We start from the raw sequence: 57,671 nt of genomic DNA, 5'->3' as shown, positions 1-57,671 counted from the left end.
CCGTGAATGCCAAACATTTGTTCATCCGTCCCTGGTACACCTTCAAAAAAGGCAGGAGCCGTGTCACGGTTGGCACATTTGTCTAATTCATCGAGCCATTCTTGTTGAATGACGAAATTGTCTGGGTCCGCACAGTAAGCATCAATGACTTTACGATAGACACTGACAACTGTTGCTACATAATGAATGGACTTCATTCGTCCTTCGATCTTTAAGCTATCAATTCCCATTTCGATCATTTGCGGTATGGATTCGATGAGTTTTAAATCTTTTGGACTCATCGCAAATGGTGCGTCTTCTTCACCGAATAAAGGCGCTTCCTCAGAGCCTTCTAGTTTATAAAGGTCATAATCCCAGCGGCAAGATTGGCAGCAGCCTCCGCGGTTTGAATCTCTCGCTGTCATATGGTTACTGAGCACGCAGCGGCCAGAATAAGCAATACACATGGCCCCGTGAATGAACGTTTCGATTTCAATATCCACTTTTTCTTTCATTTCTTTAATCTCTAGAGCGCTTGTTTCACGTGCAAGGACCACACGCTCAAGCCCCTCTTCCTTCCAAAACTGCACCGCTTTCCAATTTGAAAGAGACTGCTGTGTGCTTAAGTGGACTTCAAGCTTTGGAGCTACTCGTTTGCATGTTTCAATAATGAGTGGATCAGCGACAATAATTCCCGCTACACCGGCTCCTTCAATCCCTTGAAGATATTCTTCCAGCCCGTCCATGTTTTCGTTGTGGGCGAAAATATTCGTTGTCACATAAATGCGAGCACCGTATTTGTTCGCAAATGCGACACCTTCTGCCATTTCTTCGATTGAAAAGTTATCTGCATTTGAACGAAGTCCAAATTCTTTCCCACCAATAAAAACAGCGTCTGCTCCATAATGCACAGCAATTTTTAGTTTTTCTAAGTTTCCTGCTGGCGCAAGCAGTTCTGGTTTTTTTGTAATGACACGTTTTCCATCGATCACTTCAGAAATTCCATCTTTTAAAAGTGCCATTTCCTCTGCCTCCTTTTATCTTAATAAACCGTTTCTTTAAAGAAGAATCCTGTATCGATTGAGCGGTTGACAGGCTGGATCTCTTCAATACGCTCCACCCATTCATCTTTCTGATCTTCATAGGCTTCCTTATCAGTCACTAGTAAATCAATGGCTTTTCGATAGAGGGATGTCACCTCTGTCATATAAGAAAGTGACTTTAAAATTCCGTCAATTTTAAATGAGTCAATGCCTGCGTCGACAAATTCTTCTAATTCATCAATCATACATACATCATTTGGACTCATAATGTGTGTGCCATTTTCATCCTCAAAAATAGGATATTTGTTTTGGCGCTCCTGGTCGTGAAGGAATAGACCTTCTTCCATATTTCTGCCTTCCACGTCCATTTGTTTGCCTTGATATTCAAAATAGTTGCCAACAAGTGTCCGTTTGGATTGGAACATACAGGTCATGCCGTGGACTTGAATTTCAATCTCCACTTCAGCGTTTTCTTTGATATCAATCACGCTATCCATATTGAGTTCTTTGGCAAGAACAGCACGTGTTGCGCCTTTTTTGCCCCAGTAGTTACAAGTGTAATAGTTTGTCCCAGTTGTTTCTGTACTCCAGTGTAGATTCAAGTTGACACCTGTTTCTTTTGCGGCCATGATCACTGCCGGATCTCCAAAAACGACACCATCCACGTTTAACCCATCGAGAAAGGTTAAATAATCTCCAAGCAGTGCCACACGGTCATTATGAAAAATCGCATTCATGGCGACATATACTTTTTTGTGATGTGCATGCGCGAGTTGAACCGTTTGTTTCACATCTTCTCTTGAAAATTCACCTGCAAGACGGATTCCATATGTTTGTTCACCTATTAAAAATGCGTCAGCACCCGCTTCAATGAGCGGCAGTACATCCGACACCTTGCTTGGCGTCACAAGCAATTCTGGTTTTTTCATGATTGGTCACCTCTTTTTGTACTAATGGCGATCCCATCTCCAACCGGAATGATACACGTTTGGTAGTCAGAATTTGACATCAGCCATTGATTGTATCGATCAATTTTGCCTATTAATTGTTTTTTTCGTTTATCTTCAATTTCTTCTTCATAATTTGTCGCAACTAAGCCTTTAAATAATACGTTGTCTGTAATAATCATTCCGTCATCGGACAGCATCGGTTCAAACAGCTCAAAAAAGCGTTGATACTGACCTTTTGCCGCATCAATGAAGATCACATCATAGGGCGCCATCGTCTGAACCGTTTTAGCTGATTCCATCGCATCGCCAAAAAACACGTGAATTCTATCTTTGAAATGTAATTCTTCAATATTCCGTGTCGCTTCCTCATAACGTTTTGCATTTCGCTCAATCGTATAGATTTCAGCATCTGGCAGAGCTTCTGCCATTCGAATCGCTGAATAGCCAATCGCTGTCCCAACCTCAAGAATCTTCTTCGGTTTTTTCAAAGAAAGCAGCTGCAATAACAGTTCAATGCTCACCTTTTCCATGATTGGCACATGATGCTCTTTCGCATACTCCTCTAATTGAGCGATGGCATCAGGACTCGGCTCAATTAAATCTTCAATATAATCATTTATTTGATCATCTTCGATTGTCATTATATGTCTAGCTCCTTCATGACCTGAAAAAGAAGAGTCCTGCCTATTGCAGCTCTCTTTCTCGTCAATCTTTCGTTCATCTAAGTAAAAACAACCCGATATATTTTACCACAAAGATGTGGTAATTGCGAACCTATAAAATGGATATAACAACGAAAAAAACTGCAGGCAATTTCACCATTGTCTACAGTCTTTTTCCTTTCACATGAGCGCTAGTTGCTGCCTGTGATGTATTTCGCTTTTGCTTTGTTGTGCTCATTTAACGTTTTCGTAAAGACGACTTCGCCATTTTTCTTTGCTAGGAAGTAAACAAAATCTGTTTTCTCTGGATGGAGTGCTGCTTTCCAAGAAGATTCTCCAGCATTGGCAATAGGTCCAGGCGGCAGCCCTTTGTTTGTATACGTATTATATGGTGATTTTACTTTTAAATCTTTGTAATAAACACGGGATTTATGCTCGCCAAGCGCATAAAGAACGGTTGGATCTGTTTGAAGCGGCATATCCTTTTTCAACCGGTTATAAAACACACTTGATATTTTTGACCGGTCTGTTTTTTCAGTTGCTTCCATTTCTATCAGGGATGCCATCGTTAGGACATCATGGATGGACATCTTTCTCTTTTTCATGTCCTTTTCATACGTTTTTACATATTGATCTGTTTGTTTAATCATTGTGTCAATGATGGTTTCAAGTGATTCATCCTCACGATAAAACGGATACGTCGCCGGGAATAAATATCCCTCTAACGGATGCTTGACCTGTTTCCCGTTCACTTGTGATGTCACCGTTTTCGGGTACTTTTTCATCAATTTTTTAATAAAGGTTGGATCATCCAGCTTCGCTTCAACTTCTTTCGCTGAAAAATTCGTCTGGTTTGCAATAATAGCTGCAATATCAGACAACTGTTTCCCTTCAGGTATCACAAGCTGAAATGCGTAGTCTGTCCCGCCAGATGTCAGCTTTTGAATTAGCTGATCCGCATCCATTGTTTGTTTGAGATGAAAATAGCCCGCTTTAAAGCCTGACGCTTTTTTGTACTTTGCATAGTAAGTGAAAATCGTGTCATTTGAAATCAGCTCATTTTCTTTTAAAATGCTCGCAATTCCACTGACAGATGTCCCATTTGGAATATGAATATTAATGGTTTGTTTGCTTTTTTGATCGACCGGCCCGAGTGCTGATTTTACATATAAAAAACCTGATAATGCTGCAATGATGATCACAGCAAGTACAGATAACAGGACGATCCCCATTTTTCGTTTAAAAAATGGTCGTTTCTTTTGTTCTGAAAACATGCATGGCCCTCCTCACATCTAGCTTTTATAGTACATGATTCGACGGAGTTCGGCAATTACTTGCTCATGCATGTCATGACAGAACTTGCCATAGTGTGGCTAAACCGACACCGCCTCCACTTCCAATTGCAGCCATGACATAGCTTCCATTCGGTAGGGCGCGGGCTTCGTAAAACAGTCTCACCATCATAGCAGCTCCCGAGGCGCTATATGGATGCCCAAGACAAAGCGCACCGCCTCTTTTATTGATACGGTCATAAGGAATACCTAGTGTCCGGGCAATGAGCACTACTTTGAGCGCAAACGCTTCATTGATTTCAAAAAGTGCAACATCTTCTATCTTCACCTGTTCTTTATGTAAAAGTTTCTTGATTGCATCAATTGGTGAAGCAGCAGGATAATGCGGGTCTATAGCGGTCACGGCACTCCCGATATACCGCAGCATAGGGCTGAAGCCTTTTGCCTCCGCTTCCGCTCTTTCCATCACAACGACGGCAGCTGCACCATCTGCTTCTTTACAGCTATTGGTCACAGTCACAGTACCTTTGCCTGGTAAAAAGACAGGTTTTGCCCGCTTTATCAAGCTTGCAATCGGTCTTATTTTAGCTGCCGCTTCATCTGTACTCATCCCGCTAATCGGAACAATTTCTTCTGAATACGTTCCTTGCTTGAATGCGGTTATACTTCGTTCCCAGCTTAAAAGTGCATAGTCATCTTGCTCTTGTCTCGCAACTGAAAATCTCGACGCCGTCAGCTCTGCCGCTTCCCCCATATGAGGGTCCCCTATCCACTCTGGAGAAAAGCGGGCCCTTTCTTTCATTGGTGACCGAGAAATGCTTTCCGTTCCACCAGCGATATACATTGATCCCTCCCCCGACTGAATCATGATGCACGCCGTTCTAATGGCTTCAAGACCGGAAGCACACTGCCTATCAATGGTCATACCCGGAATATGTAATGAAAGCCCTGCTTCTAACGAGGACAGACGGGCAATGTTGCCACCACCCCCGACGACATTGCCTAAAATGATGTCATCTGGCTTGGTCACGTTTGAAAAATGCTGGATCAAGGGCGCGGCTAGATGCTCTGGCTGGTAATCCTTCAACATTCCATTTTTCTCACCGAAGGGCGTCCGCTTCGCTTGTACGATCACGGCTTGCATGATAATTGTTCCTCCGCCCACTTTTTCATACTGGCACGAGCGATTTTCCCTCCTGATGTTTCGATCATTTTGTCCGTGACGAGCCATTTTTTTGGTACTTTGTATGCCGCTAATGTTTCTTTTACAGCTTGCCGAATGGTTTTTGTTTGCTGTACATTCTCAATAATGGCAACAGGGATTTCGCCCCAATATGGATCAGGAAGTCCAATCACGATTGACCGATTCACCTCTGGCTGTTCATTCAGCACACGCTCAATTTCCTCTGGAAAAATATTCAGTCCCCCATAGACAATCATGCCATTCTCTCGGCCGCTCATATACAAGTAACCATCTTCGTCGAGCCACCCCATGTCATATACGGTCAGCCACTCTTCGGGCGGCTTTTCATCTTGTAAATAGCCTGAAAAAGACATTGGGCTTTTCACATAAATTCTCCCTATTTCATTTGACTTGCAAACGGTTTGATCTGCCCTCCTGACTTCAACCTGAATAGAAGGAAAAGGTTTTCCGACAGAAGTAGGTTTTTGCAGAAAGTCATCAGAAGATAAATAGGAAACAAAACTCAATTCTGATGTTCCATAAAAATCAAAAAATGTGATGTGAGGATAGCGGTTGACGAGCTGTTTTTTTGAAGAGTTTCCCCAATCTGCACCAGAAGACAGGACAAGAAGCGGATTCTTTCCGAAAGCATCCATTTGCAGTAACGATTCTGTCATGGTCGGAACCGTATAAATAGCCGTGATGTCTCCTCTTTCTAAGATGTTTTTTGCTTTCTCTGGCACAAATTTTTCTAACAATGTCACGGTGCCCCCGAAATAAAGTGTGCTGATCGCGCCGTATAAAAAATGAGAGGATAAAAGTGTGCCCAAAATCAGTACATGATCTTGATGTGTGATCCCAAAGACGGATGTTGTCATTTGAAAGCTCTCGATCCATGACTGCTGGCGTCTTATAAAGGCTTTTGGCGATCCCGTTGATCCTGAAGTAAATCCCATATAAAAAGCAGGATCTTCCTCCGGTTCACCTTTGTTCGATTGAACGTTTATGCTGAGGCTGATTCTTTCTTTCCATTCAGATAAAGAGAGCACTGGCATGTCCAGCTTGTACTTTTCAATCCTTTTGATATATCGATCTTCCACAATGACAAGGTCCGCGTCGCTTAATAAGAGCTTTTCCGCGCATTCCTTGTCACTCCACCGCGGATCAAGAGGCACCGCTGTCCATCCTGCAGAAGCTGCGCCAGCAAATAGTTGGAGAAACGGAACACCATTTGATACTAAAAAAGCGACTCTTTTTTGCTGATGAGGCGTTTCTTTTAACCATTGTGCAGATGACTGCACACGCTCATGCCAATCTTCATAAGTGATCTTCTCTTTTTCATCTATGATCGCCATCTGACCTGGCTTCGCTTTTGCATGAGCTGCATAGCTTTCCGTCATTCTCATCAAACTGCTCGCCTCCCTCTATGTAAGTCCCTTTTTCGATATGACATCGCTTGAATGATTTTCACCGTGAAGACGGCACATATCCCTGCTTTGATCAGATCACCCGGTAAATAAATGACGCTGAACAGAGCTGCTTGCGTGATCTTTATATGCATCATCATAGCTTGAAAGGGAATTCCGCTTATATATAATATCCCGATACTGCATACCGCATAGATCAAAAATAGTCGTAAGGCCGTCACTTTCTTCAGCCGGTTCAGCCACAGGCTGATCATAAAGGCAGCCACTGGATAAGCAAGTAAAAAACCACCGCTTGGCCCAAAAAAGACCCCTATTCCGCCTCTCCCTCCAGATAAAAGAGGTGCGCCTGCTGCCACTATTAGAAGAAACAGAAGTAAACTAATCAGCGCTTGCTTTGGTTTTAACAGCCCTCCAGCAAGCAAAAGACCTGCGGTTTGTAAGGTGATTGGTACAGGTGTAAACGCAAGAAAAATAGGCGGAATCAATCCTAACATCCCAATAACTGCTGTCATTAATGCCATTTGCATCATATCGTGAATTTTCAATTTTCATACCCCTCACTCGATTCATTATTAAAAATAGCGTAAAAGGTCGAGCGATATATGTCAACTAAATTTCAATAATAGTTTACATATAGAATGTAAAAAAAGACCTGTGAAGAAAGATCACAGAGATCATGTTCACAGGCCTTTTATTCGTTCTATTCTTCTTCGTCTTCTTGATCTAAGAACGTATTTAACGTTTCTTCAATCATGTCCCACTCTTCATCCGTTTCAATTGGCTCTAATTCGCCATCTTCACCGTCTTCGTTTGGTGTGAAGCTTGATGCATGAATTTCAATTTCTTCGTTATCTTGTTCAGAAATTGGGTAGTAAAGAACATATGATTTGTTAAAATGGTCGCTTTCAAAAGTAAATAGTACTTCGCAAAGCTGCTCATTTCCATTATCATCAACGATTGTAATTTGCTTTTCTCCGTGTTCCATTTGATTCACCTCATTTTAATTTAAGCTGTCTAAATACCCTTGAAGGATCATAACAGCCGCCATTTTATCAATGACTTTTTTACGCTTTTGTCTGCTCACATCTGCAGAGATGAGCATTTTTTCTGCTGCCATCGTTGACAGACGCTCGTCCCAAAGCACAACAGGAACATTGTACGTGTTTTCTAACACTTTCGCAAATGATTGGCTGGCCTCGCCTCTTGGACCGACCGTACCGTTCATATTTTTTGGAAAACCAAGGACAATTTTATCCGTTCCATATTGCGAGACGATCTCAGACAGGCGGCTGAGACCAAAGTCTCCGCCTGCTTCATCAATTTTAATGGTTTCAATCCCTTGAGCTGTCCATCCCATTTCATCACTGATTGCCACACCAAGGGTTTTCGTGCCTAAATCTAAGCCTAAAATTCTCATGTTTTACGCCTCTTTATGTGTCTCTAAGTACGATTTAACCAATTCCTCAATTAATTCGTCTCGTTCTAGTTTACGAATTAGGTTGCGTGCATCCTGATGTCTTGGAATATAAGCAGGGTCGCCTGACAGCAAGTATCCGACAATTTGATTGATCGGGTTGTATCCTTTTTCTTGGAGTGCGTCATAAACTGTTATGAGCACTTCATTCACATTGGTTTCAGCTGAATCATCAGAGAAGTTAAACTTCATTGTCTTATCAAATGAACTCACTGCTTCTTGCACCTCTCTTCCAACATTCTACTAGCAAGCTTTTTTCTAACCGCTCATCTAATACCATTATTCTACACTACATTGACTGATTATAAAACGGATTTGACAGATTCTTCGACAGTTGCCAGTGCTTCTTCAAGCTTTTCTGGCTGTTTCCCGCCTGCTTGTGCCATATCTGGGCGTCCGCCTCCGCCTCCGCCGCAAATTTCAGCTGCCTGCTTCACAAGTTTTCCTGCATGAAGACCTTTTTCAATGACATCTTTTGTCACACCGGCTGAAATGTTGACTTTTCCATTTTGAACGGCACCAAGTACGATGACAGCTGAACCTAATTTCGCTTTTAATTCATCAACCATCGTTCTTAAATGGTTCATGTCTTTGGCGTTTACTTTTTCAGTTAACACGTTCACTCCGCCAACTTCGATAACTTTTTCCAAAATAGAGCCAGCTTCTGCTTGACTTAATTTCGCAAGAAGTGATTCGTTTTCTCTTTGAACTTCTTTTAAATCAGCCTGCAAGGAAGCGATGCGTTTTGGTACATCTTTTGTATTTGATTTCAGTTCATTAGCTGCCTTTTCTAAAATCGCAAGCTGATCATTTAATTCTTCATAAGCACCTTTACCTGTTACAGCCTCAATACGGCGTGTTCCAGCACCAATACCCGATTCAGATGCAATTTTAAACAATCCGATCTCCGCAGTGTTTTGAACGTGACAGCCTCCGCATAACTCGATGCTGTAATCACCCACTTGCACCACACGGACAATATCGCCATACTTCTCACCAAACAGCGCCATTGCGCCCATTTCTTTTGCTTCAGCAATTGGTTTCAGGTCAATGGCAACCGAAATGCCTTCCCAAATCTTTTCGTTGACGATTTTTTCAATTTGTGACAATTCTTCTTTTGTTACTTGTCCAAAGTGAGAAAAGTCAAAGCGAAGTCTGTTTTCATTCACAAGTGAACCCGCTTGGTTAACGTGGCTACCCAATACATCTTTTAGCGCTTGGTGCAAAAGATGTGTCGCTGTGTGATTTTTCACAATGCCTTTTCGAAGCGCTGATTCGACTTCTGCAGTGACTTCAATGCCTTTTTGAACCGTACCACTTACGACGACTCCTTCGTGGACATGCTGGCCGTTTGGCGCCTTTTTCACATCTTTGATATCAATGATCGCTTCGGCACTTTTTAACGTTCCTTTATCCGCCACTTGTCCGCCGCTTTCCGCATAGAAAGGTGTTTCATCTAATAAAATTTGCACCGTTTCCCCTTCGTGTGCTTCTGTGACAATTTCACCGTTTTGAAGCAATTCGATAATACGAGCATCTGCAGTTAAATTTTCGTAGCCAACAAACGTACTTTCTGCTTTTATATCGCCTAAAGCCCCGCCTTGAACCTGCATACTGCCCACATCTTGTCTGGCATTTCTTGCACGTTCACGCTGCTTCTCCATTTCTAGCTGGAAGCCTTCACGATCGACTGTCATGTTCTCATCTTCAGCATATTCTTCTGTGAGTTCGACCGGGAATCCATATGTGTCATAAAGCTTAAACACATCTTTACCGGAAATTTGTGAGCTGCCATTGTCTCGTTCTTTTTTGATCACTTCTGATAAAATGGCTAACCCTTCATTCAGTGTCTCATGGAAACGCTCTTCTTCATTTTTGATCACTTTTGCAATAAATTCTTCTTTTGCTTGAACATCTGGATAGAAATCCTTCATGATCTCCGCAACAACTGGAACTAGATCATACATGAATGGACGGTGGATATGGATCGTTTTTGCATAACGCACAGCACGGCGCAGCAAACGTCTTAACACATAACCTCGGCCTTCATTAGAAGGAAGTGCTCCGTCACTGACGGCAAAGGCAACAGTACGAATATGGTCAGCAATGACTTTAAATGCTGTGTCTTTTTCTTTTGACTCCCCATAGCTTTCTCCAGAAATCGTTTCTACTGCACGAATAATCGGCATGAACAGGTCTGTATCAAAGTTCGTCGGTACGTTTTGAATCACAGAGACCATACGCTCAAGACCCATTCCTGTATCAATGTTTTTCTTCGGAAGCGGTGTATATGTACCATCTGGATTATGGTTAAATTCAGAAAAAACAAGATTCCATACTTCTAGATAACGTTCATTTTCTCCGCCTGGATATAATTCAGGGTCGTTCATGTCGTTGCCATATGCTTCGCCGCGATCATAGAAAATTTCTGTATTCGGACCACTTGGCCCCTCGCCAATATCCCAGAAGTTGCCCTCTAGACGAATAATTCGTTCCTCAGGGACACCCATTTTATCTCTCCAAAGAACATATGCTTCTTCATCCTCTGGATGTACCGTTACAGATAACAGATTCGGATCAAAGCCAATCCACTCGTCACTTGTGAGGAATTCCCAAGCCCATTCGATTGCCTCTTCTTTGAAATAGTCTCCAATAGAGAAGTTGCCCAGCATTTCAAAAAACGTATGATGGCGTGCTGTTTTCCCTACATTTTCAATGTCATTTGTACGAATTGATTTTTGTGCGTTGCAAATACGTGGATTCTCAGGCACGACGCGGCCATCGAAGTATTTCTTTAATGTTGCCACCCCGCTGTTAATCCATAAAAGTGTTGGATCGTCATGCGGTACGAGGGACGCACTCGGTTCGACAGCATGTCCTTTTTCTTTAAAAAAATCTAAAAACATTTGACGTACTTGAGCTGAAGTTAAAGTTTTCATCATAAATCCTCCCTTTTTATTCTCAATCTTCACACAAACGAAAAAACATCCCGCCCTATGCAAGCAAAAAACTACTTACACAGGGACGAGATGCTCTCGCGGTACCACCCTGATTATAGACATATGCGTCTATCACCTTCACATCCGATAACGCCGGAAGAGAGCGGCAGTGTTTATCTGCACTCGGGACTAGCTTCCGTTAAAGGTCTGATAAGGCTTTTCTCAGCAAACAAAGCCTCTCTCTGCAACAGCTTTTTAACGTACTCGGGTCCGTCATTGAATTCAATATGTATGAATCGAAATTATTATAGACAACTCGGCTCGTCTTGTCAATGAACGCTTCGTCTCATGTGAATATATTGCACAATAATGACCCTCATAATGGCTGCGGACGGCACGGCTAAAATCATTCCAATCAAGCCAAACAGCTCACCTCCAGCGAGTAACACCAGCATGATCACGACAGGATGCATATGCAGGCTTCTCCCGACAATGATCGGACTCAGTACATTGCTTTCTAAAAATTGAAGCACGGCTACTGTAATTAGCACAATGATCACTGACTTCACTGAGATGGTAAAAGCGATAAAGACAGCTGGGATCGCTCCAATAATCGGGCCAAAATACGGAATGACATTCGTTGCACCGATTAACATACCTAGTACAAGCGGATATGGAATATGAAACAGCCAAAGAACAATGGCAGCAGCTCCCCCAATTAAAGAACAGACAAGCAATTGCCCTCTAATATAATCCCCAAGTGAGTCATCCACTGCTTTCACAAAGGCATGTCCCCTTTTTCGAAAGCTTGGCGGGGTTAAATACCATGCTGCCCGCTTCATCGTGTTCATATCTTTCACCATATAAAAGACAAGAAAAGGAATAAGTGCAGCAACTAAGGCGTAATCAAGCAATACTTTACAGCTTAGAATCATCCGCTCTGCCCCATTTGCGGCATACGTTTCAGATTGGACAATAAAACGATCCAGCCGTTCATGCAGTCCATCAGGCCAGTGGCTTGTATGACGATGAACATGTGATAAAGCACCATTATACGTTTCGGCAAGCATGGGAATTTGCTCCGACAATTCATTTAACTGAGCGATTAAAACCGGTACCCCTTTATACACAGCCAAACCAATGCCGCCAAAAAACAGCACATATATCAATAAGAGACTGACCGTCCTTGGCAAACCTCGCTTATGTAGTCTTTCAACAATTGGATAAAGAAGATAAGAAATAAAAATAGCGATAAGAAGCGGGATCAAAACCGCTTTGAGCAATAAAAAAATAGGCATCCATAACTCGTCGAGCTGAACCAAAATGAGTAAAGACGCAAGGACAAGCAGTACACCTGCAGCATATATTAGAAACTCGATCGGACGTTTCTTCACCTTTTTCACCTCTCTTCTTATTGTTTAACCAACTTCTGCAATTATCCATGTAAATAAAATTTGTCCTAACTTTGTTAAAAATGAATACACATGAAACATACGGCTCCATCCAAAGTCACTGTTTGCTGTAAAAATCTCGTTAGAAAATATTCCATTATTTTCTTATTTTCGCCTCATTTATGCTAGAATCCGCTTTAGCTCAATCATTAGAAGAGGAGGTTCTTCATGATCACATTCGAAGAAGTCAACAAGCATTACGGCCAGTTCCATGTACTTAAGGACATTAACCTACATATTCAAAAAGGTGAGGTTGTTGTGATCATCGGTCCTTCAGGATCTGGAAAAAGCACGATGCTCAGGTGTATCAATCGTCTTGAAAGCATTGATGAAGGAAAAGTCCTTGTCAATCAAGTTTCTGTTCAGCATCCGAAAACCAACATCAATCTCATCAGGCAAAATATCGGGATGGTGTTTCAGCACTTCCATCTTTATCCGCATAAGACGGTGCTTGAAAACATTATGCTTGCGCCGATGAAGGTTAAAAAAGTGAGCAAAGAAGAAGCAAAGGAAACAGCTGAATTTTATTTAAATAAAGTTGGCATTCCTGAAAAAGCAGACACCTACCCTTCTAGACTCTCAGGAGGACAGCAGCAGCGTGTGGCAATCGCAAGGGGACTTGCAATGAAACCTGAGGTCATGCTTTTCGATGAACCAACATCAGCTCTTGATCCAGAGATGATCGGTGAGGTGCTAGATGTGATGAAACAGCTGGCAAGGGAAGGAATGACAATGGTCGTTGTCACGCACGAGATGGGGTTTGCCCGTGAAGTCGCAGACCGTATTGTGTTTATTGATGAAGGAAGAATTCTTGAAGAATCTACACCAGCTGCCTTTTATGAAAAACCGCGCGAGAAACGCGCTCAGCTCTTTTTAAGCCGTATTTTAAATCACTAGGGGGAATGAATTTGATGAAAAAAATGAAACGCTTTGGCCTATTACTGTTGATGACTTGCTGTATGATCGCTCTCGCTGCCTGCGGCTCTGCCGAGAAAGGCTCAACCGATGCAAAACAAGGCAGCTCATTAGAAGCCATTAAGAAAGACAAAAAAATCGTTTTCGGTGTGAAAAACGATACTCGTTTATTTGGTCTAAAAAATCCTAGTAGCGGGGATATTGAAGGGTTTGATATCGATATCGCAAAAGCGATCACTAAAGAAATGCTCGGTGATGAAGGAAAAGCAGAATTTAAAGAAGTGACATCTAAAACAAGAATTCCTTTACTGCAAAAAGGAGATATTCATGCCATTGTTGCCACAATGACGATCACAGAAGAGCGTAAAAAAGAGGTCAATTTCTCAGATGTTTACTTTGAAGCAGGACAATCACTGCTTGTGAAAAAAGGCAGCGACATTCAATCGATTGATGATCTAAAAAAAGGTACGAAGGTGCTTGCAGTGAAAGGGTCCACTTCTTCTCAAAACATTCGCGAAAAAGCACCAGAAGCATCCGTTTTAGAATTTGAAAATTACCAAGAAGCCTTTACAGCCTTAAAATCAAATCAAGGGCAAGTTCTGACAACTGATAATGCAATTTTATTTGGCATGGCAGACGAAGATTCAAATTATGAAGTCGTTGGTGGAACATTTACCGATGAGCCTTATGGCATCGCTGTGAAAAAAGGCGATGAAGAATTAACAGAAGCCATTAATAAAGCGTTAAAGGCATTAAAAGACAATGGAGAGTATGACAAGATTCATAAAAAATGGATCAAAGAATAATCAATTGACTCGATCAACCTCAACACCCTCAGGAGAGCCGCTTGCCGGCTCCTCTGTTGATTAGGAAGGAAGTGAACTGATTGCTGCGGTTTTCCATTTTAACTGAGAACTTCCATCTTTATTTAGAAGGGTTTAAATATACGATTGGTGCAAGTGTCATTGCGTTGATTGGAAGCTTTTTCATCGGTACACTCATTGCCATCATGAGAATTGCGCCACTAAGGCCGCTCAACTGGTTAGGGACGGCTTATGTGGAATTTATTCGGAATATTCCGTTATTATTGATCACCTTTGTGTTCTTTTTTGGTTTACCGGTACTTGGCATTGTGGCAGATGGCTTTACAGCAGGAACCATTGCCCTCTCCATTTATACGTCTGCTTTTATCGCTGAAGCCATTCGTGCAGGTATACAAGCTGTACCGCTTGGACAAATGGAAGCTGCTAGAGCTTCTGGTCTGTCCTATGGCGGAACGATGCGATATATTATTCTGCCGCAGGCCATCAAAATTGTCATTCCACCACTTGGGAATCAATTTATCAACCTTGTGAAAAACTCGTCTATTTTAGGTGTCATTGCAGGGTTTGATCTGATGTACCAAGGAGACCTTATCGCTTCGAGAACGTTTGTGACATTTGATGTATACATTTTTGTTGCCATGTTCTATCTTCTATTGACCATTCCGCTTAGTCTAGGCGTTGGTTATTTAGAAAAAAGATTAGCCCGAAGCCACTAGAAAGGAGGAAACACAATGGATTTTATAGGTGCCTACCAGCCCGATCATCTCGCCTTTTTACTTGAAGGATTTGCTGTCACCTTAAAAGTGGCTTTTATCTCCATCATTTTAAGCTTTATCATCGGATTAGTCGTTGGCACATTGAGGTTCGCACAAATCCCTATTTTATCAAAGGTGCTTGCGGTCATTGTTGAAACCGTTCGGAACCTGCCGCTTTTGCTGATCATCTTTTTTACGTATTTCGCCCTGCCTGAAATCGGTATTAAGCTGAGCATTACGGCCTCTGCCATTGCGGCTTTAACCGTGTTTGAATCCGCCATGCTGTCAGAAATTATTCGTAGTGGATTAAAATCAATTGATAAAGGACAAATCGAAGCGGCCAGGTCCTCTGGTTTAACGTATATTCAAACGTTAAAAATGATTATCATGCCACAGGCGTTACGCCGAATGGTCCCGCCGATTGTCAGTCAATTTATTTCTCTTTTAAAAGATACATCGCTTGCCGTTGTGATTGCCCTTCCAGAGTTATTGCATCACGCGCAGATTTTAAATGGTCAAAGCCAATCTTATTTACTTCCTATTTTCCTCTTGGCGGCCATGATGTATTTTGTTGTGAACTTCAGCTTGTCTATACTTGCACGGAGACTAGAGTACAGGCAGGCATAAAAAAAGGACATCCGCTCATGGTGGATGTCCCTTTTTGTTTAAAGCATTCGCATAACTCGTTTTCTCATCTTTTTCATATCCCGCTTAGATGGCATATCATATCGACTTGCAAAGTGATATGCGAGTGCACCTGCACCAAGCGTTAATAGTGAAGAAGTCATTTTGCCCATTCGAAATTCCCCCTTAACACTTATAGTTGAATTGAACGTTCATCGTCACTAAACAGGTCGTCTAAACTGCTTAGTGTACCGTCTTCCTCCACTTGGTGAGTAGATATTTTGCCTTTTGACAGTGTCAATTCAATAAAACAGCCCCAGCAATAATATTGATTGACCCCAATTTTTCCGATGTCTTTACATTTGCAATTTGGGCAAATGAGCATATTCAGCACCTCTTTACGTTCGGTTTAGAACAAGTGCTTCCTTTTGAACATCCATCAAGGTTCCGGCAGCATGCAGCTGCTTTCGAATCCCTGATAGCTCTGTAAAGAAGCCGTCCGAGAGTTCATATGCTACGATTGTGCCCGAATTCATGCAAAAGTATACATCTTCCAAAACACCTAATGTTTCACCATCTGGCGTACGGATCATTTTCTTTTTTAATTTCGAAAAGAAGAAGGATGGGGCGGAGGTATCTATCTCGATGCCCTTCTGGTAGCTCACATATAGACCTTTGTCTGTCAGTTTGTCGCCAGCTGAGAATGGAATGAAAGCACAGTCTTTCTTTTTCCCATCTAAAACATATCCCCCGCAGCTGCCGCCGGCTAAAAAGCAAATATCTTTGATCGCCCCAAGTGAATAAGACAGCTCGTCTGTATAGATCGTCAGTCCTTCAAGCTCTCGACATGTTCTCAAAATGTGATCAACCACCTTTTCGGAACAGTCTTATCGTGTGCGTTTCCTCTATGACTCATACGAAGAAATGGCTTCCATGAAGGAAGCCATCAGCGTGTAGACAAACCCTCGCATTCGGTGTCAGTCCTGCGTGCTGGTGCTCACGAATGTCAAATTCGCTCCGCGCCAGTACTCGTCCTTCCTAGGGCTGCAAAGGTTTTCTTTCACGCTGAAAAAAAACAAAGGGCTAAAATCAAGTTCATTTTAGCCCTTTGTTTAACAATATGATGGCTTCCATGGAAGCCATTTACTCTTGCATAAAATCAAACGGAGTGATTCCCTCCATGCCAATATTGGCATCGTGTACGCTGAAAGGAAGTTCTTTTTGGAGGGCTGCTAGCTCAGCATCCATGACTTCTTCCGTTTCAGTAAGACGCATGGTTAAAGACGTTTGTCTGAGGGAGTCTTCATTATTTTTTACGCCCCACTCTAATGCTGATTCCTCGCCGCACAAAATTAAAAACTTTTTACTTCGTGTAATGGCCGTGTAAAGCAAATTTCTTCGAAGCATTCGATAATAACTTCTCACGACTGGCAGCACCACGATTGGGAATTCACTGCCCTGGGATTTATGAATCGAGCAACAATAAGCGTGTGTAAATTGATGAAAATCTTTTTTCGTAAACGTGATTTCATTTCCATCAAAGGAGATGACCGCCATATCTTCTTTTTCTGTGTTTTCTTTCGCATAAAAGATCGAGACAATTTCGCCAATGTCTCCATTAAAAATGTTATTCTCGGGCTGATTGACAAGCTGAAGTACCTTATCACCTGTCCGGTAGACGACATCACCAAAAGGAATTTCTCTTCCTTTTGGCTTTTTAGGATTCAAAATTTGCTGAAGCATTTTATTCAGTTCATTAATGCCTGCTTTTCCTTTATACATCGGGGCAAGTACTTGAATGTCCTTTGCTGAATACCCCTTTTGAGCAGCATTGCTGACCACTTTCTCGATGACTTCTTTCATTTGGTCACTAGAGCATTGAATAAAGGATCGATCCTTCGAGCGTGCAGTAATATCCTTTGGCAAAACACCATTTTTCATATCATGCGCAAGCTCAACAATTGTTGAACCGTCTGCCTGCCGGTAAATATCAGTTAGTGTAATTGCCGGTATAGCTTGTGACGCAAGCAGGTCTCTTAACACTTGACCAGGCCCGACAGATGGAAGTTGATGTTCGTCTCCAACCATAATGACTTGAATATGATCTGGGATCGCCTTAAACAAATGGTTCGCCAGCCAAATATCCAGCATACTCGATTCATCAATGATGACAAGCTTTCCTTCAATCGGCTGGTCTTCATCATGTGAGAAGCCTTCTGATCCATTCCAGCCTAGCAGCCGGTGAATGGTCACAGCAGGGAGCCCAGTGGATTCTGTCATTCGTTTCGCAGCACGTCCAGTTGGTGCGGCAAGCACGAACGGAAATGCTTCATCTTTTTTATAATCACCCGGGTCAAGAGATACGCCGTGAAGATCGCTGTAAAGCTCGACAATCCCTTTAATGACCGTCGTTTTCCCTGTACCCGGTCCGCCTGTTAAAAGCAGCATTGGAGACATGAGTGCCTTTTGAATGGCTTCTTTTTGGGTTGGTGCATACTGGACACCAAGCCGTTCCTCCAGTTCACCGAGTGCAAGCAGAAATTCTGATTCAGGAAATTGATCTGCATATTCCGTTTGAGCGACAATTTTTTGAATGCGTTTTGCCACACTTTGCTCCGCATAAAAGAGCGACGGATGATAACAGCGCTCATCTTCAATGATCATGTCTTTCCCTTCACCAAGTGCAATAATCTGATTGGCAACGTCCATTTCAGTCACTTTGTAGTCATTGCCGGTTTGATTCAGCAATTTACGGGTTTCGACGATCAGATCTTTCGTTTGTATGTACGTATGACCGTCTTGCAGGCTTGCTGTCTCAACGGTATACAAAAGGGCTGCACGAATGCGTTCTGGATCATTTCCAGATATCCCTGTTCTAGCGCCGAGTTCATCTGCTTTAATAAATCCAATCCCCTCGACGTCTTTGACGAGCTGATAAGGGTTTTCTTCAATTTTCTGCAACGTTTCACTCTCGTACGCTTGGTAAATCTTCATACTAAGCTGAGGACCAAAGCCATATTGATTCAGGCTGATCATGATTTGCTCAAGCCCTTGATGCTCTTGAAGTGCGGCAGCCAGCTTATCTGCCTTCTTTTTTGACAGGCGAGGGACGTCATACAACACAGACGGATCACGCATAATTTGATGAAGCGTCTGATTACCTAACTTACCGACGATTTCTTCCGCCGTCTTTTTTCCAATCCCTTCAAACAAGTCACTAGAGAGATAATGAATGATGCCTTGCTTTGTTGTAGGGACTTCCTTTTGAAAATGAGTGGCTTGAAACTGCTCGCCAAACTTCGGATGACTTGTGACCTTGCCATAGAAGGTGTAGGTTTCCTCCTCATGAAGCGCTGGGAAGTACCCTGTGACAGATGCAGTTTTTTCCTCTAAATTCTCTGATGTTTCAATGACTTTTACTTTTAACACCGAGTATAAATTACTTTCGTTATGGAAAATAACGGCTTGAATCGTCCCTTTTAAAAACGGTTCATCTTCAAGCTTCATTTGATCTGGATGTTCCTGCACAGGTCTTCCCTCCTTCCGGTTATTCTGCCTCTTGAATCAGCTTTTGCGCATGCAATGCAAGCATATGATCAGGCTGCACGTCAATGGCTTTTCCTAGCATTTCAAGCGCTTCATCTTTTTTTTCTAAATACGCATACGCAACGCCTGCATTATAAAAGGCGTCTGCATGCTGCGGATCTCGCGCAATCACTTCAGTAAAGACTGCGACCGCTTCCTCCAGCAGATGTTCATTCGCTAAGCACATACCAAATTGAAATCTTGCTTCGTTATCTTCTTCGTTTAGCTCAACTGCACGCTGAAGATAAGGCATCGCAAGCTTCGGCTGCTCTAATTTCATCAGTGTCTGCCCTAACATATAAAACAAATCACTGTTTTCCATTCCAGCTTGTAGCGCTTGCTCAAAATAGTCTTTCGCTTTCATAAAGTCTTCTTTCATCATGTAGACATTTCCTGCTCCGTAATAGGCTGCAGCTGCTGTATGATCAAGTTCAATGGCTTTTTGAAAGAAGTTCAAAGCACGTTCAAATTCATGAACACTTGAAAGTAAATTCGCAAAGTTAATATATGGAACCGGGTCCTTTGGGCTTTCTTCAATGGCTTTCGTAAAAGCTTCAGCTGCCTGTTCGATGTTCCCTTGATTTAAAGCTTCAATACCGATTTCGTTATGATTCATTCGCTCTCTTCATCCTTTCATTAAAAAACCTCAACAGCGACGTTGAGGTTTTTAACACATGTTACACATACGACAGCTTTTGGCCATCTTTAAAGACATCGTCAATGGTCCCGCCGCCAAGACATTCTTCGCCATCATAAAAAACAACAGCTTGTCCTGGAGTGACAGCACGAACGGGTTCATCAAAGATCACCATTGCTTCCTGCTCACCTGTCATTTTGACTTTTACATGATGGTCTTCTTGACGGTATCGGAATTTTGCTGTGCATGTGAGTTCACCGTTTTCGCCGACAATATGAGGACGAGTCCAGCTGATGTTAACAGCTGAAATACTTTCAGAGTATAAAAGCGGATTGTGGAAGCCTTGTTCAACAAATAAGATATTTTTCTCTAAGTCCTTCCCAACAACGAACCACGGATCACCGCTTCCGCCAATGCCAAGTCCTTGGCGTTGACCGATCGTGTAATACATGAGTCCATCATGTTCACCTTTTACTTCTCCGTCCATTGTCTGCATCACACCGGGCTGTGCAGGCAAATATTGGCTAAGGAACGTTTTAAAGTTTCTTTCCCCAATAAAGCAGATGCCCGTAGAATCTTTTTTCGTTGCTGTTGCGAGCTCTGCTTCTTTCGCTAATTCACGCACTCTTTTTTTCTCTAAATCGCCGATTGGGAACAACACTTTATCAAGTTGTTCTTGAGTCAGCTGATTCAAGAAATAAGTTTGGTCTTTGTTTGTATCAAGACCTCTTAGCATTTTCACTTCATCGCCGGTTCTGTCGACACGGGCATAGTGGCCTGTTGCCAAATAATCCGCTCCAAGCGACAATGCATGCTCAAGAAATGCTTTGAACTTAATTTCTTTGTTACACATGACATCTGGGTTCGGCGTTCTGCCTGCTTTATATTCATCAAGAAAATATTGAAACACTTTGTCCCAATACTGTTTCTCGAAATTCACTGCATAATATGGGATTCCAATCTGGTTACAAACACGAATGACATCCTCATAGTCCTCCGTTGCTGTACATACACCATTTTCATCTGTGTCATCCCAGTTTTTCATAAATATGCCGATCACATCATAGCCTTGCTCCTTTAGCATGAGCGCAGCAACTGATGAATCGACGCCTCCAGACATGCCGACCACAACTCTTGTGTCTTCAGGTCTTTTTGTCATCTTCATCAACTCCAATTTCAATGAAACAACGTGCGCGTTTCGTTCTTCAGGTGCCTAGCTGTTTCATTTTTCACACACGAACAAAAGGGAGCATTTATTTGGCTAGGCGTTTCACGACAGCCGCTATCTTATGCGCCGCCTGCTTCACATGTTCCTCTTCATTTCCAAGACCGAAGCTTATTCTGACTGAGGATGTCAGCTCTTTTGCTTCTTCACCATACATGGCGCTTAATACGTGCGAAGGAAGGACAGATCCAGCCGTACATGCTGACCCACTTGAAACAGCAATCCCTTCCATATCTAAGTTCACAAGTAACGATTCAATAGAAACGCCCGGGAAGTGGACATTTAAAATATGCGGCAATGTCTCTTTCGGATGTCCATTGATAGAGAAATTGAGTGATTCCTCTTCGAATACTTGCAGCATCGCTTCTTTGAGCTTACCATAATGCACTGCTTTTTCTCTTCTATTTTGCTTTGTTAATTGAACTGCTTCTGCAAGTCCAATGATTCCCGCCACATTTTCAGTGCCAGCACGGCGTTTTCTTTCTTGTTCTCCTCCGAATAGCTGCGGAGAAAGTTTTACACGCTCATTGACGTATAAAAAGCCTGTTCCCATCGGGCCATTTAGTTTATGACCGGACGCAGATAAGAGGTCGATATGAAGTTCTGTGACATCAATTGATATTGTCCCAAATGCCTGTACTGCGTCTGTATGAAAATAAGCAGTGTGTTCGTGTAAAAGTTGACCAATTTCTTTGATTGGCTGAATCACACCCGTTTCATTATTGCCATACATGATGGTCACAAGAATTGTATCGTCTCTTAGTGCTTGTTTTAATTGATCAAGATGAATCAATCCAGTGTGATCCACATCTAAATACGTCACATCAAAACCAAGCTTCTCTAAGCGTTCGCATGTATGCAGCACTGCATGATGCTCAGTTTTTGTTGTGATGATATGTTTTCCTTCATGCTGCCTTGCCATTGCAACACCTGTAATGGCCAAGTTGTCTGCCTCTGTTCCCCCGCTTGTGAGGATGATCTCCTGCTGCTTACAGTGTAATTCTCCTGCAATGACTTCCCTTGCTTCATCGAGCCACTTTCTTGCCTCGCGCCCATATGAATGAATACTAGAGGGATTGCCAAATATCTCTGTAAAGTAGGGCATCATCTTGTCCACAATTCGCTGATCCATCGGCGTTGTGGCTGCATGATCTAAATAGATACGTTCCATTTCCGGTACACCTCTGATCTAAATATAGAACATATACGCCTCTTGATCCTCATCATCTTTATAGCTTGCTAAGTCTTCAAGAGTTGTATTGTCTAGTACGTCTTTTACTGCATCACGAATACGAATCCAAAGTGCACGCTTTGCTGGCTCTTCGTTTTCGATCACTTCAACAGGACTAATAGGTCCTTCTAATACTCGAATAATATCACCGGCTGTAATCTCGTTTGGCTCATGGGCAAGCACATAGCCGCCATACGCTCCACGGATACTTTTCACAAGACGTGCATTGCGAAGTGGTGATACAAGCTGCTCTAAATAATGCTCAGACAAATCATTGTTTTGAGCGATTGATTTTAATGATGTAGGGCCTTCGCCATGTTTTTTGGCTAATTCGATCATGATCGTCAGACCATATCTGCCTTTAGTAGAAATTTTCAAGTTAAACACCTCTGCGTTTTCTATTTCTATGTCATCAATTATTTTTCTGATTTCATATACGCTTATATAGACCAAAAGCAATTATATCATACTTTTAGCCAACTTTCATTTGCGGGTTCTGAGCTCAAAACGAGGACGCATCCCTTTTCTATTTGAAGAAATTTCGGTACTCTATACAAACAAGACATTGCTTTAGGAGAGATAATCATGAAACCTTTAGCGTATCGGATGCGCCCAAGTCATATTGGAGACATTATTGGGCAGGAGCATCTCGTTGGAGAAGGTCAAATTATTAGACGAATGGTCGAGGCAAAACATTTGTCCTCGATGATTTTATACGGACCGCCGGGAATCGGCAAAACATCCATTGCCACTGCAATCGCTGGCAGTACAAGCATTGCCTTCCGTACATTGAATGCGGTGATTCATAACAAAAAAGATATGGAAGCTGTCGCCGCTGAAGCGAAAATGAGTGGTCAGGTCATCTTGATTTTAGACGAAGTCCACAGACTCGATAAAGGGAAGCAGGATTTCCTTCTTCCGTATTTAGAAAATGGCATGATTATTTTAATTGGCGCGACAACAGCTAATCCGTATCATGCGATTAACCCAGCCATCCGCAGCCGGACACAAATATTTGAGCTGAAGCCGCTGGAAACAGAGCAAATTAAAGCTGCGTTAACAAGAGCCTTACAGGATGAGCATCGCGGACTTGGCGGTTATGAGGTGACAGTTGACGATGAAGCGATGAATCATTTTGCCAATGGATGCGGAGGAGACGTGCGTTCAGCTTTAAATGCACTAGAACTCGCTGTCTTATCAACAAAAGCAGATGAGACTGGGCATATCAAAATCACTCTTGCCGCAGCAGAAGAATGTTTACAAAAAAAGAGTTTCTCACATGACAAGAATGGTGATGCTCATTATGATGTCCTCTCGGCTTTTCAAAAATCCATTAGAGGATCTGATACAGATGCGGCGCTGCATTACCTTGCTAGACTAATCGAAGCTGGAGACCTTGAAAGCATTTCAAGAAGATTACTCGTGATGGCTTATGAGGACATTGGCTTAGCCAGCCCGCAGGCAGGCCCCCGCGTGTTAAGCGCCGTACAAACAGCAGAAAGAGTCGGCTTCCCAGAAGCACGGATTCCGCTGGCGAACGCAGTGATTGAGCTGTGTCTTTCTCCTAAGTCCAATTCGGCATATAAGGCGATTGATGCGGCACTTGGTGACATTCGTACAGGGAAAATTGGTGAAGTTCCAGTTCATTTAAAGGATGCTCACTACAAAGGCGCCACAGCACTCGGAAGAGGCGTCGATTACTTATACCCACATGATTACGAAAACGGCTGGGTGAAGCAGCAATATTTACCTGACCCGCTGAAAAACAAGCAATACTATGTACCGAAGCAAACCGGGAAATTTGAAGGTGCATTGAAACAGGTCTATGAGAATTTAAAACGCCAGAAATAAAAAAAGCCCCCTGCATATTAGCAGGCGGGCTGTTTATTTATCTTTCACACGTGTAATCGGAATGTCTTTTAACAGTTTCATAATGACATGACCACCCATGATCAGTCCAGCCACAGATGGAACAAACGCATTGGATGAAGGCGGCATTTGTGCCTTACGAATTTTCGCTTCATCATTTCCAACTTCTTTTCTCACATCTTCACGAATGACAATCGGACTTTCATCAGAGAAAATAACTTCAATTCCCTTACGAATGCCTTCCTTCCGCAGGCGTGTTCTGACGACTTTCGCAATTGGGTCTGTATGTGTTTTCGAGATGTCATCAATTTTAAAACGTGTCGGATCTGTTTTATTTGCAGCACCCATACTCGAAATAATGTTCACATCGCGTTTCAGGCACTCTTTCATTAAATGAATTTTATAATGAATTGTATCTGATGCATCAATGACATAATCAAGTGGATACTCAAAGAATTGTTCATATGTTTCTTCTGTATAGAACATTTTGAGCGCAACAACTTCACATTCTGGGTTAATATCAGCAATTCTTGCCTGCATTAAGTCAACTTTAGGCTGACCAACCGTTGATAGCAAAGCTGGCAGCTGCCTATTTACATTTGTAATATCAATATCATCTTTATCAACAAGAACAATACGGCCAACACCTGAACGAGCAAGGGCTTCTACTGCAAAAGAACCTACGCCGCCTACTCCAAGCACTGCAACTGTACTGTTTTTTAATATATTTAAGCCTTCCTTGCCAATGGCAAGCTCGTTTCTTGAAAACTGATGTAACAAGTGCCTCACTCCACCTTTATTTAAAATGAATCGAAAGAATCATATCATATTCAGCGTTCTCCGTCATCCTTCTCAAATAGAAAAAAACACAAAAAAGTCCCGATCACGCCGCCAGCTTTTCCTTCGTTTTGAACCCCGCACCATGCAGGTGGGTGCTTTCTTCCTCACTTTATAAGTCCTCAGAAGAGGCATTTATGCAGAAAGGAAAGGCAAGCTCCCGTAGAAAAAAATGTTCGGTCAAAACTAGGTAACCACCGTACGTATCAGGACTTTATTTATTGGTTGATGAAAGCATATCATAGGCATGTCCCTTTTACAAGCGTTTACATGCCTATAAACATGCGCCTATTTTACTGTTTTACTTTTGTTTTAATCGCCAAACTCAGTTCATCTAGCTGCGCTTCGCTTACAGTGCCAGGAGCATCTGTGAGAACACAGCTTGCACTTGCCGTTTTCGGGAACGCAATGGTATCTCTTAGGTTAGATCGGCCGGCAAGCAGCATCACTAGGCGGTCAAGTCCAAGCGCAATTCCGCCGTGCGGAGGCACCCCATGCTCAAATGCATCAAGAAGGAAGCCGAACTGATCGTACGCTTCTTCTTTAGAAAAGCCAAGTAAACCAAACATTTTCTCTTGAATGTCCTTTTCAAAAATACGAATAGAACCTCCGCCAAGCTCATAGCCGTTCAGCACAAGATCATACGCTTGAGCTTTCATATCTTCTGGACTTGTTTCAATTAATTCAAGATCATCACGAACTGGCATTGTGAAAGGATGGTGGGCAGCATAGAAGCGGCCTTCTTCTTCATCTTTTTCAAGCAGCGGCCAATCGACAACCCATAAGAAATTGAAGACAGACTCATCGATAAGTTTAAGCTCTTTGCCAAGTTTTAAGCGAAGTGCGCCAAGCGCATCATGGACAACAGTCGTCTTATCTGCAACAAAGAGTAAAAGGTCGCCTTCTTCAACTTGAAGCTGTTCTTTTAATTCTGCTTGTTTTGACTCATCAAAGAATTTAGCGATTGGTCCTTTTAACTCTGTCCCTTCAGCTTTTAGCCAAGCAAGACCTTTTGCACCATAGTTCGCTGCAAATGCACCAAGTGCATCGATGTCTTTTCTTGAGTAGTTTGCTGCAGCCCCTTTGACATTAATCGCTTTGACAGCTCCGCCATTGTTTACAGCACCGCTGAAGACTTTGAAATCTGAGTCTTTTACCGTGTCTGAAATGTTGACAAGCTTCATGTCAAATCGGGTATCTGGCTTGTCAGAACCATAGGAATTCATCGCTTCATCGTACGTCATACGAGGTAATGGCAATGTCAGGTCAACACCTTTGACATCTTTCATCACCTTTGCCATCATCTCTTCAGCAAGCGTCATGATGTCTTCTTGGCTCATAAAGGACATTTCAATATCGACTTGTGTAAATTCCGGCTGACGGTCAGCACGCAAGTCTTCATCTCTAAAGCAGCGAGCGATTTGATAGTAGCGGTCCATCCCAGACACCATGAGCAATTGCTTAAATAATTGCGGAGACTGCGGCAGCGCATAGAATTCTCCTTCGTGTACACGGCTTGGCACAAGATAGTCACGCGCACCTTCTGGCGTACTTTTTGTTAAAATTGGCGTTTCAATGTCTAGAAAGCCGTGATCATCTAAGAAATGGCGGAATGCTTTTGTGACTTCATGTCGCATTTTCATCGTTTCAAACATCGCAGGGCGGCGAAGATCTAGGTAGCGGTATTTTAAGCGCACATCTTCTGATACCTCATCTGCTTGATCAGAAATGACAAATGGAGGCGTCTTGGCTTCATTTAAAACAGTGACCGTGTCGACTTGAATTTCAATTTTGCCTGTTTTTAAATTTGGGTTGATCGTGGCTTCTTCTCTTGCGACCACTGTCCCTTTAATATCAAGGACATATTCATTCCGAATCGATTCTGCTGTCTCAAGAGCCTCTTTTGATTGGTCTGGATGAAAGACAACTTGCACAATGCCTGTACGATCACGCAGGTCAATAAAGATTAATCCGCCAAGGTCACGACGTTTTTGTACCCATCCTTTTAATACAACGGTTTGACCGATTTGGTCTTCTGTTACTTCTCCACAATAAAAAGTTCTACCAAACACAAACATTCCACTCCTTCTTTACGCTTTCTGGTGGGCTTTCATCATTTGAATCAGCTCATCAAGCTTCACTTCAATTTGTTCACCCGTTGTCGTATCTTTTACGTTTACAATTTGCTGCGCGAGCTCATCTTCACCAAGAACTGCAATAAACTTGGCTTTCAAGCGGTCTGCCGCTTTAAATTGTGCTTTTAGCTTTTTCCCTGTATAGTCCATTTCACTTGAAATGCCTTCTTTTCTTAGGCGATTCAATAAGCCAACAGCATAATCTTTTGCTTGATCTCCTAATGCCGCAATGTATAAATCAATGCCGTCTTGAACAGGAAGCTCAATCTTCTCTGCATCAATCGCTGATAGGAAACGTTCAATACTCATCGCAAAGCCGATACCTGGTGATTCAGGACCGCCAATTCCTTCAACAAGTCCATCATAACGGCCGCCGCCGGCTAATGTTGTGATCGCGCCAAAGCCTTCTGCATTACTCATAATCTCAAAGGCAGTGTGATTGTAATAATCAAGACCACGCACTAAGTTCGGATCGACGACATATTCAATGCCTAGATCGGTTAAATATTGTTTTACTTTTTCAAAATAAGTCCGTGATTCTTCATTTAAGTAATCTTGAATGGATGGTGCCGTTGCCATCAGTTCGTGGTCGCGGTCCTTTTTACAATCAAGAATACGCAATGGATTTTGATGCAAGCGAATTTGGCAGTCGTGACAGAATTCATCAATTCTTGGTTCAAAATGCTCGACAAGTGCTTGACGGTAATCTGCACGGCTTTCTTTGTCACCAAGGCTGTTAATGACGAGTTTTAAGTTGGAAAGACCCGCTTTCTCATACACACTCATCGCTAATGAAATGACCTCTGCATCAATGGCAGGATCTTTTGAACCGATCGCTTCAATTCCGAATTGATAAAATTGACGATATCTTCCCGTTTGCGGACGCTCATAGCGGAACATTGGTCCAATGTAGTACAGCTTTGTAGGCTGTGCAGGCTGTGCAAACAGTTTATTTTCAACATAAGAACGGACAGTTGAAGCTGTTCCTTCTGGGCGAAGTGTGATGCTACGTCCTTTTTTGTCTTCAAATGTGTACATCTCTTTTTGAACGATATCTGTTGACTCGCCTACTCCTCGTGCAAACAGTTCCGTATGCTCAAAAATCGGTGTGCGGATTTCTTTGTATTGAAAGGCTGCACATGTATCTCTCGCAATTTGTTCAACATACTGCCAGCGTTCTGATTCTCCCGGTAAAATATCCTGTGTGCCTCTTGGAATATTAAAACTCATTTTTCGTCCTCCTACGACCATCATTCATTTTTTATGTGGACATATAAAAAACCCCCGCCTCTACTATGTGTATAGTAGGGACGAGAGTTATACCCGTGGTGCCACCCTAGTTGGAACATGATCTAGCCATGTTCCCGCTCAAATCCTTAACGCAGATTCACGTTCTCCGCCTAATGACTCATTTTTTGAGTGTTCAGCAGGAAACCTACAGAGTGTTCTTTCGTGATAAATGCCATGCGGATTCGCTTTCAGCCTAAGGCGATTCCTCTCTGCTCACGCAATTTACCCTACTATTCTCTATCATCAGTTCCACATTTTAAATTTTCAAGTGTGTTGATTTATATTATAATAAGGTCGGTGCTGCCACTCTGTCAACCCTTGCCGTGTCTCTTTTTCTTTTCCAGCTCTTCTTTTGACGTGCATCCGTATTCAGATGCCGTTTCTTCAAGGAAGCCTGGTTGATCCATTTCGTCGTGCTGCCAGCGATCGATATCACGATGTCCATTATATTGCACTCGTCCTAATTTTCTGCTTAATCTCATGTTTGTACATCCTTTTATCACATTTTTATTTAGTATAAACAGATTGATTCAATTTTATTAGGGAAACCGCAAGGAATTCATCCATTACATAACGAATTAACATTCATCGGTTTTACAAGGGAGGGGAAAACACCGTTTTGAATCTGAAAACACACCATCACATGATGTTGCTGCTCACCTGTTTTGTCCTCATTGCCAGCACTTGGCCAATGACACATGCGACGGCTCAAACAGATCAAGCTGTCGTTGCAACAGATGAAATCAATGTGCGAACCGGACCTGGTTTAAGCTACGGGATCGCAGCAGTTGTGAAACGAGGAGAAAGCTACCCGATTCTCACTGAACAAGGAGAATGGGTACAGATCGGGCTATCGAACGGACAAAAAGGCTGGGTCGTCTCATGGCTGATTACCAAGTCATCTGATGCACAAAAGCCTGCTAAGCAAAAGACGCAAGGTCAAAGTACGCAAGGAAGCAGTTCGATTACGTCAACAGCCTCCGACCTTCGCATTCGGACAGGCCCAGGGACTTCCTATCAAGTCATTGGCACTTTTCCGCAGGGCGCTTCCGCTAAAAAGCTGGACACAAGCGGCGAATGGACAAAAATATCGTACAAACAAGCGGAAGGCTGGGTCCACTCTGATTATATTTCTGGCGGACAAAACGCTTCTTCATCCAGTTCAGCTGAGCCCGCTCGTTCTAAACAGTCCGGCACAGTTGGCGTATCAAGCTTGAATGTTCGAAAATCGGCGGCACCAAATGCACAAGTGGCCGCTTCACTTTCCCGCAACACTCAAGTCACCATTTTACGGGAGCAAAATGGCTGGTATGAAATCGAAGCAAAAGGCGTTAAAGGTTGGGTTGCAAGTTATTATATTGTCTCAAACCAAGGAACAAGTGCAGCACCTGAAAAGAATTCTTCCTCTTCGTCATCTCATCAGAAAGCGTACATCGTTTATGATGGAACGAATATTAGAAAAAGCGCTTCTACCTCTGCTGGAATTGCAGAAAGAGCAACAAAAGGAGCTGCTTATCAAATTGTTCGTACACAAGGTGACTGGTACGAGGTGACATTATCAAACGGCGGAACAGGCTACGTGGCGAGCTGGGTCGTTCAAACAAAGAAAAATAGCAGCGAAGCACCAAGACCTCAGCAGGATTCATCGTCTGGCACTGGATCTTTAAAAGGCAAAACAATTGTTCTTGATCCTGGGCATGGCGGAAAAGACAGCGGCACGATCGGCGCAGACGGTGCATTTGAAAAGAATATCACGATCAAAACCGCTCATTTGCTGGCGGGTAAGTTAAGAGCTTCTGGAGCAAATGTCTATTTAACAAGAAGTGATGATACATTCATCAGCCTTCAATCGAGGGTTGCCACTTCACATTACCGAAATGCAGATGCATTTATTAGTCTTCATTATGATAGTTTTATGGACCCAAGTATCAGAGGGAGCACCGCATATTATTATCAGGCATCCAAAGATCAAAGCCTGGCGACAAGCGTTCATACGGAAGTCGCAAAACGATCACAGATCCCTGATAAAGGAGTCAAATTTGGAGATTATTTTGTTTTAAGAGAAAACAAGCGCCCTTCCCTTTTATATGAACTCGGCTATTTAAGCAATCCTCAAGAAGAAGCGATCATTTATAGCGCCTCTTACCAAGAACGAGTGACAGAAGGAATGACAGAAGGATTAAAACAATATTTCCGATAGAAAAAAGAGGCCGCTGCGCCTCTTTTTTGTTTGATCGTAAAAGAAAAAGACTCTAAACAAACTCTCAGCAAGAGTTTATCTACAGTCTAATGTCTTTCTATTCTTTGCTGTCCATCAACATGGTGACAGGCCCCGAATTGGTCAATGAGACGTCCATCATCGCCCCAAAACGTCCAGTTTCAACATGGATGCCCTTTTCTCTAAGCGTTTCATTGAAGCATTCGTAAAGTGAATTCGCCATATCCGGTTTGGCAGCTTTCATAAAGTTCGGCCGTCTGCCTTTTCTCGTATCACCATAAAGGGTAAATTGAGACACAGACAGTACACTTCCTTTTACATCTAACAAAGAATGATTCATTTTCCCGTTTTCATCTTCAAAAATACGCAAATGTGCGAGCTTTTCAGCTAAATAATGCACATCTTCTTCTGTATCTTCATGTGTAACCCCAACGAGCACCATATAGCCTTCATTGATGGCACCTGTGATCTCTTCTTCTACTTTCACAGATGCACTCGTCACACGCTGAACAACAAGCCTCATAGACGATATACTTCCTTTCTAATTCATGAATCGGCGAACAGAGTAAATGTCTTTGATTTGTTTAATGCGTTCTACCACTTTGTGCAAATGGTTAATATTTTGGATAAAGATCGCCATATGGATCGTCGCCACTTTGTTACGATCAGACTTACCAGAAACCGACGAGATGTTCGTTTTGGTTTCGTTGACTGCTTGAAGCACCTCATTAAGTAAGCCGCGTCTGTCATATCCTAATATTTCAATTTCCACATTGTATTCTTTACGGTTTCGAGCAGGCTGTTCATGCTCCCACTCAACCGGGATTAACCGTTCCTGCGCTTCTCCTGTCTTCACGTTCGGACAGTCATCACGGTGAACAGATACGCCACGTCCTTTTGTAATAAAGCCAACAATGCTATCACCAGGAACAGGATTACAACACTTAGATAAACGGACAAGCAAGTTATCAATGCCTTTCACTCGCACGCCAGCTTCCCGTTTTTTCCCGTGATATGGTTTTGACTCTACAGACACTTCTTGAACGGTTTTCTCTTGTTCTTCCTGATCTCTTTGTTTTCTTTCTTTTTCCGTTAAACGATTCGCCACTTGGAGTGCCGTAATTCCGTTATAACCAACAGCTGCATACATGTCCTCTTCATTTGAGAAATTAAATTTATCAGCCACTTTTTGCAGATTTTCAGCGGTCAAAATGTCTTTAACATCGAACTCAAGGTTTTTGATTTCTTTCTCCACAAGTTCTCGGCCTTTTTCGACATTTTCTTCACGGCGCTGTTTCTTGAAAAACTGTCTGATCTTGTGCTTCGCTTGGGAGGTTTGGGCAAGTTTGACCCAATCCTGGCTTGGTCCATAGCTATGCTTAGATGTCAGAATTTCAATAATGTCACCTGTTTTTAGCTTATGATCAAGTGTGACCATTTTACCGTTGACCTTGGCTCCGATTGTTTTATTCCCAATTTCCGAATGAATCCGGTACGAGAAATCAATTGGTACGGAACCAGACGGTAGCTCGATGACGTCTCCTTTTGGTGTAAATACAAACACCATATCAGAGAAAAGATCAATTTTTAACGATTCCATAAATTCTTCCGCATCTGTGGATTCATTTTGGAATTCAAGGATTTCTCTAAACCAAGACAGCTTCTTCTGGAAAACGGCTTCTTCCGTCGATTCTGCTGACTCTTTGCCTTCTTTATACGCCCAGTGTGCAGCAATTCCGTATTCCGCAATTTCGTGCATTTCCACTGTACGAATCTGAACTTCAAGCGGGTCCCCTTTTGGACCAATCACCGTTGTATGAAGAGACTGATACATATTCGGCTTTGGCATCGCAATATAATCCTTAAATCTGCCTGGCATCGGCTTCCAGCATGTATGAATAATACCAAGTACCGCATAGCAGTCTTTAATGCTGTCAACCAAAATACGTACAGCCAGCAAATCATATATTTCATTAAATTGCTTATTTTGCATGACCATTTTTCGATAAATACTATAAATATGTTTCGGTCTGCCGGAGAATTCAGCCTTAATGTTCACCTCAGACACGCGGTCTTTTACTTCATTAACAACCTCGTCCAAGTATTCCTCACGTTCTGCTCGTTTACGCTTCATGAGATTCACAATCCGGTAGTATTGCTGCGGATTTAAATAGCGGAGGGCTGTATCTTCAAGCTCCCACTTAATCTTTGAAATCCCTAATCTGTGCGCAAGCGGTGCAAAGATCTCAAGGGTTTCATTTGAAATTCTTCGCTGCTTTTCCTGCGGAAGGTGTTTGAGTGTTCTCATATTGTGAAGACGGTCTGCCAGCTTAATTAAGATGACGCGAATATCCTGCGCCATTGCAACAAACATTTTACGATGGTTTTCAGCCTGTTGTTCTTCTTGTGATTTATATTTAATCTTTCCGAGCTTTGTCACACCATCAACAAGCATGGCTACTTCTTCGTTAAAATGCTCTTTTAAATCTTCTAATGTCACATCCGTGTCTTCGACAACATCATGCAAGAAGCCGCCAGCAATGGTCGAAGGGTCCATTTCAAGATCAACAAGAATTCCCGCCACTTGAATAGGATGGATAATATAGGGCTCACCGGATTTCCGGTATTGCTCCTTGTGAGCATTTTCAGCATATTCGTATGCACGCTCTATAAATTGAATATGTTCAGCGGACAGGTATTCTCTTGCCTTATCAATGACCTGCTGCGCCGTTAAAACTTGTTCGTTCGCCATGGAATCACCTTTTTAAATGAAAACTGTATTGTAGTTTATTATCAAGAAAAATTCGATAGATGTAAAGAGAAGAAGTCCGCTAAAAGATTTTTGATAGGAAAAAAGCACCCTTCTTACTGAGTGCTTTTTGCGTAAAACTCCATTAGTATTGCATTAACGTCAAGATGTCGTAACCGTCAAGCTTCTTTCTGCCATCAAGATACGTCAGCTCAATTAAAAACGCAATCCCTGCCACAACGCCGCCTAATTCCTCAACCAGCTTGATGGATGCTTCAATCGTTCCACCTGTCGCAAGCAAATCATCTGTGATCAGTACACGCTGACCAGGACGAATTGCATCTTTATGAATCGTTAATACATCTTTACCGTATTCCAAACCGTAATCGACTTTGATGACTTCACGAGGAAGCTTTCCTTCTTTACGAACTGGGGCAAAACCTACACCAAGTGCGTATGCTACAGGGCAGCCAATAATGAATCCACGCGCTTCAGGTCCAACAATGAGATCAATGTCTCTTTCCTTCGCGTATTCAACGATTTGATCCGTTGCATAACGGTACACTTCGCCTTTATCCATTAACGTTGTAATATCTTTAAATTGTACACCTTCCTTTGGGTAGTCAGGTACAACTGTCACATATTGTTTTAAATCCATCTTTTCCTTTTCCTCCTCGTACGTCAAAGCACAGGTGAGACTTCGCTCATCATGCTATTCAGCCATTCCTTCAGCTCTTTGGCTGAGGAATATGTTAGTGTTTGATCGAGTTCCATCAATCGTTGTTTTGCTGTATAAGACGATGATGCGGTTAAATCTTTTTTAGGGGCATCACGCACTATTGACAGCACACCATTCTCTATTTTAACAAAACCGAGTTCAAAAAACACCTTTGTCATAAAAATGATTGTATCTTTTGTCCAACCTCTATGTTTGGCAAGCTCCATGCCTTGTTCTTTAATAGGAAAACTTCCCCGTTTGAACAAGAACCCATAGAACCATTTGAATTGATCACGGCTCGGGAATGAGGACATAAAGTGATCTTCTTTCCGCTGAAACACCGTATAAATTCTTGCTGGTTGTTGATTTTCTAAAAGCAGCTTGAGCAAGTGTTCGTCGGCAGGAACATCGGCAAAGATCACATACTTTTCCTGCACATCAAACGTGGATACATTTTCTGCATCAATAAGGTGAATCGGAATATCCACCAGCTCCGATTGCCTTTTTGTTTCTTCGTCAAAACAGAAGACCATCGTTTTTGCTGGATCAAGTGTTGATAATTTCTTTTCCCAATCTTTTTTCCCGCGTAAATCAAACAGCTGCCATTCATCGACTCTAGCGTCTTTTAGCATGAGCTGAGGTTTCTTTCGGTTATTCCATTCATTAATCGAGACCTCGCCAACGACAGAGATTTGACTCCCTGGGACAAGTTCTTCTTTTAGCTTGCCTTGGTGAAAACCGACACAGTCGAGCAGCTTGTCTTCGTCTTTTAGTGACATTTTAATGTGATTTTGATTGGCCCCGATCGTTCGGATGTCTTCAAGCTGGGCGTCTTCAATCATAATGAACGGCTTAGGATTCTGCATGCCAAACGGGGACAGCAGTCCCACTTCTTCAATGGCTTGCACCGTCATTTCGTCCACTTTACATACTGCATCGACCCGTTGAATTGGAATAAAATCTTCTTCAGTCAACGTTTCATTTGCATATTGATTCAATCTTTCCCTAAGTAAAGGAACATCATCCGCTTGAAGTGTCATTCCTGCTGCCATCGGGTGTCCACCGAAATGCGGCAGGATGTCACGGCACTTACTCAAATGGAAAAATAAATCAAAGCCAGGAATACTTCGTGCTGACCCTTTCGCCATCTGCGTTTCTTCGTCTATTCCAAGCACAATCGCCGGACGAGAAAATGTATCCGTCAATTTTGAGGCAACAATGCCGACAACGCCTGGATTCCAGCCAGCTTTTGCTACGACGATAGCAGACTGGTCAGCGCCTGTCTCTTCAACCATTTGAATGGCTTCTTCCGTGATCGTACTCACAATTTTCTGCCGTTCTTTGTTCAATTCTTGTACAAAACGAGCGAGTTCTTCCGCTTCATCCATATCCTCAGTCATGAGAAGATGAACAGCCGGATCTGCCTGCTCAATTCGTCCAACAGCATTCAGCCTTGGGGCAATTTGAAAGCCGACCGTTTCCTCATTTGCTTCTTCAAGAGTGGCGCCTGCTTCTTTTAATAACGCTTTTAACCCAGGCCGTCTAGACTGTCGAAGCTGCAGAAGACCTTTTTTGGCAATCCATCTATTTTCATCATGCAGCGGGACAAGATCCGCAATTGTACCGATTGCAGCAAGATCTAATAATTCTACTGGGAGTTTACCGAGGAGTGCATGTGCCACTTTAAACGCAACACCGACACCCGCCAGCTCTTTAAACGGATACTCACACCCATGCTGCTTAGGATGTACAATTGCAAGTGCCTCAGGCAGTTCCTCGCTTGGTTCATGGTGATCTGTGATGATCAGGTCTAATCCTATTTCTTTTGCAATACGTGCTTCATTTACAGCAGCGATCCCTGTATCCACGGTGATAACAAGCGATGCTCCTTGCTCTTTGATATATCGGAAAGCCTGTTCGTTTGGCCCATATCCTTCTTTAAATCGATCTGGAATATAAAAGTCCACCTTCGCAGACCGCTCTTTTAATGTATGTAAAAGTACAGACGTACTTGTCACACCATCTGCATCATAATCTCCGAAGATCACAATCGATTCCTGCTCTTCGATCGCTTTGTTGATGCGCTCTACTGCTTCTTTCATTCCTTTTAATAAGAATGGATCATGAAATTCGGCTTTTTGATCAAATAAAAAAGACCTCGCTTCTTCTACTTCTTCGAGCCCTCTTTGTACAAGAAGTGATGCAGTCAGCGCTGAAATATTCAGATTTTCAGAGAGTGATTTCACTTTTTCTTCGCTAGGATGTTCATATTCCCAACGCATTTTGGATAATAACATAAATTCACCCCTCAACCACACTATTATACTAGAGTGGACTGAGGGGTTTCAATTTTTATTTTATGAAATTGTACTGGAAGATTATTTTTCCTTCCGGTCAAAAGACGCTGGCTGTTCTTTTAAAGGTGTGACATTCGTTTTCTTTTGAACGTCTTTGTCCGCCTTTTTATGAGAAGAAGCAGGGCTTGCTTTAGCGGCTGCGTGTTCAGCTTTTAATGTTTTTAATTCACGTTTTAGTTTCACAATTTGGAAAATCCCCGCAAAAGCCACAATGAGTCCGCCCATAAGAACAGAACCGATAATGACAAGGATCAGCGGCCATTCAGCCGTTCCAAATAAGTAGTCTACCTGTACAGGCCGCACGTTAATAACAGCAAATACCGAGACAATTAATACGAAAATAAATGCGAGTATGATGGTCCATTGTTGTTTATTCATCTACAAATCCCCCAAGCTTTTTCTTTTATTCTTCCCTCTTTCTTGTCCTTTTTAAACACCGAAAGAACATGGCGGAAGGTTTTCTATCAGCATGGGCGCTTAGCTGCTGAGTTTTTCTTTAATGAGGCTCTTTAATTCTTTTCTTTCTCCAGAGATGACAAGGGTGTCTCCTTCTTCAATCACCGTATCTGGTCCTGGATTTAAAATTTTCTCATGTGATTTTCTCACAATGGCGATGACTGTTACTTGATAGTTTTGGCGAACACTCAGGTCTCCGATCGTCTGGTTAACAGCCGGTGCGTTCTTTTCAATCTTAAACCATTCAATGATGAGTTCATCAATGGCCACCTCCACTGTCTCAAGCGCTTTTGGTTTATAGACCATGCCGCCTAAAATAGCCGAGATTTGTCTTGCTTCTTCATCGCTAAGCAAGATACCAGAAATACATTCTTCGTGATCATCTTCTTGAAAATGATACATCTCTCTTCTGCCGTCATCATGTGTGATAATGGCAAGTTTCTCATTATTTCTTGTGATCATTTCGGCTTTGTGACCGATACCTGGCAGTTCAGTTTCCCGAACCTTCATAACAGCCCCTCCAATGAATAAAAGCCAAATGCCCCAAACGGACACTTGCTTTCTATACTGATCTAAACGTATGTCATTATAGCAAAAGACCATTTCAAGATCAATGAAACCCGAAATGTTTTTACATATCATCTTATTGTTGTGACGATGACAAGTATGATGCATGAAAAAAAGACTGCCAAGCTGGCAGTCTTTCTTGTTTAAATATCTTGTTCTGTGTCGATTTTAGCCGGCTTTTTCAGCTCACGACCTTTCCATATCAGCCAAATTTGTGCCGCAATGTAAAGGGATGAATACACCCCTGTTAATAGGCCGACAAGTAAGGCGATGGAGAAGTTTGTAATAGATGCTGAACCGAAAATGAGAAGTGCAATCACCACTACAAGTACAGTGAGTACAGTGTTCACAGAACGCGTAAAGGTTTGCTGTAAACTTAAATTCACAATGTACGATAAATCTTCGATCGTTTTCGGTTTGCGTTTCTTCATTTGCTCACGCACCCTGTCGAAGGTGACAATCGTGTCATTGATTGAGTACCCGATGACCGTGAGTATCGCTGCAATGAAGGTGACATCCACCTCTAAGCGCGTAATACTAAAGAAGGCAACGATAAAGAATGCATCGTAAAGCAGAGAGACAATGGCTGCAATCGCCATTTTATACTCAAATCGGACGGATACATATAAGATAATCCCGATAGAAGCAATGATGACAGCGTATAATGCGTTACGCGCAAGCTCTTTTCCAACCGTCGGAGACACTGTACTTACGTTAGGCTCCGTTCCATATTTACCTTTGAAGTAATCTTTCACTTCAGCGATTTTTTCTTTATTCGGAACACCGACAAATCGAGCTGCTGCTTGATTTTCTTTTTGACCCGATAACACAACACTGTCTGTCTCAAGGTCTAGCTTTTTAAAATCTTGCTCCACCTGTTCTGTTGACAGTTTATGGTCACTTTGAATATCAACTCTAGTACCACTTGCAAAGTCAATACCTGCATTGAGCTTGAAGATCGACAGCACAATGATTCCAGCAATGGTAATGGCTGCCGAGAAAATCATAAAGCCTTTACGTTTGCTGACAAAATCCCATTTATCAAATGGTGTTTTCGGTTCAGTATTTTCAGTTGTTTCATGAATATCGATGATGTCTTTCTGACGAACACCAAACCAGCCTTTTCTGCGGTCGAGATAACGGCTTTCTACAAGTAATCCAAGAAGGAATCTTGATAGGAAGACAGCCGTGATAAAGCTTGTCAAAATCGATAGGATAAGCATGGTTGCAAACCCTTTGACAGAGCTTGTTCCAAAGAAGAACAGAACCCCTCCGGCAATAATACTTGTTAAGTTTGCATCAAAGATCGTGGCAAATGATCTGCGGTTACCCGATCTGAAAGCAGAACGGACAGATTTACCGAGCTTGAGCTCTTCTTTAATCCGCTCATACGTAATAATGTTGGCATCTACAGCCATCCCTACCCCAAGAATCAATGCAGCGATTCCAGGCAGTGTCATGACCGCACCCATCCAGTCAAAGACTTGCAGTGTGATATAGATATAAGCTGACAGTGTAATGACAGCAACAAGACCTGGTAATCGGTAATAAAACAGCATGAATAAGAAGATAAATGCGATTCCTACAATTCCTGCGAAGACTGTTTCGTTTAGTGCTTGCTCACCAAACTGTGCACTCACAGATGTTGAATATTTTTCGGTTAATTTTACTGGCAATGCGCCGGCATTTAAAATGCTCGCAAGGTCTTTTGCCTCTTGAACCGTAAAGTTTCCTTCGATTTGTACGTCACTGCTGTTAATTTCTTGGTTTACATTCGGCGCAGATACATACTTATGATTTGATTTAGAGACTTCTTTTTTGAAGGAATCTCCCTTATGATAATCAAGCCAAATGACAAGCTGATTGTTTGGTGCCATCGCCGCTACTTTTTTTGTCACGTCACCAAACTTTTTCGCATCCTTTAGTTTGACCGTCACGATCGGCTCATTCGTTTGATTGAATGTTTGTTTTGCACCATTTTCAACAAGATCAGATCCGTTTAGAAGCTCTTTGTCATTCGTATCTCTGAAGGAAAGCTGTGCTTCAGTCGATAGAATCTCCCGTGCTCTGTTTTGATCTTTTACACCCGCAAGCTGTACGCGGATACGGTTGTTTCCTTCAATCGAAATGTTCGGCTCACTGACGCCAAGCACGTTGGCTCTTCGGTTTAAAGCCTCTACTGTACTGACGAGAACACCATTTGTGATCTTGTCTTCTTTTTTCACTGGGTGTACATCATACAGAACTTCAAATCCACCCTGTAAGTCCAGCCCTAGCGTCATATCTTTCGCAACGGGCTTCGTTAATAAGCCCACACCAGTTCCGATTAACAGAACCACTAAGAAAAACGCAAGTATGCGCCCTTTTTTCATTATGTATTTCCTCCTTAAACACCTGAATCCATTTAGATGGCTTATTTCAACAGTTCGTCCAGCATATTCTTGCCATCTTCACTGTCCAAAAAAGCAGACGTTTTAAACGACTGAACGGTTGCATAGTTCATAAATTCGCCAATTTTCACAGATAAAATATCTGCAACCATTTCATGAATCGGATACTCTTGTTTTTTCTTCCACTTCTTATTCTCTAAGTATGACCATAATTCCTCTAAATCTACATCTTTATAGCCCAAAACGATGAATTCTTCAAGCTTACTGAACAGAAAAGGCTTTAAATGGTCTTTGTATATAGCAGCCGGATGTTGTGTCAATGTGAGGCTCCCCCTTTTCAGTTTTTTATCGAGAGACTTGTCATGCTTGGACGATATACACGCATATCTTATTGTATATGATTCTATGTCGTTTGAGAAGGCAGGTGATCTGTGATTTGACGAAGCAAACGTTTTTAAAAGGGACGATTATTTTAATTTTAGCAGGTTTTATTACAAGAATATTGGGTTTTGTCAATCGAATTGTGATTGCAAGGTTCATTGGTGAAGAAGGCGTAGGGCTTTATATGATGGCAGCGCCTACCTTTTTTCTCGCCGTGACGCTGACACAATTCGGACTTCCTGTTGCGATTAGTAAGCTAGTCGCAGAAGCAGAAGCCCGTGGTGACAAACAGAAAACAAAACGCATTCTAGTGATGTCCCTTGCGATAACAGGAACACTCAGCCTGATTTTCACGCCGCTCTTTTTATGGTTTGCCCCTATTATGGCGGAAAATATGCTGACAGATCCTAGAACGGTCTATCCTCTGCTTGCCATTACACCAGTCGTACCCGTTATTGCGATCTCTAGTGTGTTAAGGGGCTATTTCCAAGGAAGACAGCAAATGAGCCCGCTTGCGATGTCACAAGTACTAGAACAGGTCGCAAGAATTTCACTCGTGGCAGTATGTACAACAGCGTTCCTGCCTTATGGAATTGAATACGCAGCAGCAGGCGCCATGATTTCATCTGTCATTGGGGAAATGATTTCACTTACTTACTTACTGATTGCCTTTCGTTATAAAAAGACCATCCGTATCCGAAAACGTTTTTTCAAGGCAATTCATGATGGGAAGGATACGTTTAAACAGCTCATGAGTATTGCCCTGCCAACGACAGGCAGCCGTTTCATCGGCAATATCTCGTGGTTTTTAGAACCGATTGTCGTCGCGCAAAGCCTTGCGATTGCCGGTTATGCAGCTGTGGAAGCAACAAGGCAGTACGGAGAATTGACAGGACTTGCGCTCACCCTTTTGACACTTCCTAGTTTTATCACGTATTCTCTCTCCACCGCACTAGTTCCAGCGATTAGTGAGGGGATGGAACAGAACAAACGCAAAACGGTCGAATACCGGCTCAAGCAGGCGATGCGCCTTTGTTTATTAAGCGGGGGCATTTCATGTATTATCCTTTTTGTGTATGCAGAAAATTTAACCCTCTTCATGTATGGTTCATCACATGCCGCTGTCTATGTAAAATTCATGGCCCCCTTCTTTTTGCTCTATTACTTTCAAGGGCCGCTGCAGGCTGTCCTTCAAGCATTAAATTTAGCGGGGGCAGCGATGACCAACAGCTTGATAGGAGCTGTTGTGAAAACAGGCATGATCTTTGTTCTTGCTTCACAGCCAAGCTTTGGCATTATGGGCGCAGCGCTTGCGATCCTCATCGGCATCGTCCTTGTCACATTACTCCATGCGGCAACTGTCGGTAAAGTGCTGCCTATTCATTTACCATTAAAAGAATATGGACTTTGCGTCCTTGTGATCATCGGTACTGGGGCAGTCAGTTTATGGATGAAACATCAAGCGAGCGGACTCTTTTCCGCTCCTTTGGAGCTTGTCATGATGATCTTTTTGACGTGCGTGCTGTATGTCATTCTATTAATCTGTCTTGGGCTAGTGAAACGAGAAGAGCTACGCCGCATCCCGTTTATTGGGAAGCTGCTTTAGCTCATTCTTTCTTGATCACTTCATCTTTCAAATCAATATAAAAATCCTTCTGATTAAAGCTACAGTAGGAGATCTGCTCGATGTCATCATAGCCTCTTTTGGCAAGCTCCTTTATCAGCCACTGTTCATCATGGTTGATCTGCTTGAGATGATCATGCTGAACCACACCGTCTGCAATAAGAGGGAGCTCAAGCGCTGCATGTTTGCGCTTGTTTTCTTTTTCAACAACGGCGAGCTTCCCTGAAGGCTCTAAGATGGCATATGAGACATCCTGGATACTATCGATGTTATTTTCTCTTAATTGAATCAGCAAATCATCAAAATTGTATCGCTGTTTTCTCATCGCACCCTCATCTATTTTTCCGTTGATGATGAGCAGGGCTGGCTTACCGTCGAGAAAACGCCGGACACCTTGAAATTTTAATGACAAATAGGCAAGGGTGATTTGAATGAAGGTTAACAGCAGGATCGGCCATACTGTATGTAACATGTGATCCTCTACTTCTTCTATGGCGAGCACCGCAATTTCAGCGATCATCATAAAAATAACAAGATCTAAAATACTCAGTTCCCCAATCTCCCTTTTGCCCATTAAACGAAAGATAAACCAAATGAGAAAATATAAAATGATCGTTCTCATGGAGATAATTAAGATGTCCTGCATATGATGTAAACCCTCCTTCTCCACCATAGCTTGTGTCAAAACACTTTATTTATGTAGAAAAGAAAGCCTCGGTTTTTATCACGAGAACATGTCTATTTTTTCTCCTCCGTGAATACATTTTAGTAAAAGACAAGCTTCGGTCAATTGGAGAGGAGACGAATCACATGCAGGAAACGAAACAAATAGGAAAAGGCATTTTATCTGGCTTAATTGCTATTTTTGTCGTGATGATTGTGACAAGCTTACTTGTATCACTGATGCTTACCTTCACAAGTATGCAGGAATCATCGTTTAAATGGATGATCATGATCTTGTCCTTTGCGGCACTTTTTCTAGGAGGAATGATTTCTGGAGGGAAAGCAAAGGAACGAGGCTGGCTCATTGGCGCCATGACCTCTTTTATCTTTTCACTCACTGTCTTTTTATTTCAATATTTAGGGTTTGGAGAAACCTTTTCACCAGAACAATTCATCTATCATGCAGCCTTTTTGGGAATTTGTATGCTAGGGGGAATGATTGGCGTCAATCTTCGGGGCAAATAAAAAAAGAGCGAATGATATCGCTCTTTTTTTATCGCTATGTATTGGAGGATTAGCCTTTGTCAGCTAATTCTCTAATAGCACGTCGGTCGAAAGTTAAACGGTTGTTTTCACTTGTTTTGATGACCACTTTTGATTCATCAATGTAGTCGATTTCACCGTGTAAACCACCGATTGTGACGATTTTATCGCCTTTTGATAAAGATTGCTGCATCTGACGCACAGCTTTTTGTTGCTTTTGCTGTGGACGGATTAACAAGAAGTAAAGCACAGCAAACATGACAACAATCATAATGATTGAACCCATACCACCATCCATTCTATCTCACCCCTTTCTAAAGCATTGTAAAGCCTTTCGTTTATGCGTTAAAAGTTTTTCGCATTCGGTTTGTTAAAGCCATAACGCTCAAAAAACTCTTCTCTAAAATCACCTAAACGATCCTCACGGATAGCTTCTCTCACTTGCTCCATTAATTTTAACAGAAAATGAAGATTATGATAAGTTGTTAATCGAATTCCGAACGTCTCATTTGTACGGATTAAATGTCTAATATAAGCACGTGTGTAGTTTTTACATGTGTAGCAGTCACAGTTTTCATCGATTGGTCTGAAATCACGCTCATATTTAGCATTTTTCACAACAAGGCGTCCTTCACTTGTCATGAGCGTACCGTTTCTGGCAATTCGCGTTGGCAGTACACAGTCAAACATATCGACACCGCGGATCGCACCGTCAATTAATGAATCTGGTGAGCCAACACCCATTAAGTATCTTGGCTTGTCATCCGGTAAAAATGGCGTTGTGAACTCCAGCACACGGTTCATCACATCTTTTGGTTCACCAACAGATAAACCTCCAATGGCGTAGCCTGGGAAATCAAGTGAAACAAGATCTTTTGCACTTTGTTTACGAAGCTCTTCGTATTCTCCGCCCTGCACAATGCCAAACAGCCCTTGATCCTCTGGACGCTGGTGCGCTGTTAAGCAGCGCTCTGCCCATCTGCTTGTCCGCTCTACAGAACGTTTCATATAATCGTACTCTGCTGGATACGGAGGGCATTCGTCAAAAGCCATCATAATATCTGAGCCGAGCGCATTTTGAATCTCCATCGCTTTTTCAGGAGAAAGGAACAACTTATCTCCATTTAAGTGATTACGGAAGTGAACGCCTTCTTCTTCAATTTTTCTAAATTCACTCAAAGAAAACACTTGGAAACCGCCTGAATCTGTTAGAATCGCTCGATCCCAGTTCATAAATTTGTGCAGGCCGCCTGCTTCTTTGACAATGTCATGCCCCGGACGCAGCCATAGATGATACGTATTGCTTAAAATGATGCCTGCTTCCATTGCTTTTAACTCTTCAGGCGCCATTGTTTTCACTGTAGCCAGTGTACCAACTGGCATAAATACAGGTGTTTCAAAGGAGCCGTGCGGTGTATGAACGCGTCCAAGACGTGCACCTGTTTGTTTGCATGATTTAATGAACTCATAACGTATCGGTAATTGCGACAAAAATGAGCCCTCCTGTCTTTGTTGTATGATGTTATTGAATCAGCATGGCATCGCCAAAACTGAAGAATCGGTATTCCTCTTTTACAGCCTCATTGTACGCTTTTAGGACGTGTTCTCGTCCAGCTAATGCACTGACAAGCATGATTAAAGACGATTTTGGCAAGTGGAAATTCGTGATCATGCCATCAATTGCCTTAAATGTATAGCCTGGATAAATAAAAATCGACGTCCAGCCGCTTGACGCTTTGAATTCACCATCATAAGCACTTGCAATGGTTTCAAGCGTTCTTGTCGAAGTTGTTCCGACTGAAATAATCCGTCCGCCTTCTTTGCGCACGCGATTAAGTTCTTCTGCCGTTTCTTCATTCATTTCGTAAAACTCTGCGTGCATTTCATGTTCTTCAATGCGTTCAGCACTGACCGGTCGAAATGTGCCAAGTCCTACATGGAGCGTAATAAACGCAATATGCACTCCTTTTGCTTTCAGTGCATCCAGCAGTTCATTTGTAAAGTGAAGACCGGCAGTAGGCGCAGCAGCCGAACCAACCTCTTTGGAATAAACGGTTTGATAACGCTCACGATCGTCAAGCTGCTCTTTAATGTACGGAGGCAGCGGCATTTCACCTAAGGAATCAAGTACTTCATAAAAAATGCCTGTATACTGAAACTCAACTTTTCTTCCGCCATGTTCCAGTTCTTCTGTACATACCGCTTTTAATCGTCCATCACCAAATGTAATGACTGTTCCGTTTTTCACACGTTTTGCTGGTTTCACAAGCGTTTCCCATTTGTCTCCTTCTTCTTGTTTCAAAAGAAGCAGCTCCACTTTAGCACCCGTATCCTCTTTCGTTCCAAACAGACGTGCAGGCAATACACGAGTATTGTTTAAAACGAGACAATCACCCTTTTGAAAGTAATCTGTGATTTGCGAGAATGTATCATGTGTGATGCCACCTGTTTGTTTATTTAAGACCATCAGTCTTGATGCATCTCGTTTTTCAAGCGGCACTTGTGCAATCAATCTTTCTGGTAAATCAAAATCAAATAGTTCTAACTTCATTTCCTTCACCTATTCTGTAGTTAACTAGTTAACGTTATTTCATCCGTCCGAAGACATTGAGTAAAATGGTTAGGACGATGCTAATGACAATGCATGTAATCACAGGAAAAAAGAACGTTACGTTCCCTTTTTTCACGAAAATATCGCCTGGAAGTTTCCCAACCAATTGAAACACTAAACCTGCGGCAAAAAGGACACCACCTAAAATCATCAACATTTTAGGGAATTCAGTCACGAATCGGAACCTCCATATGAAAATGTTCATACGCTTCTCTTGTGACGACCCGCCCTCTTGGTGTTCTTTGCAGAAAACCAATTTGCAGTAAATACGGTTCGTACACATCTTCAATCGTATGTGATTCTTCTCCAATTGTCGCTGAGATCGTATCAAGTCCAACAGGACCGCCTCTAAATTTTTCAATCATACTTAAAAGCAGCTTATGATCGATATGATCAAGTCCGAGTCTGTCAACTTGCAGACGCTCAAGAGCATCTTCTGCAATGTCTTGTGTGATCGCATGATTTCCAAGCACCTGCGCAAAATCTCTCACTCTTCTGAGCAGACGATTGGCGACCCTCGGTGTGCCTCTAGATCTTCTTGCAATCTCTTCAGCTGAACGAATGTCGATCCCAATCTCAAACAGCTCGGCTGTTCTTGCTACAATGTGAGCCAAATCTCTTTGCTCATAGTATTCCAATCTTGCATGAACCCCAAACCTATCACGAAGCGGCGCTGTTAAAAGCCCAACACGGGTTGTAGCACCTACAAGCGTAAATGGCGGTAAATCAAGCCGCACAGAGCGTGCTGTATCTCCTTTTCCAATCACGATATCTAGACAAAAATCCTCCATCGCTGGATATAGCACTTCCTCTATTGAACGCTGCAAGCGATGAATTTCATCAATAAACAGAACATCGCCAGGTTCAAGAGATGTTAAGATCGCCGCCAAGTCGCCAGGGCGTTCAATCGCTGGTCCAGACGTTGTACGCAGCTGAACATTCATTTCATTGGCAATGATCGACGCAAGCGTTGTTTTCCCAAGTCCCGGCGGTCCATATAAAAGAACGTGATCCAGCGTTTCCTGCCTCATTCGGGCAGCTTCAATAAATACGCTGAGATTATCCTTTACTTTCTGCTGGCCAATATATTGACTAAGCGTCTGTGGACGCAGACTTTGCTCAATGGCTGATTCATGGTTGTCTGCTTCAGTTGAGACGAGCCGTTCATCCATGAGACATCACCCTATTTCAACATTTTTTGTAAAGCTTTTTTCACATATTGATCGGTTGTAAGATTCTTCTCTTCTTTTAATAAAGGAAGAACCTTTTTGATTTCACGATCACCATACCCAAGGACACTTAAGGCTTCAACCGCTTCATCTAAAGCGCTTTGCTGCGTTTCAATCTGGATATGATCCTCGTGGTTAAATAAGTTTCCTATCATTTCAGGCACCACATCTGCGAGCTTCCCTTTCAGATCTAGAATGATCTGTCGTGCTGTTTTTTTGCCAACACCCGGGAATTTAATGAGGAAAGCTTCATCCTCTCGTTCGATCGCTGAAATGACAGCGCCAGGGTCACCGGAAGCAAGAATCGCAAGCGCACCCTTCGGTCCAATGCCTGTGACATTTAACAGTTTTGTGAACAACGCTTTTTCTTCTCGTGTTTGGAATCCATATAACGAAAAAGCGTCTTCCTTTATGTAATGATACGTATAAATCGTTTCTTGTTTTGTTACTCGATAGATAAACGGATTTGGGGTATAGACTTGATATCCCACTCCGCCGTTTTCAATGACAACATATTGCGGGCACACATAATCAATGGTCCCTTTTACAAACTCTATCACCGTTTTCACCTCTTTGACTGTTCTCCATTGTAACATAAATCGAAGAGAAAACCGTAATAAAAGTTAACATACGTTCGCTCAGCCTTTTTTCATCGTCAACCCATGAAAAAGAGCTTGCGGTCTTCACACCAGCAAGCTGTCATACGATTAAAACGATTGTTCATTTCGGTAAGGTTTCATGACTTCAAGCACATGCTCAAATTCATCTTTTGTTCGAAACGGAATGCCTTGTGCAAGCTGCTGCTCTACATGACTTTCCAAGCGGGACGTATCAATTTGAAAAAAGAGATGAATAGGCTCCGCCCACCCGTCAGGCCTTCCATGAAACGTAGAAATCACGCCGTCTTCTGATAATCCGATATATCCATTTGCTTTACTCAAAGGCGATATATCGTCAATTTGCTTTCTAAAAAGGGCAAAATCCTCTCGCTGTTCTACCAATGTCCAGCCCTTATACTGGGCCCAAAATGTGTCTTTGTCTTCTAATGATGCCCGCTGTCTTTCAATACTTACATCGCCGTCTAGATAGACCTTTTCAAGCTGAACGTTGATGGTTTTTGACTCTTTTTGCAAGTGTTCTGCTGCTTCCATATCAACAGCGAAAAAGAGTACACTTGTCATGATAAGTCCTGTAACGAAATACTTTATTTTCACTTTCACTATTTACACCTCTTTAGAACATAAGATCGATGCATGACATATGTAGTTTGACCCATTTTGCTCCACATTAACCAAATCGATGTCTTGACACATATTGAGCGTCTTTCATTGTATCCTTCGTGCGTAAATGTTATGTTTTATACAATCCATTGCTCTACCGAATCACATGGTTTTTTCATCATTCGTTTTTCAGCCGCATAAACTGAAACCAAAGAAGGTGAAGTCAATGTCAGATGTCAAAAGATTAGCCGAATCGATTCAGTATCAAGAAGAAAAGCGTTTTAATAAGCTCGTCTTTAAACCGGCTGAGCTTGAGCTGTGCGGCAAAGGAAGAAGTGCCTATGTATTTTCATACAAAAAAGACGGCAAAAAAATGGCGTTAAAAGTCTTTTTTCCTTCTTATCGAAACATCGCCCGCAAAGAGGCTGCAATTTATGAAAAACTTTCCGGCTCCTCCTATTATCCTGAAATTTACGAGTCTGGGGATCAATATATTTTAATGGAATATATTAAAGGTTATACTTTCTATGAATGCCTGACAAAAGGAATTCCGATCAAAAAACAAATGATTGAACAAGTAGATGATGCGCTAGAAGAAGCACGCGCGAAAGGTTTAAATCCTTCTGATATTCATCTGCGAAATTTAATTTTAACAAAGGATGGCCGCGTCAGGGTCATTGACGTCGCCCGCTTCACGCAAACGAAAACATGTCATCAATGGGATGATTTAAAAGCTGCATACACCTATTATCAAAAACCTTTTTTCCCTAAAAAAGCGCCGCGTCTATGGCTTGAAGTGATTGCCTATTTGTATAAGAAAAACTGGCTGTCTCGAGGTCAGCTGAACAATCGAAATGATTTTACTGCATAATGAAAGCCGCTCGAAAAGAGCGGCTTTCAGATTGTTGACAAAGGGCTAAAATGAACTTGATTTTAGCCCTTTGTCTTCTCTTCAGCGTGATAGAAAACCTTTGCAGCCCTAGGAAGGACGAGTACCGGCGCGGAGCGAATTTGACATTCGTGAGCACCGGCACGCAGGACTGACACCGAATGCGAGGGTTTGTCTACACGCTGAAAGCCGCTCTCTTTGAGCGGCTTTCTGTTTTATTCTGTTTCTACATGGATACTATTCACATTTAATAGGTTAATGATTTCATTATTCAGCTTAAACCAATGATTGGCTTCCTCAATTTTTTTATACACATCATAGGTAGCTGGACGTTTCAGCTCGAAATCGAGCACTTCCCCATTGTTCATATGAAATGTTACCTTAAATACTTTCATCATAAGATCACCTTCCACTCTGTCTTGTTCACTAACCGAATCGGTCAGCTCTTTTCATTCATTCTCTATTCAATCCGTTTCCCCTGCTTCTTTCCTTCTAAACACAAGAAGTTTAAATTTTGTTTAAATTCGCACAACATATCTATCTATATACTCTTCAAAAGAAGTATATTGAATGAAAAGGAGGCTGTCTTTATGAAACAAAAGAAAAAACGAACATCTCCAGAGAGACAAACAGTTCTATTTCATTTAACAGATGCCCTCATCCCAAGTATTGAAACGATGGCGATTGCAGTAAAAGCATTTTTCCACCTCGTGAGAAAAGCCATTTCAGCCGTTTTATAAAACCCCGCACTAGAGGAGTGCGAGGTTTTTTTAGGATTGATAGATTTGACTGCCTTGATTGATAAACTCTTTTGCCTTCTTCTCCATCTCTCTTTTCACTTCTTCTGATTGGTTGCGGATGTCATGGGATATTTTCATACTGCAAAACTTTGGTCCACACATGGAACAGAAATGAGCGGTTTTAGCACCTTCAGCAGGCAATGTTTCATCATGGAATGCCAGCGCTCGTTCTGGGTCAAGTGACAGATGAAATTGATCCCGCCATCTGAATTCAAATCTCGCTTTTGATAAGGCATCATCACGCTTTTGAGCAGCAGGATGTCCTTTTGCTACATCAGCTGCATGTGCGGCGATTTTATAGGCGATGACACCTTCTCTTACATCTTCTTTGTTCGGCAGACCTAAATGCTCTTTTGGTGTCACATAGCACAGCATGGCTGTTCCATACCAGCCGATCATCGCCGCACCGATCGCGGATGTAATATGATCATATCCCGGTGCAATATCTGTTGTTAGAGGACCTAACGTATAAAAAGGTGCCTCTTTGCATATCTCCATCTGCTTATCGACATTCTCTTTGATTTTATCCATTGGAACATGACCAGGTCCTTCAATCATGACCTGTACATCATGTTTCCAAGCGATCTCTGTCAATTCCCCTAACGTTTCCAGCTCTGCAAACTGCGCTTCGTCATTTGCGTCCGCAATGGATCCAGGTCTGAGCCCGTCCCCAAGCGAAAAGGCAATGTCATATGTTTTCATGATTTCACAAATTTCTTCAAAATGGGTATACAGAAAGTTCTCTTGATGATGAGCGAGACACCATCTTGCCATAATGGCTCCGCCTCTTGAAACAATTCCAGTGACCCGGTCGACTGTGAGCGGAATATACCTTAACAGGACGCCCGCATGAATGGTGAAGTAGTCAACCCCTTGCTCTGCCTGTTCAATTAATGTGTCTCGGTATACTTCCCACGTCAAATTTTCTGCGATTCCATTCACTTTTTCAAGTGCCTGATAAATCGGGACAGTTCCTACTGGGACTGGGGAATTGCGGATAATCCATTCTCTTGTTGTATGAATATCCTTTCCTGTAGACAGGTCCATCATCGTATCTGCCCCCCATCTAATTGCCCATGTCATCTTCTCCACCTCTTCTTCAATGGACGACGTCACAGCTGAATTGCCAATATTCGCATTAATTTTCACGTGAAAATTCTTCCCGATGATCATCGGCTCACTTTCAGGATGGTTGATATTCGCTGGAATGACCGCTCTTCCACTAGCCACTTCCTCTCTAACAAACTCAGGACTTAGCTGTTCTCTCAAAGCGATAAACTCCATTTCAGGCGTAATGATGCCCTTTTTCGCATAATGCATTTGCGTCACACAAGCACCTTGTTTCCCGCGGAGCGGTACATGATGAAAATCTGTCTGGGCAGCTTGATAGGATTCTTTCCCATTCAAGCGATATCCATTATCTTCTGGCTTTACTTGACGCCCTTCATAGCTTTCAGTATCTTCTCTTTCCTTAATCCATGCTGATCTCAGGCGCTTTAATCCCTTTGTGACATCAATATGAGCCTCCTCATCTGTATACGGTCCACTTGTATCGTACACACGAATCGGTTCATTTTCGATATCACCTGCTTGTGTCACTGTATTTGTGAGCACGATTTCTCTTTTTGGCACCAAAATGTCAGGTCTTGAGCCTTGTTCATATACCTTTCGACTACCTTCAAAGTTTGATAATAAAGATTGCGTTGATGGAACATTTGTCTTTTCATTCATTTGCTGTTCACTCCTTCTTTTCGTGTGACCGGTCAGGATGGAATCAGCACCAGCAAAAAACCAGATTCTATGTAAAGAACCTGGTTTCGTCGTCAGAAAAAAACATGTATGCCATTCATATGGCACATGTATCGTCTTCAACTTCCCCACGCTGGTACGAGCCAGATCAGGTCCAAAGGGTTAAGAAGCTTGTCTTCTCTCTCAGCCCGCATTTCCGGGCACCCCTAGTCACTTATATTGATTTCCACAACAGTGTAGCATAGCTGAGAAATGAAAAAAAGAAGTATTAGGAAAATAGTTCCTTTCCCCTACAATGAATACACGATCTTCACGATATACATCTTTCTATACACGATTTATCTCTCTCATTTCGATTAAATCAGAAATAATCATTGATCCTTTTCTCCTAATATGTATAATTAATCTAAACGGAGAATTTTTATACAAACATGATTCAAAGGAAGTTCTAGTCGATTGCAAACATTTCTTACATTTATCGTCGTTGGATTCTCAATTGCTCTACCTGTTGGAGCGATCACGGTTGAAATGACAAAGCAGGGATTAAAAAACGGATTCTTTCATGGATTAACTGTAGGCGCTGGTGGTATGACCATCGATATATTGCTCATCTTGGCTTTATATGCTGGATTTGCTCAATTTTTATCTTTGCCCTTTATCCAAATTCCGCTCTGGCTGATCGGTGCCATCTTTTTAATGATTCTTGCCTACGATTCGATTAAAAATGCGGATCAAGACATCCATTTAGCAGGAGAAAAAGTGAATAAATCATTCGCTAAAACATACCGAAATGGGCTGCTCGTCGCGGTATCACCTGGAAACCTTGTGTTCTGGGTATCTGTGTTTGGTGCTGTACTGGCAGATGCTTATACGAATACAAATTCATCTGAATTTATATTGGCTGCTGCGGGTATTTTGGCAGGGATTCTTCTTCATGACATCGGTCTTCTCACGATTGTTTCCTTAACAAGAAAAGTGATGAACCGAACAATGATTAAGTGGACATCCATTATTGCCGGTATTTTATTACTTGGATTTGGCTGTTATTTCTTTTATGAATTTTATATCGGGATCAAAGTTTATTTTTAAAGAAAGGCTAAAGTTCGTCATGAACTTTAGCCTTTTTTATTCCAGCCTATCGGGTCATGCCTGTCTGACCTGTTTCAAATTGCGTTTTTCTCATATCTCTGAAGCGTGTAAATGTGCCTTCGTCTTTAATGACTTGGACAGCTCTACCATCTGCATAACGAGTCGCTGCTTCTTCTACTTGTGATACACCCTCTGATGTCAAGCGCCCATCTGTTTTAAGAGCAATATACACATTTTCATCCGTCACCATGACTTGTGAGTCTGTCACATGGTTCATTTTGTTCACTCGGTTGGCGATTTTTCTTGAACGCTGGATGTTCTCTTGTTTATCGTAGCCAGAGAACGACATTTGATTATGATAGTTCATATCTCCATGACTGTAGCGTCCATCTCCACCAGTCAGCGGCATTCTCACTTGATCCTGTGTAGGGCGTGAACGATAATCAACATTCGTTGTATTTCTTCCGTTCATTCCCTCCATAAGCTCAGAAACCGGTCCTTGATGATCTTGGTTGTTGTCTGTTGCCTGTTGATTGGAGTGGTATCCAACTGGCTGGCCTGATTGATTATGACGTGTATCTACACCCGCATTGTTATTTGTACCACATGCCGTTAATCCAATAGGTAGAAGCACTAAGGCGATTGTTTTTTGCCATTTTTGTCTCAAACGAAAAACCCCCTGTACAAATTGAATCTCATGAGCGCAAAACAGGCTCTGTTTTAGCATGTACAGTTGAGGACAAAAACAAGCTGTCAGTTATAAACAAAAAAAGGAACGATTGAGATCGTCCCTTGTGTCATTAATCTTCTTCGTCTTCTTCTGGTCTTGCAAAAACAGATGGGTTTTGATAAGGCTGCTGCATATAAGGCTGTGCTGGATAAGCACCCATTTGACCATATGGAACAGGGTTTGGATAATGTCCAGGCCATGGTTGATGATGCTTCATACCATCATCGCATCCGCAGTCTTCCTTGCCATATGCTTCATTTGGAGCGTTTGGATAAAAGCCTTGATTGACATTGGCATTCACATTCGCGCCTGCATTTGGATGCATATGGTGGTGCCAGTGATGCCCGTCGTTTGCATGATGCTCATGATTTTCACCATAATAAGCCGGTGCTTGATACGCAGGATAATACGGCTGAGCCGCCGGGTAAGGGTACGGCATCATGTGATGGTGATAATACGGCTGTACCGGATAACAAAGGCCTGATCCCGGTAAAATAGGAGAAGCGGGTACCATTTGCTGCGGATATGGATACATTGCTGGCATGTAATGACCATAACCATAATAAGGATCATATGACTCTTGATGATGGTGGTGATGCTCTTTATTTTCAGCCATGCCCCCTACTGCTGCCCCTCCAACATTCGGCATTTGCGGGAAATTAGGAAGGTTTGGGTAATTACTATGCTCCATTTCTTTTCCCTCCTCTTTTTGATGTGGGATATGAATGAATGGATCATATCCCTTTGCCACTTCATCTTTGAAATGATCCTTATTTTCATGATGAAAATGGTCCTTGTGATCTTTATGATCCTTTTTCTCATGAACATGATCTTTCTTATCATGAACGTGATCTTTTTTCTCATGATGTTCTTTTTTGGGAGGAGGCGTGAATGGCTGGTAGAGATTCGTCTGATAATAGTTTACATCAACTTGTGGAAAAACTGGCTGTTCAATCTTTGGTACTGGTGGCACATAAGGTACCGGTTCATTCGGCTTTTCCTTCGGCTTCGTATCTTGAACTTGCACGACATCCTTTGGCTTTTCTTTTACATACGGGTGTTCTTTTGCTTTTGGCATTTCTTTTGCTTTTGGCATTTCTTTTGCTTTGTGATGATCGGTTTTGACAGGAACACCACTAGATGGAATTTTGATTTTCATTCCTGGCATAATCAAATCTGGATTACTGAGCTGCGAATTTAATTTTTTCAATTCTTGAAAGTCGACTCCGTACTTCTTTGAAATTTTCCAAAGGGAGTCTCCTTTTTGCACAATATGAATTTTCAACGTTTTCCCCTCCTATGCAAAACGTGAACGTAGCGGTTATGTCAGAAGTACAATATGTTTCAACATAAATTTATGCCTATTTACAAGCCAATATGATAAAAACTTGTTTTCTGATAGGAGGGGACACTTCATTATTTAATGGTGAGCATCTTATTTAAAGCGAGCAATGCCTCTTTTGTCGTCTCTTCATTCACTTGAATCAAACCGACCGGCTCCCCTTTTTCAATGCTTTCAAGTGACCATAGTAGATGAGGCAGATCAATACGGTTCATTGTCAAACATGGACACATATCTGGATTGAGGGATTCGATTTGTTTGTCAGGGTGCTGGTCAATGATGCGTTTCACTAAATTCATTTCTGTTCCAATGGCCCACTTACTTCCTGCTGGTGCCTGCTTGATCGTATCAATAATAAATTTCGTTGAACCAGCTAGATCAGAAGCCTTTACGACTTCATGCGTACACTCTGGATGAACAAGAATCTGTATGTCACGGTCACGTTTTCTCGTTTGTTCAATATTCTCAATGGTAAATTTCTCATGAACAGAGCAATGACCTTTCCATAAAATCATTTTGATTCGATGAAGCGGTTGGTCGGTGATGAGCTTTTCTTCTATTTGATCCCAGACAGCCATTTCCTCTAGCGGAATCCCTAAATCATAGGCTGTGTTACGCCCTAAATGCTGATCAGGAAGAAAAAGAATTCGCTCTTTTTGGGTCAGCGCCCACTCCAATACTTTTTTAGCGTTTGAAGATGTGACAGTCGATCCGCCATGTTTGCCGACAAATGCTTTAATATCAGCCGTTGAGTTTACATAAGTCAGCGGAAGGATCGTATCTCCAAACAGCTCAGTGAGCTGATCCCACGCCCTGTCTGTTTGTTTCATATTCGCCATATCTGCCATTGAACAACCTGCTCTCATATCTGGCAAAAAGACGTGCTGATTCTTTTTTGATAGCATATCGGCCGTTTCTGCCATAAAATGAACCCCGCAAAATACAATGTATTCTGCTTCGTGATTGTCAGCAGCAATTTGTGCAAGCTGCAATGAATCACCTGTCACATCAGCAAATTGGATGACTTCATCTTTTTGATAATGATGACCCGGTATAAAAAGCTTTGATCCAAAGGCGCGTTTAATCTCTAATACTTTCTCTTTCATTTCATCATAAGTGCGCTGTTTATATTCATCTGGCATCATGGCTGTATGCTGTGCTGCTAACACATCAAGCATGGACATGAGTCGTTCCCCCTTTATGGCTGAATTCCATATTCATACTAAAATCGAATGATGGAGCAGAATGTGTGAGGAATCCAAGTGAAATAAGGTCTACACCTGTCCCCCGGTAGTTAGCCACATTCTCTAACGTGATGCCGCCTGATGCCTCTGTCAATATGGTTTCAGGGGTCATTTGTTTAAAGCGCTTCACTTCGTCTGGAGAGCAGTTGTCAAACATGATGACATCTGCTTTGGCTTCAATGGCTTCCATCAGCTGTGCTTCTGATTCAATTTCCACTTCAATTTTCACCATGTGACCGGCGTATGCTCTTGCTTTCTCCACAGCTTCCCTGATAGAACCACAAGCCGCAATATGATTATCTTTAATCATCACCCCATCGGATAAGCCGAAACGATGATTCTTTCCGCCTCCGACTTTTACTGCGTACTTCTCCAGCATGCGCAAACCGGGTGTCGTCTTTCTCGTATCACATATCGTAATAGATGGATCAGCTAATCGCTCTACTGCTTCATTCGTTAGTGTAGCAATCCCTGTCATTCTTTGCAGGATATTCAACACCACCCGCTCCCCTTTCAGCAAGTCGTTGACGGGGCCTGTTATTTGTGCCAGTACAGCCCCTTCATGAATCCAATCACCTTCCTGGAAAAACAGCTCAGTTTGAACTTGTTCATTCAGCAGTTTGTATCCCATATCAATGACTTGTGTCCCGGCCAATACGCCTGATTGTTTCGCCATGATGTAAGCTGTTCCTTTCTTGTCTCCAAAGATGGCATCAGCGGATACATCTCCAAACCCAATATCTTCTTTTAAAAAATGAGTGAGCATTTGCTTTAACTGTAAACGTTCCATTTGGCACCAATCCTTTCATTTTTTACGATGTAAATATGGCCCTGTTCATGTACAATCTGTTTTGCTCGCCACGAAGCATCGTGCCGATTAGGATAATCTGTGCGATAATGACCACCCCTGCTTTCTGTTCGGAGTAATGCGGATTTGACAAGGCATATGGATAAAGCCCATTGATTCGTTATTTCGATCTGTTCATTTGTGATATTCTTCACATTGATTTGCTGAAAAGAGACTTGTTCTAAATGATCGAGCAAAGTCTGTAAGCCTTTCTCATCTCTCACAATTGCGGCATATGCTGTCATCCATTTTCTGAGCTGAGCCAGTGACACCGTTGGGACAGACCATACTTCTTGAATGGAAGGAGCAAGGTTTTTATCTTGCCGGGCTTGCAACCGCTCAATATACCGTGCTGCGTTGTTTCCTAAAACGAGACCTTCTAAGAGCGAATTACTTGCCAATCGATTGGCACCGTGTAAACCTGTACAAGCTGCTTCACCAATAGCGAAGAGTGATGGAACTGTTGTTTCTCCATGTTCATTCACCTTAATTCCACCCATTAAAAAGTGCATACCGGGTGAAACTGGCAGCCTTCCGCTTGCCATATCAACTCCCGCACGCTGACACATTGAAGCAATCGCAGGAAAACGTGCAGAAAAATACGGAATATCACGGATGTTCAGATAAATGGAATGACCGAGTTGCTGCTCATGGAAAATGGTCCTTGCCACCACATCTCTAGGCGCTAAATCGCTCTGCGGGTGAATTCCTTCCATGATCCGCCTGCCTGATTCATCTTCTAAATAGGCGCCCTCTCCCCTGACTGCCTCTGATACGAGACCGATCGCTTTACCTGAAGTGGTCAAAAGGGTCGGATGGAATTGCACAAATTCGAGATCTACTAGCTGTGCCCCTGCGCGATAGGCCATCATCAGACCGTCTCCTGTCACAGACGGATCATTTGTGTTTGTTTCATATAAGGACCCAC

At 42.3% G+C, this 57,671-nt stretch carries 58 protein-coding genes, 1 other RNA gene, 1 riboswitch and 2 other annotated features (2 of these 62 cut by a window edge); of the genes, 11 read left to right on the top strand and 48 right to left on the bottom strand.

All coding sequences use genetic code 11. The annotated features are described in order from the left end of the window. The 12 genes from ACSBQP_RS00570 to ACSBQP_RS00515 all read right to left on the bottom strand — a co-directional run. Positions 1-1,001, bottom strand: partial view of a peptidase U32 family protein gene (locus ACSBQP_RS00570; protein WP_017358097.1) — the 5' portion only. 268 nt of this gene lie to the left of the window's left edge; 1,001 of the gene's 1,269 nt are visible here — the first part of the coding sequence; its start codon is at positions 999-1,001; the stop codon falls past the left edge of the window. A gap of 20 nt (positions 1,002-1,021) precedes the next feature. Further along, entirely contained in the window at positions 1,022-1,951 is a 930-nt protein-coding gene (locus ACSBQP_RS00565; protein WP_052320978.1) for a peptidase U32 family protein, read from the bottom strand. Continuing rightward, entirely contained in the window at positions 1,948-2,613 is a 666-nt protein-coding gene (locus ACSBQP_RS00560; RefSeq protein ID WP_060832470.1) for an O-methyltransferase, read from the bottom strand. Before ACSBQP_RS00560 ends, ACSBQP_RS00565 begins: the two co-directional genes overlap by 4 nt. Positions 2,614-2,825: 212 nt before the next feature. Further along, positions 2,826-3,908 carry an endolytic transglycosylase MltG gene (gene mltG / locus ACSBQP_RS00555; protein WP_411238037.1) on the bottom strand — a complete coding sequence of 361 codons (1,083 nt, stop codon included), beginning with the start codon at positions 3,906-3,908 and terminating at the stop codon, positions 2,826-2,828. A gap of 73 nt (positions 3,909-3,981) precedes the next feature. Then, positions 3,982-5,070, bottom strand: coding sequence for an acetyl-CoA C-acyltransferase (locus ACSBQP_RS00550; RefSeq protein WP_210552101.1), 1,089 nt, complete (start codon positions 5,068-5,070; stop codon positions 3,982-3,984). Then, positions 5,058-6,515 carry an acyl-CoA synthetase gene (locus tag ACSBQP_RS00545; protein ID WP_272753968.1) on the bottom strand — a complete coding sequence of 486 codons (1,458 nt, stop codon included), beginning with the start codon at positions 6,513-6,515 and terminating at the stop codon, positions 5,058-5,060. The genes ACSBQP_RS00550 and ACSBQP_RS00545 overlap by 13 nt, the downstream gene beginning before the upstream one ends. Continuing rightward, on the bottom strand, positions 6,515-7,081 hold the full coding sequence (locus ACSBQP_RS00540; protein ID WP_272753969.1) for a biotin transporter BioY: 567 nt from the start codon (positions 7,079-7,081) through the stop codon (positions 6,515-6,517). Before ACSBQP_RS00540 ends, ACSBQP_RS00545 begins: the two co-directional genes overlap by 1 nt. 155 nt (positions 7,082-7,236) lie before the next feature. Beyond that, positions 7,237-7,521 (bottom strand): DUF1292 domain-containing protein, encoded by a 285-nt coding sequence (locus ACSBQP_RS00535; RefSeq protein WP_017358102.1) that lies wholly within the window; start codon positions 7,519-7,521, stop codon positions 7,237-7,239. Positions 7,522-7,536: 15 nt separating this feature from the next. Then, the gene (ruvX, locus tag ACSBQP_RS00530; protein WP_003216519.1) at positions 7,537-7,953 is read right to left on the bottom strand and encodes a Holliday junction resolvase RuvX; all 417 of its coding nucleotides are present in this window, start codon (positions 7,951-7,953) and stop codon (positions 7,537-7,539) included. A gap of 3 nt (positions 7,954-7,956) precedes the next feature. Next, positions 7,957-8,223: an IreB family regulatory phosphoprotein gene (locus ACSBQP_RS00525; RefSeq protein ID WP_024718370.1), complete on the bottom strand. Its 267-nt coding sequence runs from the start codon at positions 8,221-8,223 to the stop codon at positions 7,957-7,959. An 89-nt stretch (positions 8,224-8,312) separates the two neighbouring features. After that, a complete protein-coding gene (gene alaS / locus ACSBQP_RS00520; protein WP_017367696.1) occupies positions 8,313-10,949 on the bottom strand; it encodes an alanine--tRNA ligase in 2,637 nt (878 codons plus the stop codon). A 78-nt stretch (positions 10,950-11,027) separates the two neighbouring features. Further along, positions 11,028-11,235, bottom strand: a binding site (T-box leader). Between the two features lie 43 nt (positions 11,236-11,278). Further along, the gene (locus tag ACSBQP_RS00515; protein ID WP_035701703.1) at positions 11,279-12,343 is read right to left on the bottom strand and encodes an AI-2E family transporter; all 1,065 of its coding nucleotides are present in this window, start codon (positions 12,341-12,343) and stop codon (positions 11,279-11,281) included. 225 nt (positions 12,344-12,568) lie between these two features. Here ACSBQP_RS00515 and ACSBQP_RS00510 point away from each other — a divergent pair, with 225 nt between their 5' ends. The 4 genes from ACSBQP_RS00510 to ACSBQP_RS00495 all read left to right on the top strand — a co-directional run bounded on the left by ACSBQP_RS00510 (position 12,569) and on the right by ACSBQP_RS00495 (position 15,521). Next, complete coding sequence (locus ACSBQP_RS00510; RefSeq protein ID WP_007501456.1) at positions 12,569-13,297, top strand: amino acid ABC transporter ATP-binding protein; 729 nt, start codon at positions 12,569-12,571, stop codon at positions 13,295-13,297. A 14-nt stretch (positions 13,298-13,311) separates the two neighbouring features. Then, positions 13,312-14,121 (top strand): transporter substrate-binding domain-containing protein, encoded by an 810-nt coding sequence (locus ACSBQP_RS00505; protein ID WP_008342689.1) that lies wholly within the window; start codon positions 13,312-13,314, stop codon positions 14,119-14,121. 80 nt (positions 14,122-14,201) lie between these two features. Further along, positions 14,202-14,855, top strand: coding sequence for an amino acid ABC transporter permease (locus ACSBQP_RS00500; protein ID WP_007501460.1), 654 nt, complete (start codon positions 14,202-14,204; stop codon positions 14,853-14,855). Positions 14,856-14,870: 15 nt separating this feature from the next. Next, positions 14,871-15,521 carry an amino acid ABC transporter permease gene (locus tag ACSBQP_RS00495; protein ID WP_008342693.1) on the top strand — a complete coding sequence of 217 codons (651 nt, stop codon included), beginning with the start codon at positions 14,871-14,873 and terminating at the stop codon, positions 15,519-15,521. Positions 15,522-15,559: 38 nt separating this feature from the next. Here ACSBQP_RS00495 and ACSBQP_RS00490 read toward each other — a convergent pair whose 3' ends face one another. From ACSBQP_RS00490 to cymR, 8 genes are all read right to left on the bottom strand, one after another. Beyond that, the gene (locus tag ACSBQP_RS00490) at positions 15,560-15,691 is read right to left on the bottom strand and encodes a YrzQ family protein (RefSeq protein ID WP_008342695.1); all 132 of its coding nucleotides are present in this window, start codon (positions 15,689-15,691) and stop codon (positions 15,560-15,562) included. Between the two features lie 20 nt (positions 15,692-15,711). Continuing rightward, positions 15,712-15,903: a hypothetical protein gene (locus tag ACSBQP_RS00485; protein WP_003216308.1), complete on the bottom strand. Its 192-nt coding sequence runs from the start codon at positions 15,901-15,903 to the stop codon at positions 15,712-15,714. Between the two features lie 13 nt (positions 15,904-15,916). Continuing rightward, positions 15,917-16,375, bottom strand: coding sequence for a PRC-barrel domain-containing protein (locus ACSBQP_RS00480; RefSeq protein ID WP_435028090.1), 459 nt, complete (start codon positions 16,373-16,375; stop codon positions 15,917-15,919). 286 nt (positions 16,376-16,661) lie between these two features. Continuing rightward, complete coding sequence (gene recD2 / locus ACSBQP_RS00475) at positions 16,662-19,046, bottom strand: SF1B family DNA helicase RecD2 (RefSeq protein WP_435028089.1); 2,385 nt, start codon at positions 19,044-19,046, stop codon at positions 16,662-16,664. A gap of 19 nt (positions 19,047-19,065) precedes the next feature. Beyond that, on the bottom strand, positions 19,066-19,719 hold the full coding sequence (locus ACSBQP_RS00470) for a tetratricopeptide repeat protein (RefSeq protein WP_435028088.1): 654 nt from the start codon (positions 19,717-19,719) through the stop codon (positions 19,066-19,068). A 61-nt stretch (positions 19,720-19,780) separates the two neighbouring features. Then, positions 19,781-20,899 carry a tRNA 2-thiouridine(34) synthase MnmA gene (gene mnmA, locus ACSBQP_RS00465; RefSeq protein ID WP_008342709.1) on the bottom strand — a complete coding sequence of 373 codons (1,119 nt, stop codon included), beginning with the start codon at positions 20,897-20,899 and terminating at the stop codon, positions 19,781-19,783. 94 nt (positions 20,900-20,993) lie between these two features. Then, the gene (locus ACSBQP_RS00460) at positions 20,994-22,136 is read right to left on the bottom strand and encodes a cysteine desulfurase family protein (protein ID WP_008342711.1); all 1,143 of its coding nucleotides are present in this window, start codon (positions 22,134-22,136) and stop codon (positions 20,994-20,996) included. Positions 22,137-22,154: 18 nt separating this feature from the next. Further along, a complete protein-coding gene (gene cymR / locus ACSBQP_RS00455) occupies positions 22,155-22,574 on the bottom strand; it encodes a cysteine metabolism transcriptional regulator CymR (protein WP_008342713.1) in 420 nt (139 codons plus the stop codon). A gap of 207 nt (positions 22,575-22,781) precedes the next feature. Between cymR and ACSBQP_RS00450 the strand changes: the two genes are divergently transcribed. Then, complete coding sequence (locus tag ACSBQP_RS00450; protein ID WP_435028087.1) at positions 22,782-24,047, top strand: replication-associated recombination protein A; 1,266 nt, start codon at positions 22,782-22,784, stop codon at positions 24,045-24,047. A gap of 33 nt (positions 24,048-24,080) precedes the next feature. Here the strand turns inward: ACSBQP_RS00450 and ACSBQP_RS00445 are convergent, their stop codons facing one another. From ACSBQP_RS00445 to ACSBQP_RS00425, 5 genes are all read right to left on the bottom strand, one after another. After that, entirely contained in the window at positions 24,081-24,845 is a 765-nt protein-coding gene (locus tag ACSBQP_RS00445; RefSeq protein WP_008342718.1) for a tRNA threonylcarbamoyladenosine dehydratase, read from the bottom strand. 92 nt (positions 24,846-24,937) lie between these two features. Beyond that, a non-coding RNA gene (ssrS, locus tag ACSBQP_RS00440) (6S RNA) lies at positions 24,938-25,118 on the bottom strand. Between the two features lie 77 nt (positions 25,119-25,195). Then, the gene (gene aspS / locus ACSBQP_RS00435) at positions 25,196-26,974 is read right to left on the bottom strand and encodes an aspartate--tRNA ligase (RefSeq protein WP_039956037.1); all 1,779 of its coding nucleotides are present in this window, start codon (positions 26,972-26,974) and stop codon (positions 25,196-25,198) included. An 18-nt stretch (positions 26,975-26,992) separates the two neighbouring features. Continuing rightward, a complete protein-coding gene (gene hisS / locus ACSBQP_RS00430; protein ID WP_008342721.1) occupies positions 26,993-28,267 on the bottom strand; it encodes a histidine--tRNA ligase in 1,275 nt (424 codons plus the stop codon). Positions 28,268-28,340: 73 nt separating this feature from the next. Then, positions 28,341-28,580, bottom strand: a binding site (T-box leader). 58 nt (positions 28,581-28,638) lie between these two features. Continuing rightward, complete coding sequence (locus tag ACSBQP_RS00425) at positions 28,639-28,809, bottom strand: YrzK family protein (protein WP_003216250.1); 171 nt, start codon at positions 28,807-28,809, stop codon at positions 28,639-28,641. A gap of 137 nt (positions 28,810-28,946) precedes the next feature. Between ACSBQP_RS00425 and ACSBQP_RS00420 the strand changes: the two genes are divergently transcribed. Then, on the top strand, positions 28,947-30,527 hold the full coding sequence (locus ACSBQP_RS00420) for an SH3 domain-containing protein (protein WP_035390964.1): 1,581 nt from the start codon (positions 28,947-28,949) through the stop codon (positions 30,525-30,527). 97 nt (positions 30,528-30,624) lie between these two features. Here the strand turns inward: ACSBQP_RS00420 and dtd are convergent, their stop codons facing one another. The 8 genes from dtd to ACSBQP_RS00380 form a co-directional block, all read right to left on the bottom strand. Next, on the bottom strand, positions 30,625-31,068 hold the full coding sequence (dtd, locus tag ACSBQP_RS00415) for a D-aminoacyl-tRNA deacylase (RefSeq protein ID WP_017358114.1): 444 nt from the start codon (positions 31,066-31,068) through the stop codon (positions 30,625-30,627). Between the two features lie 18 nt (positions 31,069-31,086). After that, positions 31,087-33,297 (bottom strand): RelA/SpoT family protein, encoded by a 2,211-nt coding sequence (locus tag ACSBQP_RS00410; protein ID WP_008342726.1) that lies wholly within the window; start codon positions 33,295-33,297, stop codon positions 31,087-31,089. 142 nt (positions 33,298-33,439) lie between these two features. After that, positions 33,440-33,952 (bottom strand): adenine phosphoribosyltransferase, encoded by a 513-nt coding sequence (locus tag ACSBQP_RS00405; protein WP_008342729.1) that lies wholly within the window; start codon positions 33,950-33,952, stop codon positions 33,440-33,442. 23 nt (positions 33,953-33,975) lie between these two features. After that, entirely contained in the window at positions 33,976-36,309 is a 2,334-nt protein-coding gene (recJ, locus tag ACSBQP_RS00400) for a single-stranded-DNA-specific exonuclease RecJ (protein WP_435028085.1), read from the bottom strand. An 81-nt stretch (positions 36,310-36,390) separates the two neighbouring features. Next, positions 36,391-36,747, bottom strand: coding sequence for a LapA family protein (locus tag ACSBQP_RS00395; protein ID WP_017367707.1), 357 nt, complete (start codon positions 36,745-36,747; stop codon positions 36,391-36,393). A 99-nt stretch (positions 36,748-36,846) separates the two neighbouring features. Beyond that, positions 36,847-37,335, bottom strand: coding sequence for a cation:proton antiporter regulatory subunit (locus ACSBQP_RS00390; RefSeq protein WP_008342734.1), 489 nt, complete (start codon positions 37,333-37,335; stop codon positions 36,847-36,849). A 200-nt stretch (positions 37,336-37,535) separates the two neighbouring features. Then, positions 37,536-39,764, bottom strand: coding sequence for a protein translocase subunit SecDF (gene secDF / locus ACSBQP_RS00385; RefSeq protein WP_435028083.1), 2,229 nt, complete (start codon positions 39,762-39,764; stop codon positions 37,536-37,538). A gap of 41 nt (positions 39,765-39,805) precedes the next feature. Next, complete coding sequence (locus ACSBQP_RS00380) at positions 39,806-40,102, bottom strand: post-transcriptional regulator (protein ID WP_003216788.1); 297 nt, start codon at positions 40,100-40,102, stop codon at positions 39,806-39,808. A 116-nt stretch (positions 40,103-40,218) separates the two neighbouring features. Between ACSBQP_RS00380 and spoVB the strand changes: the two genes are divergently transcribed. Then, entirely contained in the window at positions 40,219-41,769 is a 1,551-nt protein-coding gene (spoVB, locus tag ACSBQP_RS00375; RefSeq protein WP_255234006.1) for a stage V sporulation protein B, read from the top strand. 1 nt (position 41,770) lies between these two features. Here spoVB and ACSBQP_RS00370 read toward each other — a convergent pair whose 3' ends face one another. Next, the gene (locus ACSBQP_RS00370) at positions 41,771-42,433 is read right to left on the bottom strand and encodes a DUF421 domain-containing protein (protein ID WP_019743031.1); all 663 of its coding nucleotides are present in this window, start codon (positions 42,431-42,433) and stop codon (positions 41,771-41,773) included. Between the two features lie 164 nt (positions 42,434-42,597). On the opposite strand from ACSBQP_RS00370, the gene ACSBQP_RS00365 reads away from it, so the two are divergent. Then, positions 42,598-42,975 (top strand): TIGR04086 family membrane protein, encoded by a 378-nt coding sequence (locus tag ACSBQP_RS00365; protein ID WP_007501492.1) that lies wholly within the window; start codon positions 42,598-42,600, stop codon positions 42,973-42,975. A 49-nt stretch (positions 42,976-43,024) separates the two neighbouring features. On the opposite strand, the gene yajC is transcribed toward ACSBQP_RS00365, so the two are convergent. The 7 genes from yajC to ACSBQP_RS00330 form a co-directional block, all read right to left on the bottom strand. After that, a complete protein-coding gene (gene yajC, locus ACSBQP_RS00360) occupies positions 43,025-43,291 on the bottom strand; it encodes a preprotein translocase subunit YajC (RefSeq protein ID WP_003216659.1) in 267 nt (88 codons plus the stop codon). A gap of 47 nt (positions 43,292-43,338) precedes the next feature. Then, positions 43,339-44,484: a tRNA guanosine(34) transglycosylase Tgt gene (tgt, locus tag ACSBQP_RS00355; protein WP_008342748.1), complete on the bottom strand. Its 1,146-nt coding sequence runs from the start codon at positions 44,482-44,484 to the stop codon at positions 43,339-43,341. Between the two features lie 31 nt (positions 44,485-44,515). Then, positions 44,516-45,544 carry a tRNA preQ1(34) S-adenosylmethionine ribosyltransferase-isomerase QueA gene (gene queA / locus ACSBQP_RS00350; RefSeq protein ID WP_250026165.1) on the bottom strand — a complete coding sequence of 343 codons (1,029 nt, stop codon included), beginning with the start codon at positions 45,542-45,544 and terminating at the stop codon, positions 44,516-44,518. Between the two features lie 34 nt (positions 45,545-45,578). After that, positions 45,579-45,779: a DUF2905 domain-containing protein gene (locus ACSBQP_RS00345; protein ID WP_008342752.1), complete on the bottom strand. Its 201-nt coding sequence runs from the start codon at positions 45,777-45,779 to the stop codon at positions 45,579-45,581. Then, complete coding sequence (gene ruvB / locus ACSBQP_RS00340; RefSeq protein ID WP_007501501.1) at positions 45,772-46,776, bottom strand: Holliday junction branch migration DNA helicase RuvB; 1,005 nt, start codon at positions 46,774-46,776, stop codon at positions 45,772-45,774. Before ruvB ends, ACSBQP_RS00345 begins: the two co-directional genes overlap by 8 nt. An 11-nt stretch (positions 46,777-46,787) precedes the next feature. Then, complete coding sequence (ruvA, locus tag ACSBQP_RS00335) at positions 46,788-47,393, bottom strand: Holliday junction branch migration protein RuvA (protein ID WP_017358123.1); 606 nt, start codon at positions 47,391-47,393, stop codon at positions 46,788-46,790. Positions 47,394-47,540: 147 nt separating this feature from the next. Further along, positions 47,541-48,053 carry an intercompartmental signaling factor BofC gene (locus tag ACSBQP_RS00330; RefSeq protein ID WP_008342756.1) on the bottom strand — a complete coding sequence of 171 codons (513 nt, stop codon included), beginning with the start codon at positions 48,051-48,053 and terminating at the stop codon, positions 47,541-47,543. A 226-nt stretch (positions 48,054-48,279) separates the two neighbouring features. On the opposite strand from ACSBQP_RS00330, the gene ACSBQP_RS00325 reads away from it, so the two are divergent. Beyond that, positions 48,280-48,924, top strand: coding sequence for a serine/threonine protein kinase (locus ACSBQP_RS00325; protein WP_041506800.1), 645 nt, complete (start codon positions 48,280-48,282; stop codon positions 48,922-48,924). 233 nt (positions 48,925-49,157) lie between these two features. On the opposite strand, the gene ACSBQP_RS00320 is transcribed toward ACSBQP_RS00325, so the two are convergent. Then, positions 49,158-49,340, bottom strand: coding sequence for a hypothetical protein (locus ACSBQP_RS00320; RefSeq protein ID WP_008342761.1), 183 nt, complete (start codon positions 49,338-49,340; stop codon positions 49,158-49,160). 192 nt (positions 49,341-49,532) lie between these two features. On the opposite strand from ACSBQP_RS00320, the gene ACSBQP_RS00315 reads away from it, so the two are divergent. After that, positions 49,533-49,682, top strand: a complete 150-nt coding sequence (locus ACSBQP_RS00315) for a hypothetical protein (RefSeq protein ID WP_164071257.1) — start codon at positions 49,533-49,535, stop codon at positions 49,680-49,682. Between the two features lie 30 nt (positions 49,683-49,712). On the opposite strand, the gene thiC is transcribed toward ACSBQP_RS00315, so the two are convergent. Then, entirely contained in the window at positions 49,713-51,473 is a 1,761-nt protein-coding gene (thiC, locus tag ACSBQP_RS00310; protein ID WP_236809984.1) for a phosphomethylpyrimidine synthase ThiC, read from the bottom strand. Between the two features lie 126 nt (positions 51,474-51,599). Then, positions 51,600-51,709, bottom strand: a riboswitch (TPP riboswitch). Positions 51,710-51,947: 238 nt separating this feature from the next. Here thiC and ACSBQP_RS00305 point away from each other — a divergent pair. Next, entirely contained in the window at positions 51,948-52,580 is a 633-nt protein-coding gene (locus tag ACSBQP_RS00305) for a LysE family transporter (protein ID WP_008342767.1), read from the top strand. A 46-nt stretch (positions 52,581-52,626) separates the two neighbouring features. Here ACSBQP_RS00305 and ACSBQP_RS00300 read toward each other — a convergent pair whose 3' ends face one another. From ACSBQP_RS00300 to nadB, 5 genes are all read right to left on the bottom strand, one after another. Further along, a complete protein-coding gene (locus ACSBQP_RS00300) occupies positions 52,627-53,247 on the bottom strand; it encodes a YhcN/YlaJ family sporulation lipoprotein (protein ID WP_286068836.1) in 621 nt (206 codons plus the stop codon). Positions 53,248-53,380: 133 nt separating this feature from the next. After that, positions 53,381-54,595, bottom strand: a complete 1,215-nt coding sequence (gene safA / locus ACSBQP_RS00295) for a SafA/ExsA family spore coat assembly protein (protein ID WP_046344121.1) — start codon at positions 54,593-54,595, stop codon at positions 53,381-53,383. 131 nt (positions 54,596-54,726) lie between these two features. Further along, positions 54,727-55,836: a quinolinate synthase NadA gene (gene nadA / locus ACSBQP_RS00290; RefSeq protein ID WP_046527122.1), complete on the bottom strand. Its 1,110-nt coding sequence runs from the start codon at positions 55,834-55,836 to the stop codon at positions 54,727-54,729. Beyond that, entirely contained in the window at positions 55,823-56,686 is an 864-nt protein-coding gene (gene nadC / locus ACSBQP_RS00285) for a carboxylating nicotinate-nucleotide diphosphorylase (protein ID WP_060832480.1), read from the bottom strand. The genes nadA and nadC overlap by 14 nt, the downstream gene beginning before the upstream one ends. Next, positions 56,668-57,671: the 3' portion of an L-aspartate oxidase gene (nadB, locus tag ACSBQP_RS00280; protein WP_427213899.1), read on the bottom strand. It continues 568 nt past the right edge of the window; only the last 1,004 of its 1,572 coding nucleotides appear in the window; its start codon lies beyond the right edge, outside the window; the stop codon is at positions 56,668-56,670. The genes nadC and nadB overlap by 19 nt, the downstream gene beginning before the upstream one ends.

The organism is Bacillus sp. G402 (genome assembly GCF_051172515.1).
In the GTDB taxonomy this organism is placed as follows: Bacteria; Bacillota; Bacilli; order Bacillales; family Bacillaceae; genus Bacillus; species Bacillus altitudinis.
Note: the sequence above shows the minus strand (reverse complement) of the source record. Positions and strands in the feature narration are given on the sequence as shown.

What these genes read in the sequence shown, in the direction of transcription:
- ACSBQP_RS00565 (WP_052320978.1), bottom strand. Translation starts at nt 1,951, where the DNA reads ATGAAAAAACCAGAATTGCTTGTGACGCCAAGCAAGGTGTCGGATGTA.
- ACSBQP_RS00560 (WP_060832470.1), bottom strand. Translation starts at nt 2,613, where the DNA reads ATGACAATCGAAGATGATCAAATAAATGATTATATTGAAGATTTAATT.
- mltG (WP_411238037.1), bottom strand. Translation starts at nt 3,908, where the DNA reads ATGTTTTCAGAACAAAAGAAACGACCATTTTTTAAACGAAAAATGGGG.
- ACSBQP_RS00550 (WP_210552101.1), bottom strand. Translation starts at nt 5,070, where the DNA reads ATGCAAGCCGTGATCGTACAAGCGAAGCGGACGCCCTTCGGTGAGAAA.
- ACSBQP_RS00545 (WP_272753968.1), bottom strand. Translation starts at nt 6,515, where the DNA reads ATGAGAATGACGGAAAGCTATGCAGCTCATGCAAAAGCGAAGCCAGGT.
- ACSBQP_RS00535 (WP_017358102.1), bottom strand. Translation starts at nt 7,521, where the DNA reads ATGGAACACGGAGAAAAGCAAATTACAATCGTTGATGATAATGGAAAT.
- ruvX (WP_003216519.1), bottom strand. Translation starts at nt 7,953, where the DNA reads ATGAGAATTTTAGGCTTAGATTTAGGCACGAAAACCCTTGGTGTGGCA.
- alaS (WP_017367696.1), bottom strand. Translation starts at nt 10,949, where the DNA reads ATGAAAACTTTAACTTCAGCTCAAGTACGTCAAATGTTTTTAGATTTT.
- ACSBQP_RS00510 (WP_007501456.1), top strand. Translation starts at nt 12,569, where the DNA reads ATGATCACATTCGAAGAAGTCAACAAGCATTACGGCCAGTTCCATGTA.
- ACSBQP_RS00505 (WP_008342689.1), top strand. Translation starts at nt 13,312, where the DNA reads ATGAAAAAAATGAAACGCTTTGGCCTATTACTGTTGATGACTTGCTGT.
- ACSBQP_RS00495 (WP_008342693.1), top strand. Translation starts at nt 14,871, where the DNA reads ATGGATTTTATAGGTGCCTACCAGCCCGATCATCTCGCCTTTTTACTT.
- ACSBQP_RS00490 (WP_008342695.1), bottom strand. Translation starts at nt 15,691, where the DNA reads ATGGGCAAAATGACTTCTTCACTATTAACGCTTGGTGCAGGTGCACTC.
- ACSBQP_RS00485 (WP_003216308.1), bottom strand. Translation starts at nt 15,903, where the DNA reads ATGCTCATTTGCCCAAATTGCAAATGTAAAGACATCGGAAAAATTGGG.
- ACSBQP_RS00470 (WP_435028088.1), bottom strand. Translation starts at nt 19,719, where the DNA reads ATGAATCATAACGAAATCGGTATTGAAGCTTTAAATCAAGGGAACATC.
- mnmA (WP_008342709.1), bottom strand. Translation starts at nt 20,899, where the DNA reads ATGACAAAAAGACCTGAAGACACAAGAGTTGTGGTCGGCATGTCTGGA.
- ACSBQP_RS00460 (WP_008342711.1), bottom strand. Translation starts at nt 22,136, where the DNA reads ATGGAACGTATCTATTTAGATCATGCAGCCACAACGCCGATGGATCAG.
- ACSBQP_RS00450 (WP_435028087.1), top strand. Translation starts at nt 22,782, where the DNA reads ATGAAACCTTTAGCGTATCGGATGCGCCCAAGTCATATTGGAGACATT.
- hisS (WP_008342721.1), bottom strand. Translation starts at nt 28,267, where the DNA reads ATGAGTTTTAATATTCCAAGAGGCACACAGGATATTTTACCGGGAGAA.
- ACSBQP_RS00425 (WP_003216250.1), bottom strand. Translation starts at nt 28,809, where the DNA reads ATGAGATTAAGCAGAAAATTAGGACGAGTGCAATATAATGGACATCGT.
- dtd (WP_017358114.1), bottom strand. Translation starts at nt 31,068, where the DNA reads ATGAGGCTTGTTGTTCAGCGTGTGACGAGTGCATCTGTGAAAGTAGAA.
- ACSBQP_RS00410 (WP_008342726.1), bottom strand. Translation starts at nt 33,297, where the DNA reads ATGGCGAACGAACAAGTTTTAACGGCGCAGCAGGTCATTGATAAGGCA.
- ACSBQP_RS00405 (WP_008342729.1), bottom strand. Translation starts at nt 33,952, where the DNA reads ATGGATTTAAAACAATATGTGACAGTTGTACCTGACTACCCAAAGGAA.
- recJ (WP_435028085.1), bottom strand. Translation starts at nt 36,309, where the DNA reads ATGTTATTATCCAAAATGCGTTGGGAATATGAACATCCTAGCGAAGAA.
- ACSBQP_RS00395 (WP_017367707.1), bottom strand. Translation starts at nt 36,747, where the DNA reads ATGAATAAACAACAATGGACCATCATACTCGCATTTATTTTCGTATTA.
- ACSBQP_RS00390 (WP_008342734.1), bottom strand. Translation starts at nt 37,335, where the DNA reads ATGAAGGTTCGGGAAACTGAACTGCCAGGTATCGGTCACAAAGCCGAA.
- secDF (WP_435028083.1), bottom strand. Translation starts at nt 39,764, where the DNA reads ATGAAAAAAGGGCGCATACTTGCGTTTTTCTTAGTGGTTCTGTTAATC.
- ACSBQP_RS00370 (WP_019743031.1), bottom strand. Translation starts at nt 42,433, where the DNA reads ATGCAGGACATCTTAATTATCTCCATGAGAACGATCATTTTATATTTT.
- ACSBQP_RS00365 (WP_007501492.1), top strand. Translation starts at nt 42,598, where the DNA reads ATGCAGGAAACGAAACAAATAGGAAAAGGCATTTTATCTGGCTTAATT.
- yajC (WP_003216659.1), bottom strand. Translation starts at nt 43,291, where the DNA reads ATGGATGGTGGTATGGGTTCAATCATTATGATTGTTGTCATGTTTGCT.
- queA (WP_250026165.1), bottom strand. Translation starts at nt 45,544, where the DNA reads ATGAAGTTAGAACTATTTGATTTTGATTTACCAGAAAGATTGATTGCA.
- ruvB (WP_007501501.1), bottom strand. Translation starts at nt 46,776, where the DNA reads ATGGATGAACGGCTCGTCTCAACTGAAGCAGACAACCATGAATCAGCC.
- ACSBQP_RS00325 (WP_041506800.1), top strand. Translation starts at nt 48,280, where the DNA reads ATGTCAGATGTCAAAAGATTAGCCGAATCGATTCAGTATCAAGAAGAA.
- ACSBQP_RS00320 (WP_008342761.1), bottom strand. Translation starts at nt 49,340, where the DNA reads ATGATGAAAGTATTTAAGGTAACATTTCATATGAACAATGGGGAAGTG.
- ACSBQP_RS00315 (WP_164071257.1), top strand. Translation starts at nt 49,533, where the DNA reads ATGAAACAAAAGAAAAAACGAACATCTCCAGAGAGACAAACAGTTCTA.
- thiC (WP_236809984.1), bottom strand. Translation starts at nt 51,473, where the DNA reads ATGAATGAAAAGACAAATGTTCCATCAACGCAATCTTTATTATCAAAC.
- nadA (WP_046527122.1), bottom strand. Translation starts at nt 55,836, where the DNA reads ATGTCCATGCTTGATGTGTTAGCAGCACAGCATACAGCCATGATGCCA.
- nadC (WP_060832480.1), bottom strand. Translation starts at nt 56,686, where the DNA reads ATGGAACGTTTACAGTTAAAGCAAATGCTCACTCATTTTTTAAAAGAA.